Here is a 57105-nt window from a genome sequence, read left to right as displayed (position 1 = left end):
CAGCGTCAGCAGAAACGTGCCGCCGGGGTGGCCGGAACCCTATGGGTCCGGCCACCCCGGCGGCTTTCTGCAGCCGTCCACGCTCCTCTGCGCCGTCTCGCGGGCTTCCCCCCTCCTGCGGGCATCCGAGCGCCCCAGCCGCACGACACGAGCCTGAGCGCACCACAACGCGCGCCAGACGCACCACAACGCGCCCCAGGCGCACGACAAGGCGCCCCCAGCCGCACGACAACGCCCGAGGGCCCGCAGCGCATGTGCTGCGGGCCCTCGGGCGTCTTGGGTCGCTCAGGCCTCGTCGCGGCGCAGCGAGGGCTTGAGTTCCTTCAGCCGGCCGAGCAGTCCGTTGACGAACGAGGGCGACTCGTCCGTGGAGAACTCCTTCGCCAGCTGCACCATCTCGTCGAGCACGACGGCGTCCGGGGTCTCGTCGACCCAGATCAGCTCGTACGCGCCGAGGCGCAGGATGTTGCGGTCGACGACCGGCATCCGGTCGAGCGTCCAGCCGACGGAGTACTGCGAGATCAGCTCGTCGATCCGCTTCGCGTGTTCCGCGTAGCCCTCGACCAGCTGCATCGTGTATTCGCTCACCGGCGGCTGCCGGGTGTCGGCCCGGGAGAGCCGGATCCAGTCCGCGAGAACGGTCAGGACGTCGGCGCCGCGCTGGTCGCCCTCGAAGAGGATCTGGAAGGCGCGCTTGCGGGCCGTGTTGCGGGCGGCCACGGTTAGCTGTTCACCCGGCCGAGGTAGTCGCTGGTGCGGGTGTCGACCTTGATCTTCTCACCGGTGGTGATGAAGAGCGGGACCTGGATCTGGTGGCCGGTCTCCAGGGTGGCGGGCTTGGTGCCACCGGTGGAGCGGTCGCCCTGGACGCCCGGCTCCGTCTCGGCGACGGTCAGCTCGACGGCGGCCGGCAGCTCGACGAAGAGCACTTCGCCCTCGTGCTGGGCGACGGTGGCCTCGAAGCCCTCGATCAGGAAGTTGGCGGCGTCGCCGACGACCTTCTTGTCGATGTGGAGCTGGTCGTAGGTCTCCATGTCCATGAAGACGAAGTAGTCGCCGTCCATGTACGAGAACTGCATGTCGCGCTTGTCGACAGTGGCCGTCTCGACCTTGACGCCGGCGTTGAAGGTCTTGTCGACGACCTTGCCGGAGAGCACGTTCTTGAGCTTGGTGCGCACGAAGGCCGGGCCCTTGCCGGGCTTGACGTGCTGGAACTCGACGACGGACCAGAGCTGGCCGCCTTCGAGCTTGAGCACCATGCCGTTCTTGAGGTCGTTCGTGGAAGCCACGGTTGCGGAATCTCCTGGACTGACGTGGACGACCCCGGGGGCACGCACCTGCCTATAGTGCGAGCAGCTCCTTGGTCGTAATGGTGAGTAGCTCGGGTCCGCCGTCCGCCTCGGGGCGGACGACGAGCGTGTCATCGATCCGGACGCCGCCCCGTCCCGGGAGGTGGACCCCCGGTTCGACGGTGACCGGCACGCAAGCGTCCAGTTTACCCATGGCCGCGGGAGCCAACTGCGGGTCCTCGTCGATTTCGAGTCCGACGCCGTGCCCGGTCAGCGGAGGCAGCGCTTCCCCATGGCCCGCCGAGTCCAGCACCTGCCGGGCCGCGCGGTCCACGTCCCGGCAGGCGGCGCCGGGCGCCAGGGACTCACGGCCGGCCCGCTGCGCGGCGAAGACCAGGTCGTACAGCTCGATCTGCCAGTCGGCGGGCGAGGTCCCGATGACGAAGGTACGGCCGATCTCGCAGCGGTAGCCGCGGTAGGTCGCGCCCAGGCAGACGGAGAGGAAGTCGCCCTCCTCGACCCGCCGGTCCGTGGGCCGGTGCCCGCGGCGGCCGGAGTTCGGGCCGGTGCCCACGGAGGTGGGGAAGGCGGGGCCGTCGGCGCCGTGGTCGACGAGGCGCCGCTCCAGCTCCAGGGCGAGATGGCGTTCGGTCCGGCCGACCAGGATCGATTCGAGCAGCTCGCCGAGGGCCTGGTCGGCGATCTCGGCGCCGATCCGCAGGCAGGAGATTTCCTCCTCGTCCTTCACCACTCTCAGCTGCTCGACCACGCCGCCCAGGTCGGCCAGGCGCAGCCGGGGCGCGACCGAGGCGATGGCCCGGTGCCGGGCGACGGTGAGGTGGTGTTCCTCGACGGCGAGGGAGTCGGCGCCCTGGCCCGCGGCGAGGCCTGCGGCGGCGACGGCGGGGTCGCCGGCGGAGCCGGTCAGGACGTGCACCCGCACCGCCTCGTCGAGGCGGCCGTCGGCGGGGCGGTCCTCCGGCGGGCCCGCGCACACCAGGAGGTCGTCGCGCTTGCCCAGCAGCAGTACGGCACCGTGGGGTGCCGCGCCCGCGAGGTAGCGCACGTTGGCGGGACGGGAGACGAGCGCGGCGGCGCTGCCGCTGGCACTACTGCATTCCCTCAGCCGCGCTCGGCGGGTCGCGTACACCTCTGACATGAGACGAGCGTAGGAGCCCTGGGCGTTTTGTGCCGGTTGGGGCGGTGCCGTTCGGGCTAGCGCCATGGTGTGAGGGGTGGTGTGCCTGTTGCGGGTCCGTGGCGATCCTGGTGCGGGTCCCTGGCGAGCCTGGAGTGGGTCCGTGGCGATCCGGGAGTAGGCCCGTGGTGCCTCGCCGCGCGGTTCCCGGCGCCCTTGGACGGTGGGGTCACTCCCCCGCGTTCACCATGTGGGCGGACTGGCGATCGCCCTGGCCAGGACCTCGTCCAGGACGCGGGCCGTGCCGGGGACGTCGAGCTGGGAGTTGTCGATGATCGGCAGGCCCGAGCCGTACCAGCCGGCCATGCGGCCGTGGATGCGGGCGACCTCCTCGTCGGTGAGGCGGCGGTTGCCGGTGCGCTCGGCGTTGCGCTCCAGCACGATGTCGAGGCCCGGGAGGAGGACGACGGGGAGCAGTCCGGGGCCGACGTGCCGCTTCCAGCCACCGAGGCCGACCACCGGGCGGTCGGGGAAGACGGCGTCGTCGAGGATGCAGGAGATGCCGTTGGCCAGGAAGTTGCGCGCGGCGAAGCCGCAGGTGCGGCGGGCCAGGCGGTACTGCGCCTCCGAGTTGTCGTTCCATCCGGACTGCGGGTCGGCGAAGCCGGAGCGGACCCATTCACGGACGTCGTCGAGGCTGATGTGGGCGGTGGGCACCCGGCGGTGGTCCGCCCAGTACTTGGCGACGCTGGTCTTGCCCGCGCCCGCCGGGCCTATCAGCAGCACCGCGAGGGTGGCGGTAGCCGGGTCGGGCACCGGGGCGGCCGGCGCCGGCGTGGCGCCGGGGGACGCCACCGGGCCGCCGGGCGGCAGCGGGACGTGCCCGGTCACGTCCGGGCCCTGCGGCGGCACCGTGGGGTGCGCGGCCGGCGCTCCGGTGTAGCCCGGGGGCTGTGGCGGGGGTACGGGGGCGGATCCCTGCGGCACGGGGGCGGGGCCGTGATGCGGGGCGGCGGGGCCGCCGTGATGCACGGGGGCGGGACCCTGGGGTCCGGCCGGGCTCTGCGGCGCGGCCGGACCGTGGTGCGGGGCCGGTCCCTGGTACGGAGGGGGACCCTGGTGCGCAGCGGGACCCGTGTGCGGGGCCTGTCCCTGGTGCGGGACCGTTCCCGGGTGCGGGGCAGGGTGGTGCCGGCCCGCCTGGTGCGGGTCCGGGTGCTGTGCGGCCGGCGACCAGCCGGCGGCCGGACCGTGCCCCGGCTGGTGGGGCGGCGGCAGCGGAGACCCCACTGCGTGCTGCATCCGGTGCCACTCCGTCTCGTCTTTCAAGGCTGTCGGCGCTGGCAGCGGGCGCGGCCCGCTCCCTACCGAACGGTACCGCCCCCGGCCGTCGTTTGGTGAACGGCCGGGGGCGGCCCGAAGTGCCCATCGCCACAAGCGAATCGGACGGAAGGGTACCCGTGGGACTTACTGGGCCACCTCGCCGTAGGCGGCGAGGAGCATGGCCGGATCGGGACCCTCCAGGACGGTCGGCTTGGCGAGGCCGTCGAGGACGATGAACCGCAGCATGTCGCCGCGGGACTTCTTGTCGACCTTCATCGCCTGGAGCAACTTGGGCCACTGGTCGTAGCGATAGGTGAGCGGCAGCCCGACCGACTCCAGGATGGTGCGGTGGCGGTCGGCGGTGGCGTCGTCCAGCCGGCCCGCCAGACGGCCGAGTTCGGCGGCGAAGTGCATACCGACGGCGACGGCGGCGCCGTGCCGCCACGTGTAGCGCTCGTTCTTCTCGATGGCGTGGCCGAGGGTGTGGCCGTAGTTGAGGATCTCGCGCAGCCCGCTCTCCTTCAGGTCGGCGGAGACGACCTCCGCCTTGACCCGGATCGACCGCTCGATCAGCTCGGCGGTGTGCGGACCGGCCGGGGTGCGCGCGCCCTCGGGGTCGGCCTCGATCAGGTCGAGGATCGCCGGGTCGGCGATGAACCCGGCCTTGATGACCTCCGCGAGCCCGGAGACGTAGTCGTGCACCGGGAGGGAGTCCAGCGCGGCCAGGTCGCACAGCACACCGGCCGGGGGGTGGAAGGAGCCGACGAGGTTCTTGCCCTCGGCGGTGTTGATGCCGGTCTTGCCGCCCACGGCCGCGTCGACCATGGCCAGCACGGTCGTCGGGATCGCGATCCAGCGCACGCCGCGCAGCCAGGTCGCGGCCACGAACCCGGCGAGGTCGGTGGTGGAGCCGCCGCCGACGCCGACGATCACGTCGGTGCGGGTGAACCCGGACTGGCCGAGCGCCTTCCAGCAGTAGGCGGCGACCTCGGCGGTCTTGGCCTCCTCCGCGTTCGGCACCTGGATCGCGACCGCCTCGTAGCCCTGCCCGGCCAGGTCGGCGCGCAGCGCCTCCCCGGTCTCGGCCAGCGCCTCCGGGTGGATCACGGCCACCCGGGTCACGTTGCCGCCGATCAGTCCGGCCAGCTCGCCGAGCAGCTGCCGGCCCACCAGGACCTCATAGGGCGCGCTGCCCGCGGTGCCGCCGACCTGGATTCGCGTCACAGACTCGCTCATGCTTCCTTCCACTCCAGTGCGTCCAGCACCGCTTGGGCGACCTCGTCCGGCGTGCGCTCGTCGGTGGCCACCACCGCGCCGGCCACTTCCTCGTACAGATGCCGGCGCGCGTCCATCAGCTCGCGCCACTGCTTGCGCGGGTTGACCGCGAGCAGGGGCCGGGCGGTGTTGAGGCCGGTGCGCCGGGCCGCTTCCTCGACGTCCATCGACAGGTACACCACCCGCTGCCCGGCGAGCAGCGCGCGCGTGTCCGGGTCGAGGACCGCGCCGCCGCCGAGCGCCAGGACGCCGTCGTGCTCGGCGAGCGCCCGGCGCACGGCCTGCTTCTCGAGGGCGCGGAAGGCGGGCTCGCCGTCGTCGACGAAGATGTCGGCGATGGCGCGTCCCTGCTCGGCGACGATGTCGTCGTCGGTGTCCCGGTAGCCGACCCCCAGCCGCTCCGCGAGGAGCTGTCCGACGGTGGACTTGCCCACGCCCATCGGACCGACCAGGACGACGACAGGACCGGTGCTCATCGGATGTGCAGGTTGTCGAGGTACGACCGCACGTTGCGGCGGGTCTCGGTGACGCTGTCACCGCCGAACTTCTCCGCCACCGCGTCCGCCAGCACCAGCGCGACCATGGCCTCGGCGACGATGCCGGCGGCCGGCACCGCGGAGACGTCGGAGCGCTGGTGGTGGGCGGCGGCTGCCTCGCCGGTGGTGACGTCCACCGTCTTCAGCGCGCGCGGGACGGTCGCGATCGGCTTCATCGCCGCGCGCACCCGCAGCAGCTCGCCCGTGCTCAGGCCGCCCTCGGTGCCGCCGGCCCGCCCGGAGACGCGCCGGATGCCCTCCGGGGTGCCGACGATCTCGTCGTGCGCCTTCGAGCCGGGCACCCGCGCCAGCTCGAAACCGTCGCCGACCTCCACGCCCTTGATCGCCTGAATGCCCATCAGGGCGCCGGCGAGCCGGGCGTCCAGCTTGCGGTCCCAGTGCACGTGCGAGCCCAGGCCGACCGGCACGCCGTACGCCAGCACCTCCACCACACCGCCGAGGGTGTCGCCGTCCTTGTGGGCCTGGTCGACCTCCGCGACCATCGCCTTGGAGGTGTCGGCGTCCAGGCAGCGCAGCGGGTCGGCGTCCAGCTTCTCCACGTCGGCGGGGGTGGGGTACACACCCCGCGGGGCCTTCACCGAGCACAGCTCGACGACGTGCGAGACGATCTCGATCCCGGTCGTCTCCTTCAGGTACGACCGCGCCACCGCGCCCAGCGCCACCCGCGCCGCGGTCTCCCGCGCCGAGGCCCGCTCCAGGATCGGCCGCGCTTCCTCGAAGCCGTACTTCTGCATGCCCGCCAGATCCGCGTGGCCGGGTCGCGGCCGGGTCAGCGGCGCGTTGCGCGCCAGCCCCGCCAGCACCTCCGGGTCGACCGGATCGGCCGCCATGACCTGCTCCCACTTCGGCCACTCGGTGTTGCCGACCATGATCGCCACTGGCGAGCCCAGCGTCAGGCCGTGCCGGACGCCACCGAGGAAGGTGACCTCGTCCCGCTCGAACTTCATCCGCGCACCGCGCCCATAGCCGAGCCGCCGCCGCGCCAGGTGATCCGCCACCATCTCCGTGGTGACCGGCACGCCGGCGGGAAGGCCCTCCAGCGTCGCGACGAGTGCGGGACCGTGGGACTCCCCCGCGGTCAGCCAGCGCAACCTGCTCAACGGTGCTCCTCTGTGCTCGCGCCCCGGAACTGCCTGCCGACGCCCATTCTCGCGTACGGCGGTGGCGCGACCGGGGTGCGCGGCCCTGGCCCGCCGCCTCCGATCCTCCCATGCCGCGGCGGTTGCCCCATCGGCCGGTCCACCCAGCGGACCGGACGGGGTCGGAAATGAGCCACGAGGAGCGCCTGCGGGACCACGACGGGCCGCGCGCCCCGCGGTACGGCAGGGCGCGGCCAGGAAGGGCCCTCTGGCGCTGGTGCTACCGCTCCGCGAGGGCGCGCTCGCCCGCGCGGCGCATCGCGGCGACGGGGGCCGGTGCGCGGCCGGTCATCTGTTCCACCTGGAGGACCGCCTGGTGGACGAGGAGGTCGAGTCCGCTGACCACGGCGCCGCCGTAGGCGGACCAGCGGGCCGCGAGCGTGGTCGGCCAGGGGTCGTACAGCACGTCGAAGAGGGCGGCGGGCCGCTCGGGAACGGCGGCGGCCAGGGTGTCGGTGGCGCCCGCCGGGGTGGTGGCGATGACGAGGGGCGCGCGCAGCGCCTGCTCGGCGTCGGCCCAGTCGGCGATACGGATCTGGACGTCCAGCCGCTCGGCCCACCTTCGCATCTCGGCCGCGCGGGCCTCGCTGCGCACGTAGACGGCGATCTCGCCGGTGCAGATCCGGGCGAGCGCGGCGAGGGCGGAGGAGGCGGTGGCACCGGCGCCGAGGACGGCGGCGCCGTCGACCTTGTCGATGCCGTGCTCGGCCAGGGCCGCGACCATGCCGGGGATGTCGGTGTTGTCACCGGTCCGGCGGCCGTCCTCGTGGAAGACGACGGTGTTGACGGCGTCCACCGAGGCCGCGGTCGGGCTGATCTCGTCGAGCAGCGGGATGACCGCCCGCTTCAGCGGCATGGTCACCGACAGGCCGGCCCACTCCGGTCCCAGTCCCTCCACGAAGCCCGGAAGCTCCTGCTCGTCGACCTCGAAGCGGTCGTACGTCCAGTTGGTCAGACCCAGCTCCGCGTAGGCGGCGCGGTGCAGCACCGGGGAGAGGGAGTGGGCGATCGGCGAGCCGAGAACGGCTGCCCGGCGGGAGGGTGCCATCACTTGTTCCTCGAAGCGTTCCACTGGTCGACCAGGCGCTGGTGTTCGTCGTTGGTCCGGGTGAACTTGCTGGTCTTGCCGTCCATGGAGATGAAGTAGTACCAGCCGTCGTCGGTCGGGTCGAGGGCGCCCTTGATCGCGTCCTCACCGGGATTGCTGATCGGGCCGGGCGGCAGACCGCGGTAGTAGTACGTGTTGTACGGGTTGTCGTAGTTCCTGAGCTCGGCCAGGGTCAGGTCGATCTTGCTCTGGTTCTTGATGTAGTTGTACGTGGAGTCGAACTCCAGCATCCCGTTGGTCTGGGGGTTCGCGGGCTTGAGCCGGTTGTAGATGACCTCGGCCATCTTGCGGAAGTCGTCGTGGCTGGTGCCCTCGGCCTGGACCAGGCTCGCGACGGTGACCAGCTGCCACGGGTTCTCCAGCCCCAGGCTCTCGGCCTTCTTCTCGACGCCCAGTTCCTCGTACGTGGCGGTGGCGCGCTGCACCATCTGCTTGAGGACGTCCTCGGGCTTCTGGCCCTTGGCGACCGGATAGCTGGAGGGGTACAGGAAGCCTTCCAGCGGGTCCTTGACGCCCTCGTGGTTCCGCGCCCAGTCGGGCAGGCCGAGCTCTTTCCACTCCTCCTGGGCGACCTTGGCGGTGGTGCCCGACTCGACCTCCAGGCGCTTGTCGATGAGCTGGTAGATCTCGGCGTTGCGCCGGCCCTCGGCGATGATCAGGTTGTTCTTGCTCTCGGGGCTGAGCATGAGTTCGACCGCGCTGTCGGCCGACATCTCCTTCTCCAGCGTGTACACGCCGTCCTGGATGCTCTTGCCCTGCGGGTTGGCGTTCTGGGCGACGACGAAGGCGTCGACGCTCTTGACGACCCCGGCCCGTTTGAGGATGTTGCCCATCTCGGAGCCGCTCGCGCCCGGCGGGATGGTGACGGAGACCTGCTCGCCGTTGCCGTCGCCCGCGAAGTCGGGGGCCTCGCCGAAACGGTCCTGGTAGAACTGGAGCCCGAAGTAGCCGATGCCCGCGAGGCCGCCGCCGAACACCGCGACGACCACCAGGCAGGCGATGCCGTTGCGGCCCTTCTTGTTCTTGCCGCCGCGGCCCCGGCGGTCGCTGCCCCGGCCACGCCGGCCGCCCGGCTGCTCGTCACCGTCGCCGTCGTCGTCCCCGCCCGCGAAGAAGGCGGCTTCTCCCTGGTCGGGGCCCGGGTCCCAGTCGGTGACGGGCTCGGGATCGCCGGTGCGGCGCGCGGGCGGCTCGGGCGGCGGATAGGCGTCCGGCGTGCCGTAGAAGTCGGGCTGCTCCCCTTCGTAGCCCGCCGGCTGCTGGGTGTACGGGTCGACGGGCTCCGCGGGGTACGGGATGTGCGGCTGGGCGTCGCCGGCCCAGCCGCCGCCGTTGTCGTACGGCTGCTGCTGGTCGTACTGCGAGCCGCCCTGCTGGTCGTAGTGCTGCCCGCCGTGCTGGTCGTGCTGCTGCCCGCCCTGGCCGGGGTACTGCTGCTGACCGTAGTCCTGGTACTGCTGCCCGTCCTGGCCGTAAGCGGCCTGGCCGCCGGTGCCCCAGTCGCCGTACTCCGGCCCGCTGGTCTGCTGCGGCTGCTGCGGATGGTGCTGTGGCCGGCCGCCGTAGGCGGACTGCCCGCCCTGCTGGGCCTGCTGTCCTCCCCATCCGCCGTCCCCGTACAACGGGTCCTCCGGATGCCACGGTTCGGAGCCTTGGCCCCGGCCATACTCAGTCATCGATCCCCTAGAGCCGCGAGGCGGCGGTCACGGCCCTCCGGCTCGGTCCCGCACCGCCTCTTGCTGTGCGGCGGCTGTTCGAATGCCGCCGCATCGCGCGGAACGTTACCGTATCGCGATCAGATGACCACTTCGACGCCCTCACCGGGTGCTGTACCTGACACCCGTTCGGATTCCAGCGCCTGCTGGAGGATGATCACGGCGGCCGCCTGGTCGATGACGGACCGCCCCTTTTTGGATTTCACCCCGGAGGCGCGCAGGCCCTGACTGGCCGTCACCGTCGTCATGCGTTCGTCGACCAGCCGCACCGGAACCGGGGCGATCGCGCGCGCCAGGTCCCGGGCGAAGCCGCGGACCTTGGCCGCGGCCGGGCCCTCGCCGCCCTTCAGGGAGCGCGGGAGCCCGACGACGACCTCGATCGGCTCGTACTCCTCGACCAGCTGCTTCAGGCGCCGCTGGGCCGCCGGGACGTCCCGGCCGGGGACGGTCTCCACGGGCGTGGCGAGGATCCCGTCGGGGTCGCACGAGGCGACCCCGATGCGGGCGTCCCCGACGTCGACGGCGAGCCGGCGTCCCCTTCGCATTACTTGGCCGTCTCCGCGACCAGGCGCTCGACGGCCTGCACGGCCTCGCCGATGGCGGCCGGGTTCTGGCCGCCGCCCTGGGCGACGTCCGGCTTGCCGCCACCGCCGCCGCCGAGGGTCTTGGCGGCCGTGCGGACCAGGTCGCCGGCCTTCAGGCCCCGCTCGCGGGCGGCCTCATTGGTGGCGATCACCGTCAGCGGCTTGCCGTTCGCCGTGGTGAACAGGGCCACCACGGCGGCCCGGCCGCCCTGGATGCGGCCGCGCACGTCGAGGACCAGCTTGCGCAGGTCGTCGGCGGTGGTGCCGTCCGGGACCTGGCCGGTGACCAGGGCGACGCCGTGCACGTCCTTGGCGGACTCGGCGAGTCCGGCGGCGGCCTGGAGCACCTTCTCGGCGCGGAACCTCTCGATCTCCTTCTCGGCTTCCTTCAGCTTGCCGAGCATCGCGGAGACCTTCTCCGGCAGCTCCTCCGGACGGCCCTTGAGCAACTCGGTGAGCTGGTTGACGACCGTGTGCTCCCGGGCGAGGAACTGGTAGGCGTCCACGCCGACCAGGGCCTCGATACGGCGCACGCCGGAGCCGATGGAGGACTCGCCGAGCAGCTTCACCAGACCCAGCTGGGAGGTCTTGTGCACGTGCGTGCCGCCGCACAGCTCCTTGGAGAAGTCGCCGATGGTGACGACGCGCACCCGCTCGCCGTACTTCTCGCCGAACTCGGCGATGGCGCCCTGCTTCCTGGCCTCGTCGATGCCCATGACCTCGGCGTGCACCGAGAGGTCGCGGGCCAGCACCTCGTTGATCTTCTGCTCGACGTCGGTCATCACCGTCTGCGGCACGGCCGACGGGGAGCCGAAGTCGAAGCGGAAACGGCCGGGCTGGTTCTCGGAACCGGCCTGGGCGGCCGTCGGGCCGAGGGCGTCGCGCAGCGCCTGGTGGGTCAGGTGGGTGGCCGAGTGGGCGCGGGCGATGGCCGAGCGGCGCCTGGCGTCGATCGAGGCGTGGGCCTTGGCGCCGACGGTGACCTCGCCGACCTGGACGACGCCCTTGTGGACGTAGACGCCCGGGACCGGCTTCTGGCAGTCGCGGACCTCGATGACGGCACCGGTGTCGATCTTGATCTTGCCGGTGTCGCCGATCTGGCCGCCGCCCTCGGCGTAGAACGGGGTGCGGTCGAGGACGATCTCGACCTCGTCGCCCTCGGTGGCGGCGGGAGAGGACACGCCGTCCACGAGGATGCCGACGACCGTGGACTCGCCCTCGGTGTCGGTGTAGCCGATGAAGTCGGTGGCGCCGGCCTTGTCGGCGATCTCACGGTAGGCGCCCATGTCGGCGTGGCCGGTCTTCTTGGCCTGGGCGTCGGCCTTGGCGCGCTCCCGCTGCTCCTTCATCAGGCGGCGGAAGCCGTCCTCGTCCACGGACAGGCCCTGCTCGGCGGCCATCTCCAGGGTGAGGTCGATCGGGAAGCCCCAGGTGTCGTGGAGCAGGAACGCCTTGTCTCCGGGCAGCACGCTGGAGCCGGCGGCCTTGGTCTCGGCGACCGCGCTGTCGAGGATGTTGGTGCCGGCCTTCAGCGTCTTGAGGAAGGCGTTCTCCTCGGCGAGGGCGACCTTCTCGATGCGCTCGCGGTCGGTGATCAGCTCCGGATATTGCTGCCCCATCATGCCGATGACGACGTCGATGAGGTCCTTGACGACCGGGCCGGTGGCGCCGAGCAGGCGCATGTTGCGGATGGCGCGGCGCATGATGCGGCGCAGGACGTAGCCGCGGCCCTCGTTGCCGGGGGTGACGCCGTCGCCGATGAGCATGGTGGCGGTGCGCATGTGGTCGGTGACCACGCGCAGGGAGACGTCCGAGTCGTGGGCGTCGCCGTAGCGGACGCCGGTCAGCTCGGTGGCCTTGATGATCACGGCCATCGAGGTGTCGATCTCGTACATGTTCTGCACGCCCTGCAGAATCATGGCGAGCCGCTCGAGGCCGAGGCCGGTGTCGATGTTCTTGCTGGGCAGGTCGCCGAGGATCTCGAAGTTGTCCTTGCCGGTGCCCTCGCCCCGCTCGTACTGCATGAAGACGAGGTTCCAGATCTCCACGTACCGCTCGTCGTTGACGGCGGGGCCGCCCTCGGGGCCGAACTCGGGGCCGCGGTCGTAGTTGATCTCGGAGCAGGGGCCGCAGGGGCCGGGCACGCCCATGGACCAGAAGTTGTCCTTCATGCCCAGGCGCTGGATGCGCTCCTTGGGCACGCCGACGACCTCGTGCCAGATCTGCTCGGCCTCGTCGTCGTCCTGGTAGACGGTGATCCAGAGCTTCTCCGGCTCCAGGCCGTAACCGCCCTTGTCCTGGGGCGTGGTGAGCAGCTCCCAGGCGAGCTTGATGGCGCCTTCTTTGAAGTAGTCGCCGAAGGAGAAGTTGCCACACATCTGGAAGAACGTGCCGTGGCGCGTGGTCTTGCCGACCTCTTCGATGTCGGGCGTGCGCACGCACTTCTGCACGCTGGTGGCGCGCGGGAACGGCGGCTTGACCTCACCCAGGAAGTAGGGCTTGAAGGGCACCATGCCGGCCGGGACGAGGAGCAGAGTCGGGTCGTCCGCGATGAGCGACGCCGAAGGGACGACGGTGTGCCCGCGCTCCTCGAAGAAGCTCAGCCAGCGACGGCGGATCTCAGCCGACTCCATCAGTGGTCCTCATTCCGGTTGTTGTACGACTTGTTGTACGGGTACTTCGGGGTGTCGATGTACCGGGAATCGTTGCGGTTCTCGATGGCGGCCAAGCGCCGGGGCGGGGCGAGTTCGGGATCCGCGTTGAGGCCGAGCGCGTCCTCCAGCTCGGCTTCCCGGCGGGCCATGTTGTCGCGGACGTCGAGGGCGAAGCCCACCGCGCGGTCCTTGAGTTTGTGACCGGCCTCGATCGCCTTGTTCGCCGCGGCCGCGGCCAGGCTCTCGGGCGTCAGCTGCCTCAGCTTGCGGTTGACCTTGGTGGTGGCCCACACACCGGTAGCGACACCCGTGGTGAACCAGAACGTACGGCGGAACATCGCTCGGTTCAGTCCTTCTTTCCGCGGAGGTTCCGCTTCGCCCGCCGCGAGGCCGGGACGGTGCGGCCCACGATCACGGTACGCCGCGGCGCTCGGTCGGGCATGTCGTCCTTGCGGCCGCTCAGCGCCTGGCGCACGCCGTAGCCGAAGGCCGCGACCTTGACCAGCGGGCCGCCGAAGGTGGAGGCGACGGTGGTCGAGAGCGCGGAGGCGTTCGACGTGACCTCCTGGACGTCGGAGGCGATCGCGTCGACCCGGTCGATCTGGGTCTGCGCGGAGCGCACCGCCGCGGAGGCGTCGGCCAGCAGCGGGACGGCCTGGTCGGTCACGTCCGCCACGAGCTTGGTGGTCGCCTTGAGCGTCTGGGCCAGCCTCGCGAGAGCCACCGCGAGGAAGGAGACCAGGATCGCCCAGAAGACGGCCACCAGGATCCCGGCCACCTCTCCACCGGACACCTTGTGCACCCGCTCCCTGAAACGTGCTCTGAACATCGGAACCTTGAAAAGGCAGTGCACCGAGCCTATCGCGCCGGGGCTGCCGCTCCGTACCGGATTAGGGCCCGTGGGCAGCGGAGTTGCGCTCGGCGATTGTACGGACTGCATACATTTCAGTACGCTCCGTATGCCATGCGGGATCATCAGCGCGGCGACACCTCCCTGACCGGCAATCTCCCTGCGGAGCTCGACGGATTCGTCGGACGGACCTCCGAACTCGGTGCCCTCATGGCGGCGCTCGACACCTCGCGGCTGGTGACCGTGACCGGCGCCGGCGGGGTGGGCAAGTCGCGGCTGGCCGCGCGGGCCGCGGCGTGCAGCGCGCCGCCCGACGGGGTGTGGCGCGTGGAGCTGGCGCCGGTCCGCGACCCGGAGTTCGTCGACCACGCCGTGGTGGAGGCCCTGGGCCTGACGGACCACACCAAGCGGCCGCCCCGCGAGACGCTGCTCGGTCATCTCGCCGGGCGGGAACCGCTGCTGGTGCTCGACGGGTTCGAGCACCTGGTGGAGGCGGTGGCCGGGCTGGTGGTCGAACTGCTGCGGGGCGCGCCGGGGCTGACGGTGCTCGGCGTGGGGCGCCGGCCGCTGGGCGTGGCCGGTGAGCGGCTGTTCCCGCTGGCCCCGCTCGGCGAGGACGAGGCGGTCGAGCTGTTCCTGGACCGGGCCGCGCGGCAGGGGGTCGACCCCGGCGACGAGCGGCCCGTGCGGGAGCTGTGCCGGCGGCTCGACGGGATCCCGCTGGCGATCGAACTGGCCGCGGGCAGGCTGCGGGCGCTGAGCGTCGGACAGCTCCTGCAGCGGCTCGACGACCGGTTCCGGCTGCTGACCGGCGGCGGCCGGGAGGCGCTGCCCCGCCACCGGACGCTGCGCACCGCGATCGGCTGGAGCCATGAGCTGTGCGCCCCGCGCGAGCGGCTGCTGTGGTCGCGGCTGTCGGTGTTCGCCGGGCCGTTCGACCTGGAGGCGGCCGAGTACGTGTGCGGTGGGCACGGTCTGCACGCGGACGATGTCCTCGACGCGCTGTCCGAGCTGATCGCGCAGTCGGTGGTGGCGCGGGAGCAGACCGCGGCCGGGGTGCGCTACCGGATGCTGGACTCGGTCCGCGCGTACGGCGCCGAGTGGCTGGAGTCGACCGGTGACGCGGACCGGCTGCGGCGCCGGCACCGGGACTGGTTCATGGGCCTGGCGACCTGGTGCGAGCTGGAGTGGTTCTCGCCGCGCCAGTCGGAGGTGGCCGCGCGGATCGAGGCGGAGCTGCCGAATCTGCGCAGCGCGCTGGAGTACTGCATGACCGAGCCGGACGCGGCGCACCTGGGCCAGTACCTGGCGGGGTCCCTGTGGTTCTGCTGGGTCGGCTGCGGCCGGCTGGCGGAGGGCCGTCACTGGCTGGAGCGGTCCCTGGCGCTGGACTCGCGGCACGAGCAGCCCCGGCTGAAGGCGCTGTGGGTGCTCGGTTACGTGACCATCCTGCAGGGCGACGCGGTGGCCGCGCTGGCCGCGCTCCAGGAGTGCCGGGAGGGCGCGGAGCGGTCGGCCAGCCCCACGGCCATGGCGTACGCGGAGCACCGCAGCGGCTGTCTGGCGCTGGTCACGGACGATGTGGACCGTGCAGAAACGCTGCTGCGGTCGGCGCTGCACCGGTACCGGGAGATCGGCGAGCTGAACAGCAACGTCCTGATGGCGCAGGTGGAACTGGCCATGACCCGCGCCTTCCAGGGCGATCTGCCGGACGCGGTGCGGCTGTGCGAGGACGTGCGCCGGGTGTGCGAGGACCACGGCGAGCGGTGGGCGCGCGGGTACGCGCTCTACGTCCTGGCCTACGCGGCGTGGAGCGAGGGTGATGTGGGGCGCGCCCGCGCCCTGCTGGCCGACTCCCTCGTGAGCGCGCACGGTTTCCGCGATCTGCTCGGCTGCGTGCTGTCGATCGAACTGCTGGCGCTGGTCCTGGCCACCGCGGGCGAACTCGCGGAGGCGGCGGTCCTCCAGGGTGCGGCTTCGCAGATGTGGCCGTCGGTGGGGCTGCCGCTGTTCGGCTCGGCGCACTACAACGGGCCGCACGAGCTGTGCGAGGCGATCGCCCGCGAGGGACTGGGCGACGAGCGGTACGAGGCGTGCGTGCGGGAGGGCGAGGGCCTGGGCCGGGCGGAGACGGTCGACCGGGCGCTGCGGCCGGCGCGGGGCCTGGACGCGGTGCCGGGGCCGCGCGGGGCGGCGCGGCGTACCCAGGGACCGGTCGCGGACATGCAAAAGCCCGCCGCCTCGCCCACCCGGAAGGGCGGGGAGACGACGGGCTGACGCGAAGGGCGCTACTCCCGGATCAACGGGCGTAGTACTCGACGACGAGCTGCTCGTCGCAGATCACCGGGATCTCCTTGCGGTTCGGCTCGCGGTCCAGGCGGAACGCCAGGGCCTTGAGGTTCACCTGGAGGTAGCGCGGGGTCTCGCCCTCCGGGGCGAAGCCACCCTCGCGGGAGATCTGGAACAGCGTCTTCTCGCGGCTGCGCTCGCGGACCTGGACGACGTCGTCCGGACGCACGCGGAAGGACGGCTTGTCGACCTTCTGGCCGTTGACCTCGATGTGGCCGTGGACGACCATCTGGCGGGCCTGGTAGATCGTGCGGGCGATGCCCGAACGCAGGACCAGGGCGTCCAGACGCCGCTCGAGCTCGACGATCAGGGCCTCACCGGTCTTGCCCTGCACCTTGGAGGCACGCTCGTAGGCGCGGACCAGCTGACGCTCGGAGATGTCGTACTGCGCGCGCAGACGCTGCTTCTCCAGCAGACGGACCTTGTAGTCCGAGTTCTGCTTGCGGCCGCGGCCGTGCTCACCCGGCGGGTAGGGACGGGCCTCGAAGTACTTGACGGCCTTCGGGGTCAGCGCGATGCCGAGGGCACGCGACTTCTTGACCTTGGGGCGGGACTGGTTCGCCACTGTTTCTCATTTCCTAGGTTCGGCTTGTCAGGGTTTCGGGAGGTCGCATCCGCAGCCGGGGAAACCCGCCGGGTCCGGGAGGACCTGTCGGGCAGCCGCTCCCCTTGCTGGGCACATACGTGCAGCACGCGAGTGGCCCACCGACCGTTCCCGGGCGCTTGCCGGGTGGGTGGTGGGCTGCCCGCGACACCTTCGACGGTGCGCGACGCTCCTGGAGCCGATCCCAGGAGGACCGGGGCTCCGGCTGACTGTCCCGTTCTGACTGCACGGGACGCAGCACTTCAGGCGAGTCTACAGGGTGCTCAGGACCGTCTGCGACCGAGGTGTTTCCGGGTCCACTCCACCGCGTCCGCGTACCGCGCCTCCGTGCCGTGCCGGGTCGGGGTGTAGTACTCCCGGTCCTTCAGGGCGTCCGGGGCGTACTGCTGGGCGGCGATGCCCTCGGGCAGGTCGTGCGGGTAGACGTACCCCTGGCCGTGGCCGAGCTTGGAGGCGCCTTGGTAGTGGGAGTCGCGCAGGTGGGCGGGGACCGGGCCGGCCAGTCCCTTGCGGACGTCCTCCAGGGCGGCGCCGATGGCGGTGGTCGCGGAGTTGGACTTGGGGGCGAGGGCCAGGGCGATGGTGGCGTGGCTGAGGGTGAGGGCGGCCTCGGGGAAGCCGATCATCGCGACGGCCTGGGCGGCGGCGACCGCGATCGGCAGCGCGTTGGGGTCGGCCAGGCCGATGTCCTCGCTGGCGGAGATCATCAGCCGGCGGGCGATGAACCTGGGGTCCTCGCCGGCCTCGATCATGCGGGCCAGGTAGTGCAGGGCGGCGTCGACGTCGGAGCCGCGGATGGACTTGATGAGGGCGCTGGCGACGTCGTAGTGCTGGTCGCCGTCCCGGTCGTACTTGACCGCCGCGCGGTCGACCGTCTCCTCCAGGGTGGTCAGGGCGATCTCCGTCTCGCCCTTGGCGAGCGCGGCGCCCGCGGCGGCCTCCAGCGCGGTCAGCGCGCGGCGGGCGTCGCCGCCGGCGATGCGCAGCAGGTGCTCCTCGGTGTCCTCGGGCAGGCCGACGGCGTCCTTGAGCCCGCGTTCGTCGCTCAGGGCGCGGCGGAGCAGTCCGCGGATGTCGTCGTCGGTGAGGGGTTCGAGGGTGAGCAGCAGGGAGCGGGACAGCAGGGGCGAGATCACCGAGAAGTACGGGTTCTCGGTGGTCGCCGCGATCAGGGTCACCCAGCGGTTCTCGACGGCCGGGAGGAGGGAGTCCTGCTGGGCCTTGCTGAAGCGGTGGATCTCGTCGAGGAAGAGGACGGTCTCCTTGCCGTACCCACCGGTGGCGCGGCGGGCGCCGTCGATGACCGCGCGGACCTCCTTGACGCCCGCGGTGATCGCGGACAGCTCCACGAACCGCTTGTTGGTGGCCTTGGAGACGACGTACGCCAGGGTCGTCTTGCCGGTGCCGGGCGGGCCCCACAGGATCACCGAGGACGGTCCGGCCGGCCCGCCGGAGCCCTCGCCGACCAGGCGGCGCAGCGGTGAGCCGGGCTTGAGCAGATGCCGCTGGCCCACGACCTCGTCGAGGGTGCGCGGGCGCATCCGCACGGCCAGCGGGCTGCCGGCCGGGTCCTTCTCCTGGCGTTCTTCTGCGGCGGCGGTGAACAGGTCGGGCTCCACGCTGGAAACCCTAAATCACCGCACTGACAATGCCCCCGGGCGCTGGGCTCAGGCCCAGAGGCTGGCGCCCCAGCGGGTCAGGACCAGCATGACGATGATGCCGGTGTGGGTGACCGGCAGCACCCAGGTGAACTCGTCGAGGAACCGCTTCACGCCGGCGGGGGCGGGCAGGAAGTCGTTGCGGATGTTGAACGAGGTCACGTACCAGAACATGGTGAGCGTGGCGACCCAGGCCAGCGAGCACCACAGGCACAGGGCGTTGATCTCGTACAGCGACTGGATCATCAGCCAGGTGACGAACACGACGCCGAAGAGGGTGCCCGCGTTGAAGGTGAGCCAGTACCAGCGCGGGAAGCGGGCGCCGGCGAGCAGGCTCATGCCGACGCCGATCACGATGGCGTAGGTGACCAGGCCCAGCATCGGGTTCGGGAAGCCGAAGACGGAGGCTTGATCGCTCTCCATGACGCTGCCGCAGGAGACGATCGGGTTGAGGCTGCAGCTCGGGGTGAAGGTCTCCCCGCTGACCTTGCCTTCGAGGATCTTGAACTTGTCGATCGTGATGACCCAGGCGGCGAGCAGTCCCGCCGCGCCGGTGATCACCAGCAGCAGGGCGAAGGCACGGCCGGCGCCGGCCGTGCGCGGCTCGGCGGCGACGCGCTGCGGCTGCGACCGCGGCTCGGGCATGGGCTCGGTGGAGACGTCCTGGCCTGTCGTCTTGCTCATCACGCCGATTCCGTCACTTGAGGGGGGTGGACCTGCTTCCGGCACCGGACATTGTGCCGCAAGCGGCTGTGCGTCCACCGTTCGCTGCGCATAAGGACATACGGCCGAGGGACGACCGGCGATCGGATCCGGACACCGGCGGAGGCGCCGACGCGGGTGCCGGGAGTCGCGAGCGTACTCCCGGCACCCGCACGGCACTTCGTCAGCCGAGCCGCGCTTCCAGCTCCGCCACGATCTCGTTGACGCCGATCGCGGTCTGCTCGCCGGTCTCCATGTCCTTGAGCTGGACGACACCCTCGGCGAGGTCGCGCTCACCGGCCACGATCGTGTAGCGGGCACCGCTGCGGTTGGCGTTCTTCATCGCGCCCTTGAGGCCCTTGGCGCCGTACGAGAAGTCGGCCGCGACGCCCGCCTTGCGCAATTCGGTGACCTTGGCGAACAGCACCCGGCGGGCCTCCTCGCCGAGCGGCACCGCGAAGACGCTGGTGGCGGCGGGCAGTTCGAGCGCGACGCCCTCGGCCTCCAGGGCGAGGACCGTGCGGTCGACGCCGAGGGCCCAGCCGACGGACGGCAGCGCGGGGCCGCCGATCATCTCCGACAGGCCGTCGTAACGGCCGCCGCCGCCCACCGCGGACTGGGAGCCCAGACCGTCGTGGACGAACTCGAAGGTGGTCCGGGTGTAGTAGTCCAGGCCGCGGACCAGCTTCGGGTCGTCCTCGAAGGCCACGCCGGCGGCGGTGATCAGCTCGCGGACCTCCTCGTGGTACGCCTTGCAGGCGTCGCACAGGTAGTCGCGCAGGAGCGGGGCGCCCGCCAGCTGCTTCTGGACCGACTCGCGCTTGTCGTCGAGGACGCGCAGCGGATTGATCTCCGCGCGGCGCAGGGTGTCCTCGTCGAGGTCCAGGCCGCGCAGGAAGTCCTGGAGCGCGGCCCGGTACACCGGACGGCACTCCTTGTCGCCGAGGCTGTTGAGCAGGATGCGGAAGTTCCTGAGGCCCAGCGAGCGGTACGCCTGGTCGGCGAGGATGATCAGCTCGGCGTCCAGCGCCGGGTCCTCGGCACCGATCGCCTCGGCGCCGACCTGCGAGAAGTGGCGGTAGCGGCCCTTCTGGGGGCGCTCGTAGCGGTAGTACGAGCCGGAGTACCAGAGCTTGACCGGGAGGTTGCCCGCCTTGTGCAGGTTGGCCTCCAGGGCCGCGCGCAGCACGGACGCGGTGCCCTCGGGGCGCAGGGCGAGCTTGTCGCCGCCCTTGGTCTCGAAGGCGTACATCTCCTTGGTGACGATGTCGGTGGACTCGCCGACGCCGCGCGCGAACAGCTCGACGTTCTCGAAGCCGGGCGTCTCGATGTAGCCGTAGCCGGAGTTGCGCAGCGGGGCGGCGATGGCCTCGCGGACCGCCAGGTACTTCGCGGAGTCCGGCGGGATCAGGTCGTAGGTGCCCTTGGGGGCCTTGAAGGTGCTCACGGAAGGTCTCTCGTCACATTCCTCGTCGGGGAGCGCTCTGCGGGTGCGCTCCCTGGCCGGCGGCCACCTGCCGCAGATACGGGTTGGTGGCGCGCTCCTGGCCGATGGTCGTCTGGGGGCCGTGGCCGGACAGCACCACGGTCGAGTCGTCGAGCGGCAGGCACACGCGGGCCAGCGAGTCGAGGATCTCGGCCATGTCACCGCCGGGCAGGTCGGTGCGTCCGATGGAGCCGGCGAACAGGAGGTCGCCCGAGAACAGGATCGGCGGGATGTCCGCCGCCTCGGGCAGGCCGAAGGTCACCGACCCCTTGGTATGGCCCGGCGCGTGCGCGACGGTCAGCTCCAGACCGGCCAGCTCCAGCTTCGCGCCGTCGGTGAGCGTCCTGACGTCGTCCGGCTCCCCCACGGTCAGGTCGCCCAGCAGCTGGGCGCCGATGGACCGGCCGAGGGCCTTCTCGGGGTCGCTCATCATGTACCGGTCCTCGGGGTGGATCCAGGCCGGTACGCCGTGCGCGCCGCACACCGGGACGACCGAGGCCACGTGGTCGAGGTGGCCGTGGGTGAGGACGACGGCGACGGGCTTGAGCCGATGCTTCTTCAGTGCCTCTTCGACTCCTGGGGCCGCCTCGTGGCCCGGGTCGATGATCACGCACTCCTCACCGGCGGCGGGGGCGACCAGGTAACAGTTGGTCCCCCAGGCCCCGGCGGGGAACCCGGCAATGAGCACGATCGTCCTTCGTTGTGTCGATACGGGCGGCTGCAGCTTCCGTCAGAGCCTACCGGCGCTGCCGTTTCCTCAGCGAACCCATATACGGTACGGGGCACACGCAGGCGGTCGCTCACACAGACGCACGCGTACCACCCGTCGACGTACGAGACGCATGAGGAGTAAACCCGGTGGTCAGCCAGGAGCAGCGGCGGCGTCAGCTCGCCCGGGAGAAGTTCTTGCGGCAGCAGCAGCGGCGCACCGCCGCGCGGCGCAAGGCCCGCACGCGCAACGCGGTGATCGCATCGGCGCTCGGCGTCGTCCTGGTCGGCAGCCTCGCGCTGTACACGACCGGGGCCCTGAAGGACGACGGCAAGAAGACCGCGGGCGCGGAGGTCTCCCCGAGCGCCAGCAGCACGCCGCCGGACCCGTGCGACAAGCCGGCCAAGGGCAAGGTCGAGTCGATGAGCTGGAAGAAGGAGCCGGCGATGACCATCGACAAGTCGGCCAAGTACACGATGCGGCTCGAGACGACCTGCGGTGACATAGACGTCGCGATGAAGGCGTCGGCGGCGCCGCACACCGTGAACTCCTTCAATTTCCTGGCCGGCAAGGGCTACTTCGACCACACGAAGTGCCACCGCCTGACCACCAACGGCATCTACGTGCTCCAGTGCGGCGACCCGACGGCCAGCGGCAGCGGCGGTCCGGGGTACGAGATCAAGGACGAGAACCTGAAGGACAAGAGCCTGAAGGGCAATGTCTACCCGGCGGGCACGGTGGCGATGGCGAACTCCGGGCCGAACACCAACGGCAGCCAGTTCTTCCTGGTCTACCAGGACAGTCAGCTGCCGCCGAACTACACCCCGTTCGGTACGGTTTCGGCCTCGGGCCTGAAGGTCGTGAAGAAGATCGCCGCCGCGGGCGAGAGCACCGGCGCCGGTGACGGCGCGCCCAACGCGACGGTCGTGATCGACAAGGCGACCGTCACGAAATCCTGACCGCCATCTGCGAATTTCGGTCGCGCGGGATGCGGACAGGCAACCCGCTGGTCGCCTATGTTGGCCGTGACGAAACTGTGGACGATGCCCGGGGGAGCTGAGGCCCCCCGCAGGCATCATGTGGAGGAGGCGCTGTGAGCAGCGACCCGTGGGGCCGCGTCGACGAGACGGGGACCGTGTACGTGCGTACGGCCGACGGCGAGAAGGTCGTCGGCTCCTGGCAGGCCGGCTCCCCCGACGAGGCGCTGGCCTACTTCGAGCGCAAGTACGAGGGACTGGTGGTCGAGATCGGCCTCCTCGAGAAGCGCGTGCGGACCACCGACCTGTCGGCGAAGGACGCCATGGCGGCCATCGACCATCTGCGCGAGCAGGTCGACGCGCACCACGCGGTGGGTGACCTGGACGCCCTGCGGGCCCGGCTGGACAAGCTGGTGCAGACCGTCGAGGCGCGCCGTGAGGAGCGCAAGGCGCAGCGCGCGAAGCAGGCCGACGAGGCCCGGCACGCCAAGGAGGCGCTGGTCGCCGAGGCGGAGGAGCTGGCCCAGTCCGACCAGTGGCGGGCGGCCGGGGAGCGGCTGCGGGCGCTGGTGGACACCTGGAAGGGTCTGCCGCGGCTGGACCGCAAGTCGGACGACGAGCTGTGGCACCGCTTCTCGCACGCGCGGTCGGCGTTCTCCAAGCGGCGCAAGGCGCACTTCGCGCAGCTCGACGCGCAGCGCGAGGAGGCCCGCAGGACCAAGGAGCGGCTGGTCGCCGAGGCCGAGGCGCTGTCGAACTCCACCGACTGGGGTCCGACCGCCGCGCGCTACCGCGAGCTGATGGCGGAGTGGAAGGCCGCCGGCCGGGCGCAGCGCGAGCACGAGGACGACCTGTGGAACCGCTTCCGCGGTGCCCAGGACGTGTTCTTCGCCGCCCGCAGCTCGGTGTTCGCCGAGCGTGACGCCGAGCAGGCCGAGAACCTGAAGCTGAAGGAGGAGCTGGCCGAGGAGGCCGAGAAGCTGCTCCCGATCACCGACCTGAAGGCCGCGCGGGCCGCCTTCCGCTCGATCAACGAGCGCTGGGAGGCCATCGGCCATGTGCCGCGCGACGCCCGGCCGAAGGTCGAGGGCCGGATGCACGCGGTGGAGCGGGCGCTCCAGGAGGCCGAGGAGGCCGAGTGGCGCCGCACCAACCCGGAGGCACGCGCGCGTGCCGAGGGTCTGACCGGCCAGCTCCAGGCCGCCGTGGACAAGCTGAAGGGCCAGATCGAGCAGGCCCGCGCCCAGGGCAACAACGCGAAGGCGGAGAAGCTGGAGCGCGAGCTGGAGGGCCGCCAGGCGCTGCTGGACCAGGCGCTGAAGGGTCTGCAGGAGTTCGGGGGCTGACGCCCGCGGTCGTACGTAAGGGGCTCCCCTCCGTCGCGGAGGGGAGCCCCTTTCGCGTCGGCCCGTGGTCAGGTCCGGTTGCGCGCCGAGGTCACCCGGTACACGTCGTACACGCCCTCCACGCCCCGGACCGCCTTCAGCACGTGGCCGAGATGCTTCGGGTCGCCCATCTCGAAGGTGAAGCGGGAGGTGGCGACGCGGTCGCGGGAGGTCTGGACGGCCGCGGAGAGGATGTTGACGTGCTGGTCGGACAGGACGCGGGTGACGTCGGACAGCAGCCGGGAGCGGTCCAGCGCCTCGACCTGGATGGCGACCAGGAAGACCGAGGACTGGGTGGGCGCCCACTCGACGTCGAGAATCCGCTCCGGCTCCCGCGACAGCGAATCGACGTTCACACAGTCGTTGCGGTGCACCGAGACGCCGCTGCCGCGGGTGACGAAGCCGATGATCGGGTCGCCGGGGACGGGCGTGCAGCAGCGGGCCAGCTTGACCCACACGTCCTCGACGCCCTTGACGACCACGCCCGGGTCGGCGCTGGCCCGGCGTTTGCGGCCGCGTCCGCGCGACGGCGGCACGCTCTCGTCGATCTCCTCGGTGGCCGCCTCCTCGCCGCCGAAGGCCTGGACGAGCTTCTGCACGACGTTCTGCGCGGAGACGTGGCCCTCGCCGATCGCCGCGTACAGCGCGGAGATGTCCGGGTAGCGCATCTCGTGGGCGAGGGTGACCAGGGAGTCGCCGGTGAGGATGCGCTGGATCGGCAGGTTCTGCTTGCGCATGGCGCGGACGATGGCGTCCTTGCCCTGCTCGATCGCCTCGTCGCGGCGCTCCTTGGAGAACCAGGCGCGGATCTTGTTGCGGGCGCGCGGTGACTTGACGAAGCCGAGCCAGTCGCGGGACGGGCCGGCGCCGGGGGCCTTGGAGGTGAAGACCTCCACGAGGTCACCGTTGTCCAGGGTGGACTCCAGCGGGACCAGCCGGCCGTTGACCCGGGCCCCTATGGTGCGGTGGCCGACCTCGGTGTGGACGGCGTACGCGAAGTCCACGGGGGTGGCGCCGGCGGGGAGCGCTATGACGTCGCCCTTGGGGGTGAAGACGAAGACCTCGTTGCGGGAGAGGTCGAAGCGCAGCGACTCCAGGAACTCGCTGGGGTCCTCGGTCTCCTTCTGCCAGTCCAGCAGCTGCCGCAGCCACGCCATGTCGTTGATGGCGGCGGCTTCCTTGCCGGCCTTGCCCGCGGGTGCCTTCGGCGCGTCGGTGCGGACCTTGGAGGCGCCGGCCACGGCCTCCTGCTTGTACTTCCAGTGCGCGGCGATGCCGTACTCGGCGCGGCGGTGCATGTCGAAGGTGCGGATCTGCAGCTCGACGGGCTTGCCGTTGGGGCCGATGACCGTCGTGTGCAGCGACTGGTACATGTTGAACTTCGGCATCGCGATGTAGTCCTTGAACCGGCCGGGGACCGGGTTCCATCGCGCGTGCACCGTGCCGAGGGCCGCGTAGCAGTCGCGGACGGTGTCCACGAGGACGCGGATGCCCACCAGGTCGTAGATCTCCGCGAAGTCACGGCCGCGGACGATCATCTTCTGGTAGACGCTGTAGTAGTGCTTGGGGCGGCCGGTGACCGTCGCCTTGATGCGGGCGGCGCGCAGGTCCTGCTGGACCTCGTCGGTCACTATGGCCAGGTACTCGTCGCGCTTGGGGGCGCGCTCGGCGACCAGGCGGACGATCTCGTCGTACATCTTGGGATAGAGGATCGCGAAGGCGAGGTCCTCCAGCTCCCACTTGATGGTGTTCATGCCCAGGCGGTGGGCGAGCGGCGCGTAGATCTCCAGGGTCTCGCGCGCCTTCTTCTCCTGCTTCTCGCGCTTGAGGTAGCGCATGGTGCGCATGTTGTGCAGGCGGTCGGCGAGCTTGATGACCAGGACGCGCGGGTCCTTGGCCATGGCGACGACCATCTTGCGCACGGTCTCCGCCTGGGCGGCCTCACCGAACTTGACCTTGTCGAGCTTGGTGACGCCGTCGACGAGCAGGGCGACCACGTCGCCGAAGTCGCGGCGCAGGTCTTCGAGGCCGTACTCGGTGTCCTCGACGGTGTCGTGCAGCAGGCCCGCCATCAGGGTGGCCGGATCCATGCCCAGCTCGGCGAGGATGGTGGTGACGGCGAGGGGGTGCGTGATGTACGGGTCGCCGCTCTTGCGCTTCTGACCGCGGTGCCAGCGCTCGGCGACCTGGTAGGCGCGCTCGATCTGGCGGAGCGTCGACGTCTCGATCTTGGGGTCGTTGCTCCGGACTATCCGCAGCAGCGGCTCCAGCACCGGGTTGTACGGGTTGGCGCGCTGCACGCCGAGCCGGGCGAGGCGGGCGCGGACGCGGTTGGAGGAGCCGGTGCGCGCGGGCTGGGGCGGCGTGGCGGGGCGGACCGGGGGCGTGGGGGCCGTGGGGGTTCCCCCTCGGCCGGAGCCCTTCGAAGGCCCTTGGGGGCGCTCCGGTGCGGGGGCACCCGCCGCGCGAGCGGAGTCGGCGGGCGGGGACGGCTTGGGCCGGTCCTGCTGGGAGGCTGCCTTGGCGCCGGACGAGCCGGGCGAGGCCGACGGGCCGGGCGAGGAGGTCGAGGCGGGCGAGGAGGGGCCGCTGCGGCCGTGCTGTGCCGTCCCGCGGGTGTCGTTCTTCGCTTGCGGCGCGGGCGTGGCCGCGGAGTCCGAGGCGCGCTCGGGCTTGGCGGCGGTCAGGTGCTGGGCCTCGTCTGGCAAGAGGGCTCCTCGTGCGCGATCCGGGTCCCCCGGTCAGGCTCCGGAAACCCCATGGTAGCGAGCCCGGGCCCGCGGATCGCCTTCAGGCTGATGGGAAAGCGGTCCACCGGGGAAACACATGAGGCGGGCGCCGGATTCCTCCGAGCCCGCCTCAGCGGTGTCGTACGGCCGCGTGGGCGGCCTCGCGGGGTGCTCAGACGACGAGCAGGGCCTCCAGCGGGGCGCCGTCGAGGGCCGCTTCCAGGCGGCTGCGGCCGTCGAGGAAGGCCAGTTCCATCAGCACCGCGACGCCCGCGACCTGGGCGCCGGCGCGGCGGATGAGCTGGAGGGAGGCCTCGGCGGTGCCGCCGGTGGCCAGCACGTCGTCGATGACCAGGACGCGGTCCTCGGCGCTCAGGTCCTCGGCGTGCACCTCGATCTCCGCCGAGCCGTACTCCAGGTCGTACGCCTGGCGCAGGGTGGCTCCGGGGAGCTTGCCGGCCTTGCGGACCGGGATGAAGCCGACGCCGGCGCGGACGGCGACCGGGGCGCCCAGGATGAAGCCGCGGGCCTCCAGGCCGACGATCTTCGTTGCCCCCGTGCGCTCCACGATCTCGGCCAGCGCGTCGGTGAGCGCGGTGAAGGCCGCCGGGTCCGCCAGGAGCGGGGTGATGTCCTTGAACATCACCCCCGGCTCCGGGTAGTCCGCGACATCGCGGATGCGGCTGAGCAGCAGCTCCTTGACGTCGGTCATCGGCGCTTCCCGGAGGGACGGCCGCGGCGGGTGCGGGAGGCGGACTGGTCGCGCGGGCCGACGACCGCGGGGGCCGCGGCGTCGTCGGCGTACGCGTCGTCGCCGGCGTACTCGGTCTGCGGCTCACCCTGCTCGGCGCCCTGCGCGCGCTTGGCCAGGACGCGCTTCCTGAGCGCCTTCAGCTGCGGCTCGCGCTCCTTGAGGTCGGCGACGAGCGGCGTGGCGATGAAGATCGAGGAGTACGCGCCGGCGGCGAGGCCGACGAACAGCGACAGCGAGATGTCGTTGAGCATGCCGGCGCCGAGGACGCCGCCGCCGATGAACAGCAGGCCCGCGACCGGCAGCAGCGCGACCACCGTGGTGTTGATCGAGCGGACCAGGGTGCTGTTGATCGACCGGTTGGCGATGTCGCTGTACGTCCAGCGGGTCTGCTTGGTGATGTCCCGCGTCTGTTCCTTGAGGCTGTCGAAGACGACGACCGTGTCGTACAGCGAGTAACCGAGGATGGTCAGCAGACCGATCACCGTGCCCGGCGTCACCTCGAAGCCGACGAGGGCGTAGATGCCGACCGTGATGGTGATGTCGTGGATCAGCGCGACGAACGCCGCGACGGCCATGCGCCACTCGAAGGCGATGGCCAGGTAGATCACCACGAGGATCAGGAAGATGCCGAGGCCCTGCCAGGCCTTGTTCGCGATCTGGTCACCCCAGCTGGGGCCGACCAGCTCGGCGTTGATCGTCTCGGCGTCGACCTTCATGTCCGCGGCCAGCCGGTCCTTGATCTGGTCGGACCGCTCGGTGTCGATGCCCGCGACCTGGATGCGCAGGGCGCCGTCGTTGCTGTTGCCGAGCTTCTGGACGATCGCGTCGTGGCCGGAGGCCTCTTCGGCGTACTCCTCGGCCTGGGAGACCGAGACGGTGGTCTTGCCGGTGGTGAAGACGGCACCGCCCTGGAACTCGATGCCCATGTTGAGGCCGCGCACCGCCAGGCCGACGATGGCCGTGATGGTGATCAGTATCGAGATGCCGTACCAGATCTTGCGGTTCTTGACGAAGTCGTAGCCGACCTCGCCACGGTGCAGTCGGGCGCCGAGGTTGCCGAGCTTCGACATCTCAGGCCTCCTTCGTTTCGACGGGGGCGGCGGCCGGACGGCGGGTGCGGCGCAGCGGCGGCCGGGCACCCAGGCGCTTCGGGTCGAGGCCGGACCAGGGGTGGCCGTCCGCGAAGAACTTGCGGCGGGCGAGCAGCGTCAGCAGCGGCTTGGTGAAGAAGAACACGACCACGACGTCGAGGACGGTGGTCAGGCCGAGCGTGAAGGCGAAGCCCTGGACCTTGCCGACGGTGACGATGAAGAGCACCGCCGCGGCGAGGAAGGACACGAAGTCGGAGACCAGGATGGTGCGCCGGGCGCGCGGCCAGGCCCGCTCGACGGCGGGGCGCAGGGAGCGGCCCTCGCGGATCTCGTCGCGGACGCGTTCGAAGTAGACGATGAACGAGTCCGCCGTGATGCCGATGGCGACGATGGCGCCGCAGACGGCCGGCAGGTTCAGCGCGAAGCCGATGGCCGGGCCGAGCAGCGACATGATCACGTAGGTGAGGGCGGCGGAGATCAGCAGCGAGGCGATCGCGACGAGCGACAGACCGCGGTAGTAGATCACCAGGTAGAGCACGACCAGGGCGAGGCCGATGGCGCCCGCGATCAGGCCGGCCTCCAGCTGCTCGCCGCCGAGTGCCGCGGTGACCGTGGTGACGCTGTCCTCCTTGAAGGTCAGCGGGAGGGCGCCGTACGACAGCATGTTGGCGAGGCCCTGGGCCTCCTCCTGGGTGAAGCTGCCGGAGATCTCGGCGTTGCCGCCGGTGATGGCCTGGCTGACGAACGGGCTGGAGACGACCTGGCCGTCCAGGACGATGCCGAACTGGTTCTGCGGCGAGGGGTTCTGCGCCAGCTTGCCGGTGATGTCGGAGAACTTCTTGTCGCCCTCGCCGGTGAAGTCCATCTGGACCTTCCAGCCGGCGCCGCTCTGCGTGTCGTAGACGGCCTGGGCCTTCTTGACCTCGGTGCCGTCGACGGCGGCCGGGCCGAGCAGGTACTTGTACCAGACGCCCTGGATCTCGCCGCAGCCGACGGTGGTGTCCTCGGGCTTGGAGCCGTCGCCGGCCTTGTTGCGCGCGCTCTCCTTGGAGCAGTCGAGCGCGGCGTAGGCGGCCTGGGCGTCGCTGTCGGCGCCGTTCGCGGACGGGGAGGGGCTGGCCGAGGGGGATCCGCTCGCCGACGGGGAGCCGGACGGCGTGGGGTCGGCCTTCAGGGCGTCCGTGACGGCGCGGCCCTGGGTGGTGGTGGAGGCCGAGGGAGTCGCCGCGCCCGCGGAGGCGGACGGGCTCGCCTTGTCGGCGGGCTTGCCCGACGCGCTGGGAGAGGCGCTCGGAGATCCGCTGGGCGAGGGGGTGGCGGCGGGGCCCGTGGGCTCGGTGGCCAGGACGGGCCGGAAGTACAGCTTGGCGGTGGTGCCGACCTGATCCCGGGCCTGCTCGGAATTCGTGCCCTTGGGAATGTTCACGATGATGTTGCGACTACCCTGCGTCTGGACTTCCGCCTCCGAGACGCCAAGACCGTTGACGCGGCGCTCCATGATGGAGACCGCGGTGTCCATGTTGGTCTTGTTGATCGCTGCCTCGTTGCCGTCCTCCGGGACGGCGCGGAGCGTGATGCTCGTGCCGCCGGCCAGGTCGATGCCGAGCCGCGGAGTGGTGTGACCGGAGGCGAACATGCCGCCGGTGAGCGCCACGATGGCGATCAGGATCAGGGCCAGCGAGCGCCCCGGCTTGCTCTGGGCGCTCGCGTTCCGGCCCCTTTTAGGTGCTGCCACCTTCTCGTACTCCCTCTCGGGCCGCCTCGCGCCCCGTGGGCGTGCCGGCGGCCATGACATGGTGTCGGGATCCCGCGCGGGATGCGGATGTCCCGGGGAACGCGAGTCCCGCTCGCGCGCCCCGGGACATCGCTACTTCGCGTCGGTGTCGCCGTCGGTCTTCTTCGGCGCCGCCTCGTCCGCGGTGTCGTCGGAGGGCTCCGCGTCCTTCTTGCCGAGGTCGACGGGCTTGTCGTCGGAGGCGGCGGCAGCGTCGGAGGCGCCGTCGGTCCCGGTGAGGGCGGAGGCGTCGTCCGGGACGACGTCCGAGTCGGACTTCAGGTCGTGCTCGATGCCGTGGACGATCCGGTTGTACTCGTCGTCCGGCAGAACGGCACCGATCGAGTTCTTGGCGAAGAGCAGTTCGACGCCCGGCCCGGCGTCGAGGAGGACCGTGTCCTCGTTGACCTCCTTGACCGTGGCGTACATGCCCCCGATGGTGCGGACGCCGGAACCGGGCTGCATCTGGTTCCGCATCTCGATGGCCTGCTGCTGCTTCTTCTTGGCCGACCGGGTCATCAGGATCATGGCCCCGATGAGCACGATGAACGGGAGGAGGGTCACGAGACTCACGGGTCGGTACTTCCTTCACACGACCGCGATGGTGAGCGGCCTGATGGTTGGGGGTTTGCGCGCCGCCGGCTTAGGCGGCATCGGCGGAGTCTAAGCGAGTCCGCGCGCAGGGAACAACGCTCAGCATGACACCGGAGTTCCTGCTCGGGTGAATCCCTCGCCGTCACGTCCCGAACAGGTCCTGTTGTCCGTTTCCCTGCGGCTGCGGTCCCGGCGGGGTGAGGCCGAGATGCGCCCATGCGGCCGGGGTGGCGACCCGCCCGCGGGGGGTGCGGGCCAGCAGGCCCTCCCGGACCAGGAAGGGTTCGGCGACCTCCTCGACGGTCTCGCGCTCCTCCCCCACCGCGACGGCGAGCGTGGACAGGCCGACCGGCCCGCCGCCGAACAGCTTGAGCAGGGCCTCCAGGACGGCGCGGTCCAGGCGGTCGAGGCCGCGCGCGTCGACCTCGTAGACGGCGAGGGCGGCCGCGGCGATCTCCCGGGTGATGACGCCGTCGGCCTTGACCTGCGCGTAGTCGCGCACCCGGCGCAGCAGGCGGTTGGCGATCCGGGGCGTGCCGCGGGAGCGGCCGGCGATCTCGGCGGCGCCGTCGGGGTCGATCTCGACGTCGAGCAGGCTCGCGGAGCGGTGGATCACGCGCTGCAGTTCGGCGGGTTCGTAGAACTCCATGTGCGCGGTGAAGCCGAAGCGGTCGCGCAGCGGGGGCGGCAGCAGTCCGGCCCGGGTGGTTGCGCCGACCAGGGTGAACGGGGGCAGTTCCAGGGGGATGGCGGTGGCGCCGGGGCCCTTGCCGACGATGACGTCGACGCGGAAGTCCTCCATCGCCATGTACAGCATCTCCTCGGCGGGGCGGGACATGCGGTGGATCTCGTCGAGGAAGAGGACCTCGCCCTCCTGGAGGGAGGAGAGGATCGCCGCGAGGTCGCCGGCGTGCTGGATGGCGGGGCCGGAGGTGATGCGGATGGGGGCGCCCATCTCCGCCGCGATGATCATCGACAGGGTGGTCTTGCCGAGGCCCGGGGCGCCGGAGAGCAGCACGTGGTCGGCGGTGGCGCCGCGCGCGCGGGCGGCGCGCAGCACCAGGTCCAGCTGTTCGCGGACCTTCTCCTGGCCGATGAACTCGCCCAGGTCCTTGGGGCGCAGCGCGGCTTCGACGGCCTGGTCCTCGCGGTCGGCGGACGCACCGACGAGCCGCTCGGCGGCGGAGGTGTCGGTCGTGTCGTCCCAGTTCATGGAGAGTGCCTCGGGGGTCGCGGTCGGATGGGGGGCGGGAGTCGGGTGCGGGGGCCGCGCGGGGACGGTTTCCGGTCGAATCGTGGCCGGGGCGCGTCGCCTCGGGCGGCGGGTCCCGCGGGGGGCGCGGAGCGGGGGCGCGTGGAGCGGGCGGTGGGCTCCGCGCGGGGGCCCGCGCGCCGGGCCGTGCGGGGGCGCGGGGCCGTCAGCGGGCTCTGTTCAGGGTCTGCAGCGCGGCCTTCAGCAGCAGGCCCACCTGCGGTGTGCCCTCGGCGGCCTCGGCCTGGGGGGCGACGGCGGCGACGGCCTCGTCGGCCTCGCGGGTCGCGTAGCCCAGACCGATGAGGGCGGCGTGCAGCTGGTCGCGCCAGCCGTTGCTCACCGGGGCTCCGACTGCGGGTGCGCCGAGGGGTTCGCCGAGGCGGTCCTTCAGTTCCAGCAGCAGCTTCTGGGCGCCCTTCTTGCCGATGCCGGGGACGGCGGTGAGCGCCTTCTCGTCGCCCGTGGAGACCGCTCGGCGCAGGGCGTCGGGCGTGTGCACGGCGAGCATGGCCTGGGCGAGGCGGGGGCCGACGCCGCTCGCGGTCTGGAGCAGCTCGAAGACCTGGCGCTCGTCGTCGTCGGCGAAGCCGTACAGCGTCAGGGAGTCCTCGCGGACCACGAGCGAGGTGGCGAGCTTGGCGGGCTGCCCCACGCGGAGCGCGGACAGGGTGTTCGGCGTGCACTGGACGGCCATGCCGACACCGCCGACCTCGATCACCGCGGTGTCCGGGGCGAGGGCGGCGACCGTGCCGCTGACGAAGGCGATCATGTCGTACGGCCTTTCGTTGCTTGCGTTGCGTGTGCTGCTCGGGGGGCCTGGGGCGTCTGCGCCACCTGGGCCGCCTGCGCTGCCTGAGCCGCCGCGTGGCGGGCGACCGCTTGCTGGAGGCGGTTCTGGGCGGCGGCCTGCTGGAGTCTGTTCTGCGCGGGGGCTCGCCAGATGTGGCAGATGGCGAGCGCGAGGGCGTCGGCGGCGTCGGCGGGCTTCGGGGGCGCGGAGAGGCGCAGCAGGCGGGTGACCATGGCGCCGACCTGGGCCTTGTCCGCGCGGCCCGAGCCGGTGACGGCGGCCTTGACCTCGCTGGGGGTGTGCAGGGCGACGGGGATGCCGCGGCGGGCGGCGCAGAGCATGGCGACGGCGCTGGCCTGGGCGGTGCCCATCACCGTGCGCACGTTGTGCTGGCTGAAGACGCGCTCCACCGCGACGCACTCGGGGCGGTGTTCGTCGAGCCACGCCTCGATGCCCTGTTCCACGGCGACGAGGCGGTCGCCCAGCTCCGCGTCGACGGGTGTGCGCACCACACCGACGCCGAGCATGGTGAGCGGTCGGCCGGGCACGCCCTCGACCACTCCCACACCGCACCGGGTCAGCCCCGGGTCCACCCCCAGTACGCGCACCCGCCCCTCCTTCGTTCTCCCCCAGCTTCGCTGGGCGGTACCCCCAGTTTGTGCAGGCTATCGGGTGCCACTGACAACGCCGCGCAAAGCGACGGGCCGACGGGGTGTGTCCCGTCGGCCCGTTCGGCTCGTTCGGCTCGCTCGGCCTGCCTTGCCCGTTCGGCCTGCTCTGCTCGCTCGGCGCTGTGCTGCCGGGCGCGTCAGGCGCCGACCTTCTCCATGATCTCGTCGCTGACGTCGAAGTTGGCGAAGACGTTCTGCACGTCGTCGCTGTCCTCCAGCGCGTCGATCAGCTTGAAGATCTTCTTGGCGCCCTCCTCGTCCAGCTCGACCTGCATGGTCGGGACGAAGTTGGCGTCGGCGGACTCGTAGTCGATGCCGGCGTCCTGGAGGGCGGTGCGGACCGCGACCAGGTCGGACGGCTCGCTGATGACCTCGAACGTCTCGCCGAGGTCGTTGACCTCCTCGGCGCCCGCGTCCAGGACGGCGGCGAGGACGTCGTCCTCGGTCAGCTCGCCCTTGGGGACGATGATGACGCCCTTGCGGTTGAACAGGTACGACACCGAGCCCGGGTCGGCCATGGAGCCGCCGTTGCGGGTCATGGCGACGCGGACCTCGGAGGCCGCGCGGTTGCGGTTGTCGGTCAGACACTCGATGAGCACCGCGACACCGTTCGGGCCGTAGCCCTCGTACATGATCGTCTCGTAGTCGGCGCCACCGGCCTCCAGGCCGGCGCCGCGCTTGACCGCGGAGTCGATGTTCTTGTTCGGGACCGAGCTCTTCTTCGCCTTCTGGATGGCGTCGTACAGCGTCGGGTTGCCGTCCGGGTCGGCGCCGCCCATGCGGGCCGCGACCTCGATGTTCTTGATCAGCTTCGCGAAGAGCTTGCCGCGCTTGGCGTCGATCACGGCCTTCTTGTGCTTCGTCGTGGCCCATTTAGAGTGGCCGGACATCTGCCTGTCTCCTTCGCGTAACCCATCCAGATACGAACGCCAGGAATCCTACAAGGACTCCGCTTCCCGGTTCGCGCGCACCATGTCGACGAAAAGGGAGTGCACGCGGTGGTCGCCGGTCAGCTCCGGGTGGAACGACGTGGCCAGCGCGTTGCCCTGGCGTACGGCGACGATGTGGCCGTCGTACTCGGCCAGCACCTCGGCCCGCGCGCCGACGGACTCCACCCAGGGGGCGCGGATGAAGACGCCCTCCACGGGGTCGCCCTCGATGCCCTTGACGTCGACGGCCGCCTCGAAGGACTCGTTCTGGCGTCCGAAGGCGTTGCGGCGGACGATCATGTCGATGCCGCCGACCGTCTCCTGGCCCGAACGCGGATCGAGGATCTTGTCGGCGAGCATGATCAGGCCCGCGCAGGTGCCGTAGACCGGCATTCCGTCCCGTACGCGCGCGCGGAGGGGCTCCATCACGCCGAAGAGGACGGCCAGCTTGGAGATGGTGGTGGACTCGCCGCCGGGCAGGACGAGGCCGTCCACCTCGGCGAGTTCCTCGGGGCGCCTCACCGGCCTGGCCACGGCGTCGGCCGCGGCCAGGGCGATCAGGTGCTCCCGTACGTCGCCCTGGAGGGCCAGGACGCCGATGACGGGTGCGTCAGTCATGTACGTGCAGTCCTCGAAGGTGCCGTGGGGGGTGCTTACCAGCCGCGGTTGGCGTAGCGCTCGGTCTCGGGGAGGGTGTCGCAGTTGATGCCGACCATGGCCTCGCCGAGGTTGCGGGACGCGTCCGCGATGATCTTCGGGTCGTCGTAGAAGGTGGTGGCCTTCACGATGGCGGCGGCGCGCTTGGCCGGGTCGCCGGACTTGAAGATGCCGGAGCCGACGAAGACGCCCTCGGCGCCCAGCTGACGCATCAGCGCGGCGTCGGCCGGGGTGGCCACGCCGCCGGCGGAGAACAGCACGACCGGGAGCTTGCCCAGCTCGGCGACCTCCTTGACCAGCTCGTACGGGGCGCGCAGCTCCTTGGCGGCGGCGTACAGCTCGTGGTTGTCGAGGCCGCGCAGGCGGGCGATGTCGTTCTTGATCTGGCGCAGGTGGCGGACCGCCTCGACGACGTTGCCGGTGCCGGCCTCGCCCTTGGAGCGGATCATCGCGGCACCCTCGGCGATGCGGCGCAGGGCCTCGCCGAGGTTGGTGGCGCCGCAGACGAAGGGGGTGGTGAACGCCCACTTGTCGGAGTGGTTGACCTCGTCGGCCGGGGTGAGGACCTCGGACTCGTCGATGTAGTCCACGCCGAGGGACTGCAGGACCTGGGCCTCGACGAAGTGGCCGATGCGCGACTTGGCCATGACGGGGATCGAGACCGCGTCGATGATGCCCTCGATCATGTCCGGGTCGGACATGCGGGCCACGCCGCCGTCCTTGCGGATGTCGGCCGGGACGCGCTCCAGCGCCATGACGGCGACGGCGCCCGCGTCCTCGGCGATCTTCGCCTGCTCCGGCGTGACGACGTCCATGATCACGCCGCCCTTGAGCTGCTCGGCCATGCCGCGCTTCACGCGCGCGGTGCCGGTCTCGGGGGTCTGGGCGGAGTTGGGGAGCGTGGTGGACACGGGTTGACCTCACTCAGGGAAAAGAGGGTTGCTGCACCACCGAGGAAACGGGAGAGGCCCAGGCCACAGCAAGGGCCAATGAGAAGGCGGTGGCTCGTTTTCCTTCCGGGCAGCCGACGGTCAACGCCGCCTATGCCCGGTTTCTCCCTGCGGTGGAGGTACCGCGGTCCGTTCAGGCGGACCGGTCCAGCAGGGCCGCCGGGGGCTCGTCGTCCATCTCGAAGGCCAGTGGGAACGGCGCGTGGCCGGCCAGCCGGAACCAGCGGACCTTGCGGTGCTGGCGGAGCCGGCGGGCGGCGCCGACCGCGTCGTTGTGGAAGCGCCGGGCCATCGGCACCCGGCGCACGGCCTCCGCGAGCTCCCGCGCGGCCTCCTCGCCCCCAGGTGCCTCCCGGACCACCTCGACCTGCTGGGCCTCCGCGAAGACGGCGCGCAGCGCCTGGCTGAGTTCGCTCTCGGCGACCTCCCGGTGCTCCTCCTCGGCCTGCCGGGCGGCGTGCGCGGCCTCGTAGAGCACGATGGAGGCGGCCGGGTCGAGCACCCCGGACGTCGCCAGCTCCTGCGCCACCGAAGCCCTGCGCAGCAGCTGCGCGTCGAGCGCGGCACGGGCGGCGTCGATCCGGGCGTGCAGCCGGTCCAGGCGGCCGGCCGTCCAGCTCAGATACAGGCCGATCGCGATGAGGCCGACGAGGATCCAGATGAGGGTTTCGGTCACGGGCGGCAAGGCTACCGGGGCCGCTGCGTGTGGCTCCGCCGGGTGTTCTGCGGTGACGGGTGCCGGGGGGTCCTGCGGTGAGGGGTGCCGGCGGGCTCGCGCGGGGGGCCTGCGGTGACGGTTGCCGGCGGGCTTGCCGGGGAGCTGGGTTCGGCCAGTGGTGGCTGGTGGGGAAGTGCCGCCGGGGCTGCTGAGAGGGCCGTGCAGCAGCCGGCCGGCGGACCCGCGTCGACGCGCGCGGACGGCGCCCGTCGGCGCCTGCGCGGCCCGCCGGCCTCACGCCCGCCCCGTGTCCCAGTCGGTCCCACAGCGCCGCCCGGTTCGGCCGCGCGCGTGCCCGTCTCCGTCCGCGTGTGCCCGTCTCCGTCCGCGTGTGCCCGTCTCCGTCCGCGCGGGGGCGTCTCAGCCCGCGGGGGGGCGTCTCAGCCCGCCGGGGGGGGCGTCTCAGCCCGCCGGGGGTAACTCGAGCCGCGTGTCCACGTCTCAGTCCGTGCCGCACACGGTCGCACGACGCCGCCCGGTCCGGCCGCGCGCAGCCGCCTCAGTCCGCGCGCGGACATCTCGGGCCGCCTGTCGCGTCTCCGTCCGCACGGGCGTCCCAGCCCACGCAGGGGCGTCTCACTCCGCGCAGGGGTGTCTCAGCCCGCGTGTCCGGGTCTCAGCCCAGTCGGCCAGCGCCATCCGCGCGGGCCGACCGTCCTGGCCCGCCGCCCGGCCCCGAGGCCGCGTCGGCGGACCACTCCAAGGACCTGGCCGGTCACCTTCATGTGCCCCGTCTGTCTCACAGCGCGCCGACCCAGCCGTTCCGGCGGGCGGGCCGTACCCACGCACCGTCGGCGGACCGCGTCACAGGGCCGGCCAAGCAGCCTCGCTGCCCCGCACAGCCCGCACCAGCCAGCCCGCCCCCGGCGACGGCCGCGCCCGCGCGGACCGTCGCCTCCGGGTCGCGCCCCGCCCGTCCACCGTGAGCCGACGACCTCGCGGCGCCGTCCCAGCAGGCGCTCCCGCGCCCCTCGGCTCAGTCCCGGGCCAGCCGGAGGCGGGCGCGCAGGCCGTTGCCGCCCGCGACAGGCGGGTCGTCGTCCGCTGCCACCGTCCCCGCTCCGCACGGATCCACTTACGCTCGCGCCCGGCCCGTCCGCCGTGAGCCGACGACCCCGCGGTGCGCCCCCGCAGCCGCCCCGCTCCGCACGGACCGTCCCTCCCGCGCGTCCCGTCCGCCGTGAGCCACGACCCCGCGGAGCGCCCCCGCAGCCGCTCCCCCGGCTCAGTCCCGGGCCAGCCGGAGGCGGGCGCGCAGGCCGTTGCCGCCCGCGACGGGTGGCTCGTCGTCCGCCGCGACTGCCGCCGCGCCAGCGGTGACCGTCTCGTAGACGGAGAGGATGTCCGCGCCGACGGTCGACCAGTCGAAGCGGCGGACGTGGGCGCTGCCGCGGGCGCTCAGTTCCGCGCGGCGGGCCGGGTCGCCCAGGAGCCGCAGGGCCGCCTCCGCGAGGGCGTCCGCGTCCTCGTTGGCGAACAGTTCGCCCGCCTCGCCCTGGTCGAGGACCTGGGCGAAGGCGTCGAGGTCGGAGGCCAGGACGGGGGCGCCGGCGGACATGGCCTCGACGAGGATGATGCCGAAGCTCTCGCCGCCGGTGTTGGGGGCGACGTACAGGTCGACGCTGCGCAGCAGCCGCGCCTTGTCCTCGTCGCTGACCATGCCGAGGAACTCCACGCGCGAGCGCAGCTCGGCCGGCAGCGAGGCCACCGCCTCCTCCTCGTCGCCGCGGCCCGCGACCAGCAGCCGCGTCCGCGGGCGTTCGGCGAGGATCCGGGGCAGCGCCCGCATCAGCACCGGCAGGCCCTTGCGGGGCTCGTCGATGCGCCCGATGAAGCCGATCGTGTCGCCCTGCCAGTCCGGGTTCGGTTCGGCCTTGGCGAAGAATTCGACGTCGACGCCGTTGGGGATCACCACCGCGTCGCCGCCGAGGTGTTCCACCAGGGTGCGGCGGGCGTACTCGCTGACCGCGATGCGCGCGCTGATCTTCTCCAGCGCCGCCTGCAGGATCGAGTACGCGGCGATCATCGCGCGGGAGCGCGGGTTGGAGGTGTGGAAGGTGGCCACGATCGGCCCCTGCGCGGCCCAGCAGGTCAGCAGGCCCAGCGACGGGGAGGTCGGCTCGTGGATGTGGACCACGTCGAACGCGCCGTCGTGCAGCCACCGCCGCACCCGCGCCGCCGACAGGAAGCCGAAGTTCAGCCGGGCCACCGAGCCGTTGTACGGCACGGGCACCGCGCGGCCCGCCGAGACGACGTACGGCGGCAGCGGGGTGTCGTCGTCGGCGGGGGCGAGGACGGACACCTCGTGGCCGAGGCGGATGAAGTACTCGGCGAGGTCGCGGATGTGGAACTGGACGCCGCCGGGCACGTCCCACGAGTAGGGGCAGACGATGCCGATTCTCACGACGGCCCCTTCGCGGGGTCGAGGTCCGAGAGCCACAAGCGCTGGAGCATGTGCCAGTCCTCCGGGTGGTCGGCGATTCCCTGGGCGAAGACGTCTGCCAGCGCCTGTGTCATCACAGACGTCTTTTCGGCCCGGGTACCTGACCGCGGTACCTCGATCGGGGGATGCAGCCGTCCCCGCATGACGGGCGAGTCGTCGTACCAGAGCGTCACCGGGAGCAGCAGCGCGCCGGTCTGCTGGGCCAGCAGCGCGGGCCCGGCGGGCATCCGCGCGGTGTCGCCGAAGAACGTCACCTCGACGCCGGACGCGGACAGGTCGCGGTCGGCGACCAGACAGACCAGCCCGCCGTCGCGCAGCCGCCGGGCGAGCGTACCGAAGGCGGAGCCGCCGCTGTGCGGCAGCACCTCCATGCCGAGGCCTTCGCGGTAGGCGACGAAACGGTCGTAGAGCGTCTCCGGCTTCAGCCGCTCGGCGACGGTCGTGAACGGGATGTTCAGCTTGGTGGTGACCCAGGCGCCCGCCAGGTCCCAGTTGGCCAGGTGCGGCAGGGCGGCGATGACGCCCTTGCCGGCGGCGATGGCGTCGGTGAGGTGGTGCAGGTCCTTGGGGTCGAAGCCGGCCGCGATCCGCTCGGGGCTCCACGCGGGGAGCCGGAACGACTCCATCCAGTAGCGCAGGTACGAGCGCATGCCCGCGCGGGACAGCTCCGTCAGCTGCTCGGGGCTCGCGTCGGGCACCACGCGCGCGTAGTTGCTCTCCAGCCGCAGCACACCCTTGCCGCGCTGCTTCCAGGCGACGTCGGCGATGGTGCGGCCGAGGCGCACCGCGACCGGCTCGGGGAGCTTCTTCACGGTGCTCCAGCCGAGCCCGTACAGCGCGTCCGTCAGGCGGTCCTGAACGCTCACGTCGCCGCCTCACTCCCCCGCGAGGCGTTCTCCGGACCCTGAGGAGCGGCCGGTCCCTGAGGAGCGGCCGGCCCGGCCTGCTCGGCCGTCTCGGCTGTCTCAGCCGTCTCGCCGGTCTCGCCCGTCTCGGCCCGCTCGGCCGCCTCCGCCTCCGCGGACTCCCTGCGGACCGTGACGACCCGCTGCACCAGGGTGACCAGGCTGCCCACGGCGACCAGCCACAGCGCGACCGGCAGCAGCACGTCGATGCCCGGCACCCCGAACGCGTGCAGGCCCGCCAGGCCCGCCGCGACCAGGGAGATCACCAGCCGCTCTGCGCGTTCGACGAGCCCGTTGACGGCGACCGGCAGCCCGATCGACTCGCCGCGCGCCTTGGTGTAGGACACCACCTGCCCGCTGGCCAGGCAGAAGATCGACACCGCGCACAGGATGTTGTCGTGGCCGCCGCCCGCGTACCACAGGGCGAAGCCACCGAAGATCGCGCCGTCGGCGACCCGGTCCAGGGTGGAGTCCAGGAAGGCGCCCCAGCGGCTGGAGCGGCCCAGCTGGCGGGCCATGTTCCCGTCGACCAGGTCGGAGAAGACGAACAGCGTGATCACGACCGTGCCCCAGAAGAACTCACCCCGGGGGTAGAAGACCAGCGCACCCGCGACCACACCGGCGGTGCCGATCAGCGTGACCGTGTCCGGGCTCACGCCCCGGCGGATGAGAAACGCGGCGAACGGTGTGAGAACACGCGTGAAGAATGCACGCGCGTACTTGTTCAGCATGGCCTTCCCGAGGGTCGGTGTCGCCGTGCGGCCCCTGCTGGCCACCGGCTGGCCCATCGTAGCCACGCGCGCGTGCGGGCGACGGGCGGGCACCCGCACCCGCCGTGGCGTCCGGCGAACGACCCGCGGCCGGCGCCGGCGACGGGTCGCGGTCGCTCGTATGGACGCGCCGTGACGGGAGTGGAAAGCTCGAAGCATCGCGGGCGTCGCCGGAGCCGCCCAACACGCGGCCCCCGCGTGTCCGCGCCCACAGTGACCTCACCGTGCACGGGAGGCAGGATCATGGGCGACAAGACGAACGTACACTCCGGAGCCGCCGGCAGGGCTACGGCGGCCGACCACCCCGCGTCCGTACGGAATGTGGTGCTGGTCGGCCACTCCGGATCGGGCAAGACGACGCTGGTGGAGGCTCTCGCGCTGACCGCGGGAGCGGTGAACCGGGCGGGCCGCGTGGAGGACGGCGGCACCGTCTCCGACTACGACGAGATCGAGCACCGCCAGCAGCGCTCGGTGCAGCTCTCGCTGGTGCCCGTCGAATGGGACGGGATCAAGATCAACCTCCTCGACACCCCCGGTTACGCCGACTTCGTCGGGGAACTGCGGGCCGGTCTGCGTGCGGCGGACGCGGCCCTCTTCGTCGTCTCCGCCTCCGACGGCGTGGACGGCTCCACCCGCATGGTCTGGGAGGAGTGCGCGGCCGTCGGCATGCCCCGCGCGATCGTCGTCACCCACCTGGAGGCCGCCCGCGCGGACTTCGAGGAGATGACGCGAATCTGTGCCGAGGCGTTCGGCGGCGACGACCCCGACGCCGTGCTGCCGCTGTACCTGCCGCTGCACGGCCCCGAGGCACCGGACGGGCACCGTCCCGTGGCCGGGCTGATCGGGCTGCTGTCGCAGAAGCTGTTCGACTACGCGAGCGGCGAGCGCAAGGAATCCGAGCCGGGCGAGGACCAGCTGCCGATGATCGCCGAGGCCCGCAACCGGCTCATCGAGGGGATCATCGCCGAGAGCGAGGACGAGACCCTCATGGACCGCTACCTCGGCGGCGAGGAGATCGACCTCAAGACGCTGATCGAGGACCTGGAGCGGGCCGTGGCCCGGGGCACCTTCCACCCCGTCCTGGCCGCGGCGCCGGCCGCCGGGGGCGCCCGCCAGGGCATCGGCACGGTCGAGCTGCTCGAACTGATCACGCGCGGGTTCCCCACCCCGTTCGAGCACCCCACCCCCGCGGTCACCACCCTCGACGGCCGGCCCCGCGAGCTGAAGCCGTGCGACGTCGACGGGCCGCTGGTCGCCGAGGTCGTCAAGACCTCCTCCGACCCGTACGTCGGCCGCGTCTCCCTGGTGCGGATCTTCTCCGGCACCCTGCGCCCCGACCAGACCGTCCACGTCTCCGGGCACGGCCTCGCCGACCGCGGCCACGAGGACCACGACGTCGACGAGCGCGTCGGCGCGCTGTCCGTGCCGTTCGGCAAACAGCAGCGGCCGGTCACGCACGCGGTCGCCGGTGACCTGGTGTGCGTGGCGAAGCTCGGCCGCGCGGAGACCGGCGACACCCTGTCCGCGAAGGACGACCCGCTCCTGATGGAGCCCTGGCGGATGCCCGACCCGCTGCTGCCGCTCGCCATCCAGGCGCACAGCAAGGCCGACGAGGACAAGCTCTCCCAGGGCCTGGCCCGGCTGGTTGCCGAGGACCCCACCATGCGGCTGGAGCAGAACCAGGACACCCACCAGGTGGTGCTGTGGTGCCTGGGCGAGGCCCACGCGGACGTCGCCCTGGAACGGCTGCGCAGCCGCTACGGCGTCCAGGTCGACGTCGTACCGCACCGGGTCTCCCTGCGCGAGACGTTCGCGACGAAGGCGGCCGGGCGCGGACGGCATGTGAAGCAGTCCGGCGGGCACGGGCAGTACGCGATCTGCGAGATCGAGGTCGAGCCGCTGCCGGGCGGCTCCGGCATCGAGTTCGTCGACAAGGTCGTCGGCGGTGCCGTGCCGCGCCAGTTCATCCCGTCCGTGGAGAAGGGCGTACGCGCGCAGGCCGCCAAGGGCGTCGCCGCCGGCCACCCGCTCATCGACGTCCGGGTGACCCTGCTCGACGGCAAGGCGCACTCCGTGGACTCCTCCGACGCCGCCTTCCAGACGGCCGGCGCGCTCGCGCTGCGGGAGGCCGCCGCCGACGCGAGGATCCATCTGCTGGAGCCGGTGGCCGAGGTGAGCGTCCTGGTCGGCGACGAGTACGTGGGCGCCGTGATGAGCGACCTGTCCGGGCGGCGCGGCCGGCTGCTGGGCACCGAGCAGGCGCCCGGGGGGCGCACGCTGGTGCGCGCCGAGGTGCCCGAGATCGAGATCGGACGGTACGCGATCGATCTGCGCTCCCTGTCCCACGGCACCGCGCGGTTCGACCGCCGGTACGCCCGGCACGAGCCCATGCCGGCGCAGATCGCCGAACGCCTCCGCGAACAGGAGCGGGCCGCCTCCTAGTTGAGGCACCGGAGGCCCAAGTGGCCTGTGGGGGTGCTTCCCTGCCGGATCGGCGGGCGGCTTCGGCCGTCCGCCGACGAATGTCGGTGCCTGCGGATACGCTGATGACCTGATCAACAGGTGTGCGAAGCAGGGAAGTCGGGAAGGCCGCAGGACGACAGTTCGTGGCGAGTGGGGGCGGGAATGACCGTTGACAGCGGTTACGCGGACACCTTCGGGCCGCAGGTGCCGCGCACGGGCGACGAAGGCCAGACGGCGACGTTCGCGCTGGCCTCGGCGGCCTATCGGGACAACCCCGTGGAGGACATCAAGAAGGCCGACAACGAGTGGCACCAGTCGACCGTGAACCCCGGCAAGCTCGCCCTGTTCAAGCCGAACCTCGGCGAGGCGTTCTCCCGCGCGGTGGTCGACCGGATGCTGGGCAGCGGGCGCAAGCCGCTCATCCAGTCCTTCGGCACCCAGCCCCAGGTGGTCGTCGAGCACTGCCTGGCCGCCAACCGCATCCGGCGTGAGCGCGACAACAAGCTGACCGCGATCACGGCGCTGTGCGGTCTGGTCTTCCTGCCCGGCCTCCTGGTGTGGCTGCTGGTCTTCCAGCTGCGCTCCACCATGGCCAAGGGGGACAACAAGCGGGTCTCCGCCGCGGCCACCGTCCTGCTGGTCGCCGTCGGCGCGCTCGCCGTGATCGCGCTGATCCGGCTGCCGTTCGGCGGCTTCTGGGGCTGGTACGCGCGCGCGGCGGTCGTCGCTCCGGTCGTCGGCTGGTTCTGGGCAAAGCAGGTCTGCGAGCGCACCGCGAAGGACCTCAGGGACCGCTGGGACGGCCTGCTGTCGGGCAGCAGCGTCGGCGCCAAGGTGCCCGAGGCGGTGCCCAGCAGCCCCGGCGAGACCGCCGCCGAGCAGCTGCGCCAGTCCCTGGCCAAGCTCAGCGCCGAACAGCAGTCGAACTCGGTGTTCTACGCCGGCCCCAAGGGCATCCTCGGCATGGGCACCCGCTGGGGCTCCTGGCAGCTCGCCGAGGAGCTGGTCCCGGCCCACCCCGACCGCGAGATCCACCCCTTCCGCAGCTGGGACGTCATACGGTCGATCCACGACCAGCTGCGCATGCTGGAGCGCGGCCCGCTGAACACGGGCGGGTTCCCGGCCCCGTCGATACGGCACTGGATCGTGACCCCGATCGGTGAGAACGCCAAGGCGGTCTCCCGGCCGGAGGGCACCGACGTGGAGGCCTACCAGGTCAAGCCGCACGCCATACAGGAGATCTGCAACAAGCAGCAGTTCGGCGCCGGCGACCGGCACTACCTCGGCGTCCAGTGGACGCTGTGGGACGGCCAGCTGGTGCTCACCATGCTGATCACCGTCACCGTGCTGCACGCCACCTTGCGCATCGAGGTCACCGGCCACGCCCTGGGCCCGGTGAACGGCCTGTTCACCACCAAGTCCGAGGCGCCCACCAAGTCGGTCACCAAGTCGCTCAAGCCGTGGGAGTCGCGCACGGTGAAGCTGCCGCTGGTCAACAGCGACGAGGTGGTCCGGCTCGCCGTCCGCGCGCCGATCACCTGGTACCCCCCGCTGCTGAACTGGCTGGGCGGCTCGATAGCCCTGCCCGAGCCGTTCGGTCTGCGGCACGCCTGGGCCGACCAGCCCTGGCGCCACCGCTTCATGGCCGACGACGCGCTGCGCGCCGCGACCCCGGTGCTCCGCGTGGTGCACGCGGCGGCGATCAAGGTGCTGAAGGAGAACGGCGTGGACACGGAGAAGTTCGGCTCCCGCTCCGCCTTCCTCAGCACGGCGGTGCAGGACCCGTCACCGCGCAAGGCGGACGTCTACGACGCGTGACGGTGCCCCCTCGGACGCCCGGAGCCCCCGGACACCCGGGGGCTCCGGTCATCCGGGAGCTCCGGTCATCCGGAAGCTCCGGTCATCCGGGGACTCGGGAGCATCCGAGGGCACCGCGCGGGGACGGCTCAGGAAGGCCAGGCCTGCGCCAGCATCGTGCGGGTGTCCGCCAGGAGCTGCGGCAGCACCTTGGTGTGACCGACGACCGGCATGAAGTTCGTGTCGCCGCCCCACCGGGGCACGATGTGCTGGTGGAGATGCGCGGCGATGCCCGCGCCGGCCACCGAGCCCTGGTTCATGCCGATGTTGAAGCCGTGCGCCCCGGACGCGGTGCGCAGCGCCGTCATCGCCTGCTTGGTCAGCTCGGCCAGCTCCGCCGTCTCGGCGGCCGTCAGCTCCGTGTAGTCGGCGACATGGCGGTACGGCACGGTCATCAGATGGCCACCGTTGTACGGGTACAGGTTCAGCACCGCGTACACCTGCTCACCACGGCGGACGATCAGCCCGTCCTCGTCGGACTTGGCCGGGATGGAGCAGAAGGGACAACCGTCACCGGCTCCGGGACCGGTCGGCTTGTTCTCGCCCTGGATGTAGGCCATCCGGTGGGGCGTCCACAGGCGCTGGAACGCGTCCTGCGTCCCGACTCCGATCTGCTGCTCCGGCTCACTCGTCATGCAGTGCAGCATATGGCTTCGCCCGTTCGCGGCGTGTCGCCGGGGCTGCGCCGACGACGTCCCGGGCGAAGCTGGGCCGGTGCACGACGACAGCAGGCTGGCGGAGTGGGAACAGCGCACCGCGCTCCCGCTCGCCGCGGGATCGCTGCTCTTCCTCGGCTCGTACGCGGCCCGGATCCTCGGGGACGGCCTCGCCGGGCCCTGGCGGGCCGTGTGCCTGGCGGTGACCTGTGCGGTCTGGGCGCTGTTCGTCGTCGACTACGCCGTGCGGTGGCGGCTCAGCGGGCAGGGCCGGGCGTTCGTGCGCGGGCACTGGCTGGACGCCGTGGTCGTGGCGCTGCCCTTGCTGCGGCCGGTGCGGGTGGTCAAGACGTACGAGGCCGTGCAGCGCCGCCACGGGCGTCCGCGGCTCGCGCTGCATCTGCGGGTGATCGTGTACGCCGGCCTGTCCGTGGCCCTGCTCGGCTTCACCGGCGCGCTGGCGGTGTACCACCACGAGCACACGGCGCCGCACGCCACGATCCGGACCTTCGGCGACGCGGTGTGGTGGACCTGCGCCACGCTGGCGACCGTGGGGTACGGCGATGTCGCGCCCGTCACGCCGCTGGGGCGGGTCATCGCGGTGGGCCTGATGGCCTGCGGCCTGGCGCTGCTCGGCGCGGTGACGGGCTCGTTCTCGTCGTGGCTGATCCAGGTGTTCTCCCGCGAGGACGACGAGAGGCCCCCGGGGTGAGCCCGGGGGCCTCCTGAGAACGCCGGGCCGGGCCCGGTCGCCGGATCAGACCTGGGTCCGCTCCTCCACGACCTTCACGATCTTCGCGATGGCCTCGTCGAACGGGATGCCGTTCTCCTGGGAGCCGTCGCGGTAGCGGAAGGACACCGAGCCGTTCGACATGTCCTCGTCGCCCGCGATGACCATGAAGGGCACCTTCTGCTTCTGGGCGTTGCGGATCTTCTTCTGCATCCGGTCGGACGAGGAGTCGACCTCGACGCGCAGGCCCTTCTTCTTGGCGGCGGCGGCGAACTTCTCCAGGTATTCGACGTGGGCGTCACCGATCGGGATGCCGATCGCCTGCACCGGCGCCAGCCACGCCGGGAACGCGCCCGCGTAGTGCTCCAGCAGCACGGCGAAGAAGCGCTCGATGGAGCCGAACAGGGCCCGGTGGATCATGACCGGCCGCTGCTTGGTGCCGTCGGCGGCGGTGTACTCCAGGTCGAACCGCTCCGGCAGATTGAAGTCGAGCTGGATGGTCGACATCTGCCAGGTCCGGCCGATGGCGTCCTTGGCCTGGACGGAGATCTTCGGCCCGTAGAAGGCGGCGCCGCCCGGGTCCGGGACCAGCGGCAGGCCCTGCTTCTCGGCGACCTGGCGCAGCGTCTCGGTCGCCTCCTCCCAGACCTCGTCGGAGCCGACGAACTTCTCCGGGTCCTTGGTGGACAGCTCCAGGTAGAAGTCGGTCAGGCCGTAGTCGCGCAGCAGGTCGAGGACGAAGGTGAGCAGCTTGTCGAGCTCGTCGGACATCTGCTCGCGCGTGCAGTAGATGTGCGCGTCGTCCTGGGTGAAGCCGCGCGCACGGGTCAGGCCGTGCACGACGCCCGACTTCTCGTACCGGTACACGGTCCCGAACTCGAACAGGCGCAGCGGCAGTTCACGGTACGACCGGCCGCGCGCGTCGAAGATCAGGTTGTGCATCGGGCAGTTCATGGGCTTGAGGTAGTAGTCCACGCCCTCGTCGAGCTGCATGGGCGGGTACATGCCCTCGGCGTACCAGTCGAGGTGGCCGGACGTCTCGAAGAGCTTCCCCTTGGTCGCGTGCGGGGTGTAGACGAACTCGTAGCCCGCCTCCTCGTGCCGCTTGCGCGAGTAGTCCTCCATGACCCGGCGGATGATGCCGCCCTTGGGGTGGAAGACGGCGAGGCCGGAGCCGATCTGCTCCGGGATGGAGAACAGGTCCAGCTCGCTGCCCAGCTTGCGGTGGTCGCGCTTCTCGGCCTCGGCGAGGAAGTCCAGGTACTGCTTCAGCTCGTCCTTGGACGGCCAGGCGGTGCCGTAGATGCGCTGGAGCATGGGGTTCTTCTCGCTGCCGCGCCAGTAGGCGGCGGCGTTGCGCATCAGCTTGAACGCGGGGATGAGCCGGGTGGAGGGCAGGTGGGGACCGCGGCAGAGGTCCTTCCAGCACAGCTCGCCGGTCTTGGCGTCCAGGTTGTCGTAGATCGTCAGCTCGCCGGCGCCGACCTCGACGTCCGCGCCGTCGTCGCTGGACGCGGAGCCCTTGAGGCCGATCAGCTCCAGCTTGTACGGCTCGTTCGCCAGCTCCTCGCGGGCGGCCTCGTCGGTGACGACGCGACGGGCGAACTTCTGCCCGCGCTTCTGGATCTCCTGCATCTTCTTCTCGATGGCCTTGAGATCCTCGGGCGTGAACGGCTTCTCGACGTCGAAGTCGTAGTAGAAGCCGTCCTTGACGGGCGGGCCGATGCCCAGCTTCGCCTCGGGGAAGAGCTCCTGCACGGCCTGCGCCATGACGTGCGCGGTGGAGTGGCGCAGGATGTTCAGGCCGTCCTCGGAGGAGATCTCGACGCCCTCGACCTCGTCGCCGTCGGAGAGCACGTACGAAAGGTCCTTGAGCTCGCCGCCCACGCGCGCGGCGATGATCGAGCGCTCGCCGGCGAAGAGGTCGGCGGCCGTAGTGCCCGTCGTCACCACGCGCTCTTCCCGCTCGGAATCGCGTTGGATGATCACACGGACGTCTGACACCGGTCTCTCCTGACTGAAGGTGGATGCGGCGCCATACCGAGAGCGCGCGCAGGACAGGATCGTACCGAGCCTTCGACCTCGCAGGCGAAATCAGCCCCCGCCGCAGGTGTCCTGGCCGCACGCCTCCCCGAAGAAGTCCAGGTGCTCCTGGAGCGACTTCATCAGCCGGTCGCGCTCCCCTTCGTCCACCCGCACCGGCACGACGGCGGACGCCGCGGTCAGCCGGCGGAAGCCGCCGCGGCTCTCCAGCCGCCCGCGCACCCGCACGGGCACGCCGGCCAGGTGGGCGTGCCCGGCGACGCGGTAGTCCTCCTCGTCGAGGGTGAGCCGGATGTGCGGCACGTCGGCCCCGGCGAGCACCCGCAGCCGTACGGTGCCCGCGCCGCGCGGCCCGGAGCGGTGCATGCGCACGACGGCCCCGGTGACCGACACCGGCACGGAGGGTTCGGCGCCGCGGTAGCGGGCCCCGGCCTCGCGCAGCACGGTCAGGTCGCCGGGCGAGAACTCGACGGCCTCGGCGGAGGCGACCGCGCCCTCGGGGGTGCCGGCGGCGGGCGCCCACGCGACGGCGACCCGGGCGCCCTCGGTGCCGTGGACCAGGCTGATCAGCGCCTCGGTGAGCTCGCGGCTGACGCCCGCTTCGACGGCGCCGTCGAAGGCGTCCATGGCGCCGGTGGCGCGTCGGTAGTCGATGGCCTCGCGGGTGGCGTAGAGCGCCTGGTGGAGGCGTACGGCGAGCGGGCGGCCGGTGGCGACGGGCACGAAGGCGGTCAGCCGGCGCCCGCCGGCCGCGGGGCCGACCAGGACGTTCGCCAGGAGGCCGGCGGCGGCGCGGCGGTGCCGGGCGCCGTGGTAGCCGGCCCGCGCGCGGGTGGCGAGCGCGGCGGCGAGCAGCGTCCGGCGGGCGGCGGCGCGCAGCTGTTCCTCGGCGGTCCACGGACCGGTGCCGGCGGGTCCGCCGGGGACGTCCCGCCACCAGCGGATCTCGTCGCTGGGCACGGTGAGGCCGGCCAGCACCTCGCGCGCGGCGGGGGTGGCGAGCCGGGCGAGGGCGGTGAGGGCCTCGCCGAGCAGGTCCTCGCTGTCCGGGAAGGCGCGGCTGTCGGGGACGAGCAGGCTGGTGCGCGCGGCACCGGGGCCGGGCGGGGTCCAGCGGCCGTAGCGTCCGGGGGCGCCGCCGCGGCGCTGCCAGCCGTGCCGGTGCAGCAGGGCGGCGAGCACGGCGGGGTCGACGCGGCCGGGCTCGGGCGGCTGGTCCCAGCGGGCCTCGGGATGCGGCCGGACCGGCCGCAGGGGCTCGTCGAGCGGGCGGTGGGTCATGGTCTGCCTCCGGTCCCGACCCGCGTCATGATCTCGCACAGCGCCCGGTCGTCGAAGATGCGTGCGGTGGGGATCCGTACGGTGGTGCGGTGCCGGCCCGTGACGGGGTGTCCGGCGAGGTTGACCCAGTAGCAGCAGTGCCTGAGGTCGAGGCGGTCGTGGCCGGCGCGCAGCCAGTCGTCCTGGGACCTGGGCACGAGCATCACCACGAGGATCTTGTGCACCGAGACGGGGGTGCGGGCGAGCTTCGCCAGGTGGGCGTTGTCCAGGGTGAAGGAGAAGGAGCGGCCGGGCGGATCCGGCGCGACCTGGTAGGTCGCCTTGAGCTGCACCTTGATGGTGACCTCGTCGTCGACGGTGTGTCCGGGCGCGCTGTGGCTGACGTGCCAGTCGATGCCGTTGTCGGGGAAGGGCTGGGAGAGCGAGCAGCCAGCCGCCGCGGCGACCGCGTGCAGATAGGCCACCTGCAGGGTCTCCATGCACGCGGTGGTGGCGAGGGAACCGCGAGGGGGGCCCACGCGGCCGGGCAGCAGCCCGCCCCGCTCGGGCTGCGCTATCGCCATGGCCAACAGCCTTCCCAGCAACGTGTTGTGCCCGCGCGAGGGCTCGTTTCGCCTCAACCGCACGGACTCGTATCCGTGTTGTCTCCTCCCGGCGTACGGCGCAAACGGCCCGGGTATCACCGAACCGGCAGGAGACGGAACGTCAGCTGCCGTCGGTGAGCGAGGAGTTGGATTGGGATGACGTGCTGGTACGAGGGCCCCCTGGCGGCATTCGACACGGAGACGACGGGCGTGGACGTGGAGAGCGACCGGATCGTGTCGGCCGCTCTCGTCGTGCAGGACGCGCCGGGCACCCGGCCACGGGTGAGCCGCTGGCTGGTGAATCCGGGGGTGCCGGTGCCCGCCGAGGCGACGGCGGTGCACGGACTGACGGAGGATCACCTGGCGCGCAACGGCCGCTGGCCGGCGCCGGTGATGCAGGAGATAGCCATGGGGCTGCACGAACAGGCCGCGCGGGGCCGCCCGCTGGTGGTGATGAACGCGCCGTTCGATCTGACGCTGCTCGACCGTGAGCTGCGCCGGCACCGGGCCTCGTCGCTGGCCCGCTGGTTCGAGTCGACACCGCTGCTGGTCCTGGACCCGCGGGTGCTCGACAAGCATCTGGACCGCTACCGCAAGGGCCGCCGCACGCTGACCGATCTGTGCGCGCAGTACGGCGTGGTGCTGGACGGCGCCCATGACGCGGCGGCGGACGCGCAGGCGGCGCTGGACGTGGTCCGGGCGGTCGGGCGGCGTTTCGCGTCCCGGCTGGAACGCCTCTCCCCCGCCGAGCTGCACACGCTGCAAGCGGTGTGGCACGCGGCGCAGGCGCGCGGGCTCCAGACGTGGTTCGCGCGCAACGGCAGCGAGGAACCGGTGGACCCGGCGTGGCCGCTGCGCCCGGACCTGCCGGCGGCGGCCGCGTGACCCATGGCACGCGCCCATGAAAAAAGCCGGTCCGCTGCTGCGGACCGGCCTCTCCCGGTGGGCGATACTGGGTTCGAACCAGTGACCTCTTCGGTGTGAACGAAGCGCTCTCCCACTGAGCTAATCGCCCGGGAACGCACTGAACAATACAGGTCCCCGCGGCGTTCCTTCAAACCGCTTCCAGGCGGGCCGCGAGCCCGCGCCGCCCGGCGCGCATCATCAGCCGGTGGTTGGCGCGGAAGAACGGCCGCCCCGGCACCGCGAGCCGCCGCAGCAGCGCCTTGCGCACCCGGACCTCCTGGTCGTAGCGCACGAGGCTGCCGGTGCCGTGCGCGGTGACCGTCCACCGCGACCACCCGTCGATGTCGCCGGACAGCTCCGCCCGGAGCACCCCGGCCGCCGGGTCGCGGCGCACCTCGCGGACGGTGAAGGTGAGGTCGTACGGCAGGAAGGAGCGGATCCGCATCCTCCCCGTGCGGTCGTCGAGCCGGGTCGCCTCGCGCACCTGCGGCCACCAGCGGGGGTAGTCCTCGGCCCGTTCCAGGACGGCGTACACGGCGTCGGGCGGGGCGGCCAGCCGCCACAGGGTGCAAAAGCGGTGGTGGGTCCAGTCCATGCACGGAGTCTGTCCTGCTCAGGCAGGTGTATCCGCTCTGAGTACGTTCTGAGTACGCGCACTCATGCGCGGCCGGCGTGACGGGCGCCACACTCCACAGCCATGACCCGCCTTCCGCCCCCTGCCGAGGAGTTGCGGCTCGTCGACGCCGAGCTGCACCGACTGGACGCCCGGCGCGCCCAGTTGCTGGCGCGTCGCGGCTGGCTGCTGTCGCAGCTCCAGCCGGTGCGGCCCGTGCCGGCCGCCGCCCCGCCCCGCCCGGAGGCGTCCGCGCCCCGCGTCCAGAACGTGCTGCTCCTGCTGGGCGGGGTGCTGCTCGCCCTCGCGGCGACGGCGTTCACGCTGGTCAGCTGGGGCCATCTGGGGATCGCGGGGCGGGCCGCGGTGCTCGGCGCGGTCACGGCGGCGGCGCTGGCGGCCCCCGTGCCCCTGCTGCGGCGGGGGCTGCGCTCGACGGCCGAGTCGGTGGCGGGCGTGGGCCTGGCGCTGACGGTGCTGGACGCGTACGCGCTGCACGCGGCGGCGCTCACCGCGGCGGACCCGACGGGTTACGCGGCGGCCGCCGCGGCGGCCTTGGCGGCACTCTGGGCGGCGTACGGCGTGCTGCTCGCCCGGCTGACCGGCCGGCCGCTGGTGCTGCCCCGGCCGGCCGCCCTGTGCGCGGCCCAGCTGCCGCTGCCCCTGGCGGCGGTGGCGGCCGGGACGGGCACCTTCGGGACCGTGGCGGCGCTGCTGCTGACGGCGGCGGCCGACGCGGCGGTGGCGCTGCGGACGACCGGCGGGCCCGTGCGGCTCGTCGCCGCCGTGGGCGCGTATGTGCTGGGCGGCTGGGGTGCGCTGGCGGCTGGTGCGCTGGCGTGGACGGCCCCCGGTCCCGGTGCGGCCGCCCGCGCGGCGGTCCTGCTGCTGACGGCCGCGGCTCTCGCGCTGGCGGGGGCGCGGGCACCGCGCCCGGAGGCCGCGCTGGGCAACGCCGTCGCGGCGGGCGTGCTGGCGGTGGCCGCGCTCGGCGCGGTGCCGCGGACGGTGCTGCCCGGCGAGTGGACCGCGCCGGTCCATCTGCTGCTCGGTGTGGGCCTGCTCGCCCTGGTGCGGGCGGACCGGCTGCCCGAGGTGGTGCGCCGGGGCCTGGGCTGGGCGTCCGGCGCGGTGCAGGGGCTGGCCGTGTCGGCGGCCCTTCCCGTGGTCGCCGTGTCGCTGCTCGGTCCTCTGGGCTGGGCAGCGCGCGTGTGGTCGGGGGCGCCCGCCGACGCGCGGGCGGCGGTGACGGCCGACCTGCCGTGGCCGCCGGGCGGCGTGACGGCGCCCCTGCTGCCGGCCGTGGTCGCCGCGGTCCTGGTGGGGTGGGTGCGCAACGCCGCGTGGCGGGCGCGTGCCCTGGACGCCGCGTGGGTGCTGGTCTGGGCGGCGGCGGTGAGCCTGCCTCCGGTGCTCCGGCTGCCCTACGCCGTGACGCTGGCGGTCCTGGTCCTGACGACGGCGGTGCTCCTGGCGATGAGGCGCCTGGTGCCGACCGTGCTCGCGCTGATCACCTCGCTCGTCCTCGCGCTGCTCGCCCTGGCCTCCGAGCCGGCCACCCTGACGGTGTTCGCCCTGCTCACCGCCGGGTGGGCGGTCGCCGCCCGCCGGCCGGTGCCCGCCGCGGCGGCGGCCGGACACGCCACCGCGCTGGCCGTCGCGACGGGCGCCGCGCTGGACTGGCAGCCGTCGCACACCGCGCCCGCGGTGCTGCTGGTTCCGGTGGCGGCGGCGCTGTGGGCGCCGCGCGCCGAGGGCGTGACGCGGCCGGTCACCGAGGTGGCGGGGGCGGTCGCGGCGCTCGTCGCGCTCGGTCTGGCGGTGACGGACGCGCCGATGCTGGCGCTGGTGCTGGCCCTGGTGGGTGTGATCGCCGCGGGTGTGGCCGTACGGCCGGACCGCCGCCCCGTCGGACATGCCGCCGCCGTGCTGTTCGTGGCGGCCGCGTGGGTGCGGCTGGCGGCCTGGGAGGTGACCGTCCCGGAGGCGTACGCGCTGCCGGTGGCCGTCCCCGCGCTGCTGGTGGGCGCGGTGCGCCGGCGCCGCGACCCGCGGGCGTCGTCCTGGACGGCGTACGGCCCCGGCCTCGCCGCCGCGCTGCTGCCGAGCCTGCTCGCGGCCTGGGGCGACGCGCACTGGCAGCGCCCCCTGCTGCTGGGCGCGGGGGCGCTGCTGGTGACCCTGGCCGGTGCCCGCCACCACCTCCAGGCGCCGCTGGTGCTGGGCGGCTCGGTGCTCGCCCTGGTGACCCTGCACGAGCTGGCCCCGTATCTCGTGCAGGTGGCGGGGGCCCTTCCCCGCTGGGCGCCGCCCGCGCTCGCCGGTCTGCTGCTGCTCGCGCTCGGGGCGACGTACGAGCAGCGGCTGCGGGACGTGCGGCGGGTGCGGGAGACGCTGGGCAGGATGACCTAGCCGGCTACGCGGGCATCCGGTCGCCGAGGAGGGCCAGGTTCTCGATGGCGGCGAGGCCGTACAGCGCGGTGTCGTTGGTGGACACCCAGGTGGCCTCGCTGCCCTCGACGAGGGCCATGGGCCCGCTGACCTTCTCGGTCTTCCAGGGCGCGGACTCCTTGTAGCCGTCGGAGTTGTAGAACTTCTCCCAGGCCCGCTGGGCGAGTTTCGCGTCGCCGGTCTTGACGGCCGCGTAGGCGTCGAGGCGGGAGTGGCCCTGGAACAGGATCAGGCTGCCGAAGTGGGAGCCGTAGCGGGCGGCCTGTTCGGCCTTGGTGGCGTTGAAGTAGCGGCAGTAGTCGAAGTAGGCCTCGTTGAACTCGGGCATGTCGACGAGGTCGATGAGTTCGGCGCACAGTTCGTTCAGGCCGAAGACGGCGGAGAGGTGCGAGACCCCGACGACCGGCTTGTCGGCGATGGCGAACCGGCCGGTGTCCAGGTCGTACAGGCCGGTGCCCTGGACGAAGCCGTTGGGCTGGGCGGCGATGGTCTCCATCGTCGACAGCACCCGCGCCTTCGCCTTCTCCCACTTCGGTCCCTTGCGCTCCCACTCGGTGAGCCACGCCGAGACCAGGCCGCTCCAGTCGGTGCCGAAGCCGATCGACAGGGCGTGCCGGTCGGGCGTGTAGGGCTCGGTGCGGATCTTGCGGATGGGGTCGAGGACGAGGAAGGTCTCGTCGGAGTCGACGTTGGCGTGCATGAGGTCGCCGACGCGTTCGTCGGCGGTGAGGAAGTAGTAGTAGCGGCGGTAGGTGGTGTTGGCGATGCGCTGCTGCTTGGCGCTGTCGGCGTAGTGCTGGACGCCGTGCCGGGTGCCGAGGCCGGCCCACTTGCCGAGGTGGTAGACGTCGACCTCGCCGGTGTGGCGGGTCATGGCCTCGGCGAAGCGGAAGATGTCGGCGCGGCCGGAGCGCAGGTACGCGTACCAGAGCCACAGGTCGGGCGACAGCTCGGAGTTGTCCCAGGCGTAGCCGCCGACGTCGTAGCGCCACTGGTGCCGGACGGTGTCGTAGGTGTGCATGATGTCGCCGTAGTCCCAGAAGCCGTACCACCGGCGCATCTCCACCTGGTCCTTGTAGTAGGTGAAGAGGAAGTCGAGGTGGTCCTCGATCTTCGCCTTGGCGGGGGTGGAGCGGTCGGGCTCGGCGTACAGGCCCTTGCCGAACACACCGGCCTTGATGAGCTGCTGGGGCGGGGCGGCCAGCTGGGGCAGGACGCGGACGGCCTCGATCTGCTCGGCGAGCCGGTCGGCGCTCGGGGTGGACTCGTTGGCCCAGAAGAGGAGTTCGGAGGTGCGGGCGATGCCGTACGGGGTGCCGAAGCCGGTCTCGTAGTCCTCGTAGGTGATGTTGAGGCCTTCGAGCTGCTCGGGGTAGGTGTCCTGGCCGAGGCCGTCGTGGTAGAAGCGCAGGTCCATGGGCTGCGCCTCGGGCGACCAGAGCCAGAGGGTGACCTGGGCCTCGTCGGTGTGGGCGTCGCGGATGTCGAGCTGGGCGGGGAACTTCTCCCAGAAGTCGCGCAGCCCGAAGGAGAGTCCGCCGCTCACGCCGCCGACGTAGCCGAAGCCACAGGCGCGCCGGCCGCCGCCCGCGGCGATCCAGCCGTGGCCCTTCTTGGTGCGCTTGCGCACGGTGAAGCCGTCGGCGGAGAGCTGGGAGAGGGTGTAGTCGCCCCACTCGGGGATGTACTGGAGTCGGGTGGTGACCCGCTGGTCCCAGGTGGACGGGTCGGGCAGCTTCCTGCCCTCGTACTGCGCCGCCTGCACCGCCTGGCCGGGGTCGCGGCGCAGTCCGGTGATGCCCTTGACGGCCTCGCGGAGCATGCCGGTGCCCTCGCCGCCGATGCGGATGTGGCGGTCGTACGACTGGTCGCGCATCGGCACGGTGAAGCGGACGCCGATGCCGCGGATGAAGTCGCCGCTCGCCTTGCCGGGTTCCTGGGTGCCGTCGTAGGTGACGGTGTGCACCATGCGGAAGGAGTCGCCGCCCGCGTAGAAGTAGAGGCGGATGGAGAACGGCAGCCAGCTCCGGTCGCCCTTGCGGTGCTTGCCGTCGATGCGGACGACCGCGCGGACCGGGCCGTCCTGCTCGACCTTCACCTCGGAGATGGCGCTGTCGAACCGCTCGTACTTGACCGTGCCCTGGTCGCCGTCCTCGATCTCCGGCTGGCGCAGCAGGACGAGACGGCCGTTCTTCGCGATCTCGGTGGCGCCGCGGGTGACGGACTTGACCAGGGTGGAGCCGGACTTGCCGATCCTCGCGGTGATGACGCCGGTGGAGACGTCGATGGTGCCGCCGCCCTGGTCGACGGTGACCTTCTTCTCCGGGGCGGCGGGCTCGCCGGCGGTCAGGGTGAGCTTGCCGGTGCCGGAGCTGACGGCGTGTGCGGTCCACTTCAGGGAGCCGTCCGGCCAGTAGGCGATCGGCCAGGACTGCACGGGGACGGCCGTGCCCTTCTCGTCGCTGAGGGCGAAGGTCTGGTCCTCCCGGTAGGCGCCCTTGGGCCAGGGGACGCCGAGGGTGGAGCCGGGCGCGGCGCCGAGGCCGCCGTCCTCCAGCCAGTCCAGGACGACCGGTTCCGCGTCGGCGGTCTCGGCTCCGGGCGCGGCCGCGGCGTCCTGCGCCCCCAGCGCCCAGCTGAACTGGGCGGCGGCGCCGGCGACGGCGGCCGCCTTGAGGAGGGACCTGCGGGGGATCGGGGACATGGCCTTTCCTTTCCGTACGGGACGGGTTGCCAAGGGCATGACAGAGAGAGGTACGGCGCTCAGGGCGCGCCGCCCTTGCTGAGAGGCACCGCGGGTCAGCGGCGCCGGTACCGCTCCTCCACGGCGACGGCCGCCGCCGCGACGGCCCCGAGGACGGGAACCGCGAGCGGCGGGCTGAACCAGCCCGAGCAGGCCACCACGGCGACCCCGCCGACCAGCAGGAACGAGCCGGCCGGGTCCAGGACCGTGCGGCGGCCGGCCGCGCCGAGCAGCGCGCGCCAGGCC

At 72.1% G+C, this 57105-nt stretch carries 47 protein-coding genes, 1 tRNA gene and 1 pseudogene; 8 read left to right on the top strand and 41 right to left on the bottom strand.

What is annotated here, in order from left to right; translation table 11 throughout:
• Positions 1-285: 285 nt before the first annotated feature.
• From nusB to AB0K92_RS24015, 13 genes are all read right to left on the bottom strand, one after another.
• Positions 286-720: a transcription antitermination factor NusB gene (nusB, locus tag AB0K92_RS24075; protein WP_165996677.1), complete on the bottom strand. Its 435-nt coding sequence runs from the start codon at positions 718-720 to the stop codon at positions 286-288.
• Between the two features lie 2 nt (positions 721-722).
• A complete protein-coding gene (gene efp, locus AB0K92_RS24070; RefSeq protein ID WP_165996679.1) occupies positions 723-1289 on the bottom strand; it encodes an elongation factor P in 567 nt (188 codons plus the stop codon).
• Between the two features lie 52 nt (positions 1290-1341).
• On the bottom strand, positions 1342-2448 hold the full coding sequence (locus AB0K92_RS24065) for an aminopeptidase P family protein (protein ID WP_365925997.1): 1107 nt from the start codon (positions 2446-2448) through the stop codon (positions 1342-1344).
• Between the two features lie 222 nt (positions 2449-2670).
• Positions 2671-3729 carry an AAA family ATPase gene (locus AB0K92_RS24060; protein ID WP_365925995.1) on the bottom strand — a complete coding sequence of 353 codons (1059 nt, stop codon included), beginning with the start codon at positions 3727-3729 and terminating at the stop codon, positions 2671-2673.
• Between the two features lie 165 nt (positions 3730-3894).
• The gene (gene aroB, locus AB0K92_RS24055; RefSeq protein ID WP_165996685.1) at positions 3895-4986 is read right to left on the bottom strand and encodes a 3-dehydroquinate synthase; all 1092 of its coding nucleotides are present in this window, start codon (positions 4984-4986) and stop codon (positions 3895-3897) included.
• Positions 4983-5501: a shikimate kinase gene (locus AB0K92_RS24050; protein WP_365925993.1), complete on the bottom strand. Its 519-nt coding sequence runs from the start codon at positions 5499-5501 to the stop codon at positions 4983-4985. The genes aroB and AB0K92_RS24050 overlap by 4 nt, the downstream gene beginning before the upstream one ends.
• Complete coding sequence (gene aroC / locus AB0K92_RS24045) at positions 5498-6682, bottom strand: chorismate synthase (protein WP_365925991.1); 1185 nt, start codon at positions 6680-6682, stop codon at positions 5498-5500. The genes AB0K92_RS24050 and aroC overlap by 4 nt, the downstream gene beginning before the upstream one ends.
• A 259-nt stretch (positions 6683-6941) precedes the next feature.
• Positions 6942-7769, bottom strand: a complete 828-nt coding sequence (locus AB0K92_RS24040) for a shikimate dehydrogenase (protein ID WP_365925989.1) — start codon at positions 7767-7769, stop codon at positions 6942-6944.
• A complete protein-coding gene (gene mltG / locus AB0K92_RS24035; protein ID WP_365925987.1) occupies positions 7769-9505 on the bottom strand; it encodes an endolytic transglycosylase MltG in 1737 nt (578 codons plus the stop codon). Before mltG ends, AB0K92_RS24040 begins: the two co-directional genes overlap by 1 nt.
• A gap of 119 nt (positions 9506-9624) precedes the next feature.
• On the bottom strand, positions 9625-10089 hold the full coding sequence (gene ruvX / locus AB0K92_RS24030; protein ID WP_365925985.1) for a Holliday junction resolvase RuvX: 465 nt from the start codon (positions 10087-10089) through the stop codon (positions 9625-9627).
• On the bottom strand, positions 10089-12761 hold the full coding sequence (gene alaS / locus AB0K92_RS24025) for an alanine--tRNA ligase (RefSeq protein WP_365925983.1): 2673 nt from the start codon (positions 12759-12761) through the stop codon (positions 10089-10091). Before alaS ends, ruvX begins: the two co-directional genes overlap by 1 nt.
• Positions 12761-13120 (bottom strand): hypothetical protein, encoded by a 360-nt coding sequence (locus AB0K92_RS24020; protein ID WP_365925981.1) that lies wholly within the window; start codon positions 13118-13120, stop codon positions 12761-12763. Before AB0K92_RS24020 ends, alaS begins: the two co-directional genes overlap by 1 nt.
• Before the next feature lie 8 nt (positions 13121-13128).
• Complete coding sequence (locus AB0K92_RS24015) at positions 13129-13584, bottom strand: DUF948 domain-containing protein (RefSeq protein WP_365926022.1); 456 nt, start codon at positions 13582-13584, stop codon at positions 13129-13131.
• A 162-nt stretch (positions 13585-13746) separates the two neighbouring features.
• On the opposite strand from AB0K92_RS24015, the gene AB0K92_RS24010 reads away from it, so the two are divergent.
• Positions 13747-15909, top strand: a complete 2163-nt coding sequence (locus AB0K92_RS24010) for a regulator (protein WP_365925979.1) — start codon at positions 13747-13749, stop codon at positions 15907-15909.
• Between the two features lie 22 nt (positions 15910-15931).
• Here AB0K92_RS24010 and rpsD read toward each other — a convergent pair whose 3' ends face one another.
• From rpsD to AB0K92_RS23985, 5 genes are all read right to left on the bottom strand, one after another.
• The gene (gene rpsD / locus AB0K92_RS24005; protein ID WP_365763773.1) at positions 15932-16546 is read right to left on the bottom strand and encodes a 30S ribosomal protein S4; all 615 of its coding nucleotides are present in this window, start codon (positions 16544-16546) and stop codon (positions 15932-15934) included.
• Positions 16547-16848: 302 nt separating this feature from the next.
• The gene (locus AB0K92_RS24000) at positions 16849-18204 is read right to left on the bottom strand and encodes a replication-associated recombination protein A (RefSeq protein WP_165996705.1); all 1356 of its coding nucleotides are present in this window, start codon (positions 18202-18204) and stop codon (positions 16849-16851) included.
• 48 nt (positions 18205-18252) lie between these two features.
• Complete coding sequence (locus AB0K92_RS23995; RefSeq protein WP_365925977.1) at positions 18253-18927, bottom strand: vitamin K epoxide reductase family protein; 675 nt, start codon at positions 18925-18927, stop codon at positions 18253-18255.
• Between the two features lie 202 nt (positions 18928-19129).
• On the bottom strand, positions 19130-20392 hold the full coding sequence (gene hisS, locus AB0K92_RS23990; protein WP_365925975.1) for a histidine--tRNA ligase: 1263 nt from the start codon (positions 20390-20392) through the stop codon (positions 19130-19132).
• Positions 20393-20405: 13 nt separating this feature from the next.
• Positions 20406-21119 (bottom strand): MBL fold metallo-hydrolase, encoded by a 714-nt coding sequence (locus AB0K92_RS23985; protein WP_365925973.1) that lies wholly within the window; start codon positions 21117-21119, stop codon positions 20406-20408.
• 170 nt (positions 21120-21289) lie between these two features.
• Here AB0K92_RS23985 and AB0K92_RS23980 point away from each other — a divergent pair, with 170 nt between their 5' ends.
• Complete coding sequence (locus AB0K92_RS23980; protein ID WP_365925971.1) at positions 21290-22099, top strand: peptidylprolyl isomerase; 810 nt, start codon at positions 21290-21292, stop codon at positions 22097-22099.
• Positions 22100-22233: 134 nt separating this feature from the next.
• Positions 22234-23463 (top strand): DUF349 domain-containing protein, encoded by a 1230-nt coding sequence (locus tag AB0K92_RS23975; protein ID WP_365925969.1) that lies wholly within the window; start codon positions 22234-22236, stop codon positions 23461-23463.
• A gap of 68 nt (positions 23464-23531) precedes the next feature.
• Here the strand turns inward: AB0K92_RS23975 and AB0K92_RS23970 are convergent, their stop codons facing one another.
• From AB0K92_RS23970 to pgsA, 15 genes are all read right to left on the bottom strand, one after another.
• Entirely contained in the window at positions 23532-26210 is a 2679-nt protein-coding gene (locus AB0K92_RS23970; RefSeq protein ID WP_365925967.1) for a RelA/SpoT family protein, read from the bottom strand.
• A gap of 193 nt (positions 26211-26403) precedes the next feature.
• Positions 26404-26943: an adenine phosphoribosyltransferase gene (locus tag AB0K92_RS23965; protein ID WP_365925965.1), complete on the bottom strand. Its 540-nt coding sequence runs from the start codon at positions 26941-26943 to the stop codon at positions 26404-26406.
• Positions 26940-28055, bottom strand: a complete 1116-nt coding sequence (gene secF / locus AB0K92_RS23960; protein WP_365925963.1) for a protein translocase subunit SecF — start codon at positions 28053-28055, stop codon at positions 26940-26942. The genes AB0K92_RS23965 and secF overlap by 4 nt, the downstream gene beginning before the upstream one ends.
• A gap of 1 nt (position 28056) precedes the next feature.
• Positions 28057-29811 carry a protein translocase subunit SecD gene (secD, locus tag AB0K92_RS23955; protein WP_365925961.1) on the bottom strand — a complete coding sequence of 585 codons (1755 nt, stop codon included), beginning with the start codon at positions 29809-29811 and terminating at the stop codon, positions 28057-28059.
• Positions 29812-29943: 132 nt separating this feature from the next.
• A complete protein-coding gene (gene yajC / locus AB0K92_RS23950) occupies positions 29944-30423 on the bottom strand; it encodes a preprotein translocase subunit YajC (protein ID WP_365925959.1) in 480 nt (159 codons plus the stop codon).
• 163 nt (positions 30424-30586) lie between these two features.
• The gene (gene ruvB / locus AB0K92_RS23945; protein ID WP_165996726.1) at positions 30587-31657 is read right to left on the bottom strand and encodes a Holliday junction branch migration DNA helicase RuvB; all 1071 of its coding nucleotides are present in this window, start codon (positions 31655-31657) and stop codon (positions 30587-30589) included.
• 205 nt (positions 31658-31862) lie between these two features.
• Positions 31863-32468 carry a Holliday junction branch migration protein RuvA gene (gene ruvA / locus AB0K92_RS23940; protein WP_365925957.1) on the bottom strand — a complete coding sequence of 202 codons (606 nt, stop codon included), beginning with the start codon at positions 32466-32468 and terminating at the stop codon, positions 31863-31865.
• Positions 32465-33097, bottom strand: coding sequence for a crossover junction endodeoxyribonuclease RuvC (gene ruvC / locus AB0K92_RS23935; RefSeq protein WP_365925955.1), 633 nt, complete (start codon positions 33095-33097; stop codon positions 32465-32467). Before ruvC ends, ruvA begins: the two co-directional genes overlap by 4 nt.
• Before the next feature lie 200 nt (positions 33098-33297).
• Complete coding sequence (locus AB0K92_RS23930) at positions 33298-34050, bottom strand: YebC/PmpR family DNA-binding transcriptional regulator (RefSeq protein WP_165996732.1); 753 nt, start codon at positions 34048-34050, stop codon at positions 33298-33300.
• Between the two features lie 48 nt (positions 34051-34098).
• Complete coding sequence (gene pdxT, locus AB0K92_RS23925; RefSeq protein WP_165996734.1) at positions 34099-34707, bottom strand: pyridoxal 5'-phosphate synthase glutaminase subunit PdxT; 609 nt, start codon at positions 34705-34707, stop codon at positions 34099-34101.
• A 35-nt stretch (positions 34708-34742) separates the two neighbouring features.
• Positions 34743-35657, bottom strand: a complete 915-nt coding sequence (gene pdxS / locus AB0K92_RS23920; RefSeq protein WP_165996736.1) for a pyridoxal 5'-phosphate synthase lyase subunit PdxS — start codon at positions 35655-35657, stop codon at positions 34743-34745.
• A gap of 172 nt (positions 35658-35829) precedes the next feature.
• Entirely contained in the window at positions 35830-36372 is a 543-nt protein-coding gene (locus AB0K92_RS23915) for a hypothetical protein (RefSeq protein ID WP_365925953.1), read from the bottom strand.
• A gap of 1267 nt (positions 36373-37639) precedes the next feature.
• Positions 37640-38818 (bottom strand): glycosyltransferase family 4 protein, encoded by a 1179-nt coding sequence (locus AB0K92_RS23910; protein WP_365925951.1) that lies wholly within the window; start codon positions 38816-38818, stop codon positions 37640-37642.
• The gene (locus tag AB0K92_RS23905) at positions 38815-39723 is read right to left on the bottom strand and encodes a phosphatidylinositol mannoside acyltransferase (RefSeq protein WP_365925949.1); all 909 of its coding nucleotides are present in this window, start codon (positions 39721-39723) and stop codon (positions 38815-38817) included. The genes AB0K92_RS23910 and AB0K92_RS23905 overlap by 4 nt, the downstream gene beginning before the upstream one ends.
• On the bottom strand, positions 39720-40493 hold the full coding sequence (pgsA, locus tag AB0K92_RS23900; RefSeq protein ID WP_365926020.1) for a phosphatidylinositol phosphate synthase: 774 nt from the start codon (positions 40491-40493) through the stop codon (positions 39720-39722). The genes AB0K92_RS23905 and pgsA overlap by 4 nt, the downstream gene beginning before the upstream one ends.
• 282 nt (positions 40494-40775) lie before the next feature.
• Between pgsA and AB0K92_RS23895 the strand changes: the two genes are divergently transcribed.
• Complete coding sequence (locus AB0K92_RS23895) at positions 40776-42974, top strand: elongation factor G-like protein EF-G2 (RefSeq protein ID WP_365925947.1); 2199 nt, start codon at positions 40776-40778, stop codon at positions 42972-42974.
• A 183-nt stretch (positions 42975-43157) separates the two neighbouring features.
• Positions 43158-44813, top strand: a complete 1656-nt coding sequence (locus AB0K92_RS23890) for a hypothetical protein (protein WP_365925945.1) — start codon at positions 43158-43160, stop codon at positions 44811-44813.
• A 128-nt stretch (positions 44814-44941) separates the two neighbouring features.
• On the opposite strand, the gene AB0K92_RS23885 is transcribed toward AB0K92_RS23890, so the two are convergent.
• Positions 44942-45499 (bottom strand): HIT domain-containing protein, encoded by a 558-nt coding sequence (locus AB0K92_RS23885; RefSeq protein ID WP_165996748.1) that lies wholly within the window; start codon positions 45497-45499, stop codon positions 44942-44944.
• Between the two features lie 67 nt (positions 45500-45566).
• Between AB0K92_RS23885 and AB0K92_RS23880 the strand changes: the two genes are divergently transcribed.
• On the top strand, positions 45567-46220 hold the full coding sequence (locus tag AB0K92_RS23880) for an ion channel (RefSeq protein WP_365925943.1): 654 nt from the start codon (positions 45567-45569) through the stop codon (positions 46218-46220).
• A gap of 45 nt (positions 46221-46265) precedes the next feature.
• Here the strand turns inward: AB0K92_RS23880 and thrS are convergent, their stop codons facing one another.
• From thrS to AB0K92_RS23865, 3 genes are all read right to left on the bottom strand, one after another.
• Entirely contained in the window at positions 46266-48242 is a 1977-nt protein-coding gene (gene thrS, locus AB0K92_RS23875) for a threonine--tRNA ligase (protein WP_365925941.1), read from the bottom strand.
• A gap of 90 nt (positions 48243-48332) precedes the next feature.
• On the bottom strand, positions 48333-49562 hold the full coding sequence (locus AB0K92_RS23870) for a hypothetical protein (RefSeq protein WP_365925939.1): 1230 nt from the start codon (positions 49560-49562) through the stop codon (positions 48333-48335).
• Positions 49559-50125 (bottom strand): DUF4365 domain-containing protein, encoded by a 567-nt coding sequence (locus tag AB0K92_RS23865; protein ID WP_365925937.1) that lies wholly within the window; start codon positions 50123-50125, stop codon positions 49559-49561. The genes AB0K92_RS23870 and AB0K92_RS23865 overlap by 4 nt, the downstream gene beginning before the upstream one ends.
• 177 nt (positions 50126-50302) lie before the next feature.
• On the opposite strand from AB0K92_RS23865, the gene AB0K92_RS23860 reads away from it, so the two are divergent.
• Positions 50303-51031, top strand: coding sequence for a 3'-5' exonuclease (locus AB0K92_RS23860; RefSeq protein ID WP_365925935.1), 729 nt, complete (start codon positions 50303-50305; stop codon positions 51029-51031).
• 58 nt (positions 51032-51089) lie between these two features.
• Here AB0K92_RS23860 and AB0K92_RS23855 read toward each other — a convergent pair.
• A tRNA-Val gene (locus AB0K92_RS23855) sits at positions 51090-51161 on the bottom strand.
• Positions 51162-51200: 39 nt separating this feature from the next.
• Complete coding sequence (locus tag AB0K92_RS23850; RefSeq protein ID WP_365925933.1) at positions 51201-51647, bottom strand: SRPBCC family protein; 447 nt, start codon at positions 51645-51647, stop codon at positions 51201-51203.
• A 102-nt stretch (positions 51648-51749) separates the two neighbouring features.
• On the opposite strand from AB0K92_RS23850, the gene AB0K92_RS23845 reads away from it, so the two are divergent.
• Complete coding sequence (locus tag AB0K92_RS23845; protein WP_365925931.1) at positions 51750-54077, top strand: hypothetical protein; 2328 nt, start codon at positions 51750-51752, stop codon at positions 54075-54077.
• 4 nt (positions 54078-54081) lie between these two features.
• Here AB0K92_RS23845 and AB0K92_RS23840 read toward each other — a convergent pair whose 3' ends face one another.
• Positions 54082-56820 (bottom strand): Tat pathway signal sequence domain protein, encoded by a 2739-nt coding sequence (locus AB0K92_RS23840; RefSeq protein ID WP_365925929.1) that lies wholly within the window; start codon positions 56818-56820, stop codon positions 54082-54084.
• Positions 56821-56915: 95 nt separating this feature from the next.
• A pseudogene (locus tag AB0K92_RS23835) lies at positions 56916-57105 on the bottom strand (hypothetical protein); the annotation flags it as partial.

Origin of the sequence: Streptomyces sp. NPDC052687 (assembly GCF_040678395.1) — a bacterium.
Classification (GTDB): Bacteria; Actinomycetota; Actinomycetes; order Streptomycetales; family Streptomycetaceae; genus Streptomyces.
The sequence above is the reverse complement of the archived record's forward strand: the minus strand, read 5'-3'. Positions and strand labels throughout refer to the sequence as shown.

Bases quoted from the DNA above. Each gene is read 5' to 3' on its own strand.
- AB0K92_RS24060 (WP_365925995.1), bottom strand. From the start codon at position 3,729: ATGCAGCACGCAGTGGGGTCTCCGCTGCCGCCGCCCCACCAGCCGGGG.
- AB0K92_RS23995 (WP_365925977.1), bottom strand. From the start codon at position 18,927: ATGAGCAAGACGACAGGCCAGGACGTCTCCACCGAGCCCATGCCCGAG.
- AB0K92_RS24050 (WP_365925993.1), bottom strand. From the start codon at position 5,501: ATGAGCACCGGTCCTGTCGTCGTCCTGGTCGGTCCGATGGGCGTGGGC.
- alaS (WP_365925983.1), bottom strand. From the start codon at position 12,761: ATGGAGTCGGCTGAGATCCGCCGTCGCTGGCTGAGCTTCTTCGAGGAG.
- AB0K92_RS24010 (WP_365925979.1), top strand. From the start codon at position 13,747: ATGCGGGATCATCAGCGCGGCGACACCTCCCTGACCGGCAATCTCCCT.
- ruvX (WP_365925985.1), bottom strand. From the start codon at position 10,089: ATGCGAAGGGGACGCCGGCTCGCCGTCGACGTCGGGGACGCCCGCATC.
- pdxT (WP_165996734.1), bottom strand. From the start codon at position 34,707: ATGACTGACGCACCCGTCATCGGCGTCCTGGCCCTCCAGGGCGACGTA.
- AB0K92_RS23890 (WP_365925945.1), top strand. From the start codon at position 43,158: ATGACCGTTGACAGCGGTTACGCGGACACCTTCGGGCCGCAGGTGCCG.
- AB0K92_RS24040 (WP_365925989.1), bottom strand. From the start codon at position 7,769: ATGGCACCCTCCCGCCGGGCAGCCGTTCTCGGCTCGCCGATCGCCCAC.
- AB0K92_RS23840 (WP_365925929.1), bottom strand. From the start codon at position 56,820: ATGTCCCCGATCCCCCGCAGGTCCCTCCTCAAGGCGGCCGCCGTCGCC.
- secF (WP_365925963.1), bottom strand. From the start codon at position 28,055: ATGTCGAAGCTCGGCAACCTCGGCGCCCGACTGCACCGTGGCGAGGTC.
- AB0K92_RS23870 (WP_365925939.1), bottom strand. From the start codon at position 49,562: ATGACCCACCGCCCGCTCGACGAGCCCCTGCGGCCGGTCCGGCCGCAT.
- AB0K92_RS23845 (WP_365925931.1), top strand. From the start codon at position 51,750: ATGACCCGCCTTCCGCCCCCTGCCGAGGAGTTGCGGCTCGTCGACGCC.
- mltG (WP_365925987.1), bottom strand. From the start codon at position 9,505: ATGACTGAGTATGGCCGGGGCCAAGGCTCCGAACCGTGGCATCCGGAG.
- pgsA (WP_365926020.1), bottom strand. From the start codon at position 40,493: ATGCTGAACAAGTACGCGCGTGCATTCTTCACGCGTGTTCTCACACCG.
- ruvA (WP_365925957.1), bottom strand. From the start codon at position 32,468: ATGATCGCCTTCGTCAGCGGCACGGTCGCCGCCCTCGCCCCGGACACC.
- AB0K92_RS23865 (WP_365925937.1), bottom strand. From the start codon at position 50,125: ATGGCGATAGCGCAGCCCGAGCGGGGCGGGCTGCTGCCCGGCCGCGTG.
- AB0K92_RS23860 (WP_365925935.1), top strand. From the start codon at position 50,303: ATGACGTGCTGGTACGAGGGCCCCCTGGCGGCATTCGACACGGAGACG.
- AB0K92_RS23965 (WP_365925965.1), bottom strand. From the start codon at position 26,943: ATGACCGACGTCAAGGAGCTGCTGCTCAGCCGCATCCGCGATGTCGCG.
- AB0K92_RS23895 (WP_365925947.1), top strand. From the start codon at position 40,776: ATGGGCGACAAGACGAACGTACACTCCGGAGCCGCCGGCAGGGCTACG.
- AB0K92_RS24065 (WP_365925997.1), bottom strand. From the start codon at position 2,448: ATGTCAGAGGTGTACGCGACCCGCCGAGCGCGGCTGAGGGAATGCAGT.
- AB0K92_RS23850 (WP_365925933.1), bottom strand. From the start codon at position 51,647: ATGGACTGGACCCACCACCGCTTTTGCACCCTGTGGCGGCTGGCCGCC.
- AB0K92_RS24020 (WP_365925981.1), bottom strand. From the start codon at position 13,120: ATGTTCCGCCGTACGTTCTGGTTCACCACGGGTGTCGCTACCGGTGTG.
- ruvB (WP_165996726.1), bottom strand. From the start codon at position 31,657: ATGAACTGGGACGACACGACCGACACCTCCGCCGCCGAGCGGCTCGTC.
- AB0K92_RS23930 (WP_165996732.1), bottom strand. From the start codon at position 34,050: ATGTCCGGCCACTCTAAATGGGCCACGACGAAGCACAAGAAGGCCGTG.
- AB0K92_RS23885 (WP_165996748.1), bottom strand. From the start codon at position 45,499: ATGCTGCACTGCATGACGAGTGAGCCGGAGCAGCAGATCGGAGTCGGG.
- aroB (WP_165996685.1), bottom strand. From the start codon at position 4,986: ATGAGCGAGTCTGTGACGCGAATCCAGGTCGGCGGCACCGCGGGCAGC.